This window comes from Nonomuraea sp. NPDC004186, from assembly GCF_053603495.1.
In genome coordinates this window covers 1-56,731 of the sequence record NZ_JBSGFQ010000010.1, presented here as the reverse complement: position 1 = coordinate 56,731, position 56,731 = coordinate 1, and the positions used below count along the sequence as shown (strand labels likewise).

51 protein-coding genes (1 of these 51 cut by a window edge) are annotated in these 56,731 nt (G+C 71.1%); 24 read left to right on the top strand and 27 right to left on the bottom strand.

Going from position 1 to position 56,731, the window contains the following annotated elements; translation table 11 throughout:
• Positions 1-495 carry the 5' end (the start) of an ABC-F family ATP-binding cassette domain-containing protein gene (locus ACWEPL_RS10890; protein ID WP_452435931.1) on the bottom strand. Its footprint begins 1,338 nt before the window's first position, so only the first 495 of its 1,833 coding nucleotides appear in the window; it begins with the start codon at positions 493-495; the stop codon falls past the left edge of the window.
• Between the two features lie 831 nt (positions 496-1,326).
• Here ACWEPL_RS10890 and ACWEPL_RS10885 point away from each other — a divergent pair.
• Together ACWEPL_RS10885 and ACWEPL_RS10880 are read left to right on the top strand one after the other, a co-directional pair.
• On the top strand, positions 1,327-2,229 hold the full coding sequence (locus ACWEPL_RS10885; RefSeq protein WP_452435930.1) for a 4-(cytidine 5'-diphospho)-2-C-methyl-D-erythritol kinase: 903 nt from the start codon (positions 1,327-1,329) through the stop codon (positions 2,227-2,229).
• A gap of 429 nt (positions 2,230-2,658) precedes the next feature.
• The gene (locus ACWEPL_RS10880) at positions 2,659-3,417 is read left to right on the top strand and encodes an arginase family protein (protein ID WP_452435929.1); all 759 of its coding nucleotides are present in this window, start codon (positions 2,659-2,661) and stop codon (positions 3,415-3,417) included.
• Here the strand turns inward: ACWEPL_RS10880 and ACWEPL_RS10875 are convergent.
• Both ACWEPL_RS10875 and rsmA read right to left on the bottom strand, forming a co-directional pair.
• Positions 3,390-3,761 (bottom strand): NlpC/P60 family protein, encoded by a 372-nt coding sequence (locus ACWEPL_RS10875; protein WP_350725856.1) that lies wholly within the window; start codon positions 3,759-3,761, stop codon positions 3,390-3,392. The two genes, ACWEPL_RS10880 and ACWEPL_RS10875, sit on opposite strands and share 28 nt — an antisense overlap.
• A gap of 1,128 nt (positions 3,762-4,889) precedes the next feature.
• Positions 4,890-5,750, bottom strand: coding sequence for a 16S rRNA (adenine(1518)-N(6)/adenine(1519)-N(6))-dimethyltransferase RsmA (rsmA, locus tag ACWEPL_RS10870; protein WP_452435928.1), 861 nt, complete (start codon positions 5,748-5,750; stop codon positions 4,890-4,892).
• 46 nt (positions 5,751-5,796) lie between these two features.
• Here rsmA and ACWEPL_RS10865 point away from each other — a divergent pair, with 46 nt between their 5' ends.
• Positions 5,797-7,689, top strand: a complete 1,893-nt coding sequence (locus tag ACWEPL_RS10865) for a protein kinase domain-containing protein (RefSeq protein WP_452435927.1) — start codon at positions 5,797-5,799, stop codon at positions 7,687-7,689.
• The gene (locus ACWEPL_RS10860; protein WP_452435982.1) at positions 7,689-8,876 is read left to right on the top strand and encodes a hypothetical protein; all 1,188 of its coding nucleotides are present in this window, start codon (positions 7,689-7,691) and stop codon (positions 8,874-8,876) included. The genes ACWEPL_RS10865 and ACWEPL_RS10860 overlap by 1 nt, the downstream gene beginning before the upstream one ends.
• A gap of 3 nt (positions 8,877-8,879) precedes the next feature.
• On the opposite strand, the gene ACWEPL_RS10855 is transcribed toward ACWEPL_RS10860, so the two are convergent.
• Positions 8,880-9,797, bottom strand: coding sequence for a ubiquitin-like domain-containing protein (locus ACWEPL_RS10855; RefSeq protein ID WP_452435926.1), 918 nt, complete (start codon positions 9,795-9,797; stop codon positions 8,880-8,882).
• Positions 9,798-9,906: 109 nt separating this feature from the next.
• A complete protein-coding gene (locus ACWEPL_RS10850) occupies positions 9,907-10,782 on the bottom strand; it encodes a TatD family hydrolase (protein ID WP_363970629.1) in 876 nt (291 codons plus the stop codon).
• Between ACWEPL_RS10850 and ACWEPL_RS10845 the strand changes: the two genes are divergently transcribed.
• Positions 10,781-13,984, top strand: coding sequence for a BTAD domain-containing putative transcriptional regulator (locus ACWEPL_RS10845; RefSeq protein ID WP_452435925.1), 3,204 nt, complete (start codon positions 10,781-10,783; stop codon positions 13,982-13,984). The genes ACWEPL_RS10850 and ACWEPL_RS10845 overlap by 2 nt on opposite strands.
• Before the next feature lie 46 nt (positions 13,985-14,030).
• Complete coding sequence (locus tag ACWEPL_RS10840; protein ID WP_452435924.1) at positions 14,031-15,266, top strand: FAD-dependent monooxygenase; 1,236 nt, start codon at positions 14,031-14,033, stop codon at positions 15,264-15,266.
• Here the strand turns inward: ACWEPL_RS10840 and metG are convergent.
• Together metG and ACWEPL_RS10830 are read right to left on the bottom strand one after the other, a co-directional pair.
• Complete coding sequence (metG, locus tag ACWEPL_RS10835; RefSeq protein WP_350725869.1) at positions 15,211-16,992, bottom strand: methionine--tRNA ligase; 1,782 nt, start codon at positions 16,990-16,992, stop codon at positions 15,211-15,213. The genes ACWEPL_RS10840 and metG overlap by 56 nt on opposite strands.
• A gap of 87 nt (positions 16,993-17,079) precedes the next feature.
• Positions 17,080-18,300 carry a glycosyltransferase family 2 protein gene (locus ACWEPL_RS10830; protein WP_363970623.1) on the bottom strand — a complete coding sequence of 407 codons (1,221 nt, stop codon included), beginning with the start codon at positions 18,298-18,300 and terminating at the stop codon, positions 17,080-17,082.
• A gap of 171 nt (positions 18,301-18,471) precedes the next feature.
• Between ACWEPL_RS10830 and ACWEPL_RS10825 the strand changes: the two genes are divergently transcribed.
• A complete protein-coding gene (locus ACWEPL_RS10825) occupies positions 18,472-19,947 on the top strand; it encodes a hypothetical protein (RefSeq protein ID WP_452435923.1) in 1,476 nt (491 codons plus the stop codon).
• Here ACWEPL_RS10825 and ACWEPL_RS10820 read toward each other — a convergent pair.
• Positions 19,883-21,427 carry a dolichyl-phosphate-mannose--protein mannosyltransferase gene (locus ACWEPL_RS10820; protein ID WP_452435922.1) on the bottom strand — a complete coding sequence of 515 codons (1,545 nt, stop codon included), beginning with the start codon at positions 21,425-21,427 and terminating at the stop codon, positions 19,883-19,885. The two genes, ACWEPL_RS10825 and ACWEPL_RS10820, sit on opposite strands and share 65 nt — an antisense overlap.
• Positions 21,428-21,479: 52 nt before the next feature.
• The gene (gene rsmI / locus ACWEPL_RS10815; protein WP_452435921.1) at positions 21,480-22,349 is read right to left on the bottom strand and encodes a 16S rRNA (cytidine(1402)-2'-O)-methyltransferase; all 870 of its coding nucleotides are present in this window, start codon (positions 22,347-22,349) and stop codon (positions 21,480-21,482) included.
• 56 nt (positions 22,350-22,405) lie between these two features.
• On the opposite strand from rsmI, the gene ACWEPL_RS10810 reads away from it, so the two are divergent.
• Positions 22,406-24,040 (top strand): dolichyl-phosphate-mannose--protein mannosyltransferase, encoded by a 1,635-nt coding sequence (locus tag ACWEPL_RS10810; protein WP_363970615.1) that lies wholly within the window; start codon positions 22,406-22,408, stop codon positions 24,038-24,040.
• Between the two features lie 113 nt (positions 24,041-24,153).
• Positions 24,154-25,338: a hypothetical protein gene (locus tag ACWEPL_RS10805; RefSeq protein ID WP_350725879.1), complete on the top strand. Its 1,185-nt coding sequence runs from the start codon at positions 24,154-24,156 to the stop codon at positions 25,336-25,338.
• 9 nt (positions 25,339-25,347) lie between these two features.
• Here the strand turns inward: ACWEPL_RS10805 and ACWEPL_RS10800 are convergent, their stop codons facing one another.
• The gene (locus tag ACWEPL_RS10800) at positions 25,348-25,746 is read right to left on the bottom strand and encodes a MerR family transcriptional regulator (protein ID WP_363970613.1); all 399 of its coding nucleotides are present in this window, start codon (positions 25,744-25,746) and stop codon (positions 25,348-25,350) included.
• 79 nt (positions 25,747-25,825) lie between these two features.
• On the opposite strand from ACWEPL_RS10800, the gene ACWEPL_RS10795 reads away from it, so the two are divergent.
• Positions 25,826-26,587, top strand: a complete 762-nt coding sequence (locus ACWEPL_RS10795) for an MBL fold metallo-hydrolase (protein WP_363970611.1) — start codon at positions 25,826-25,828, stop codon at positions 26,585-26,587.
• A 14-nt stretch (positions 26,588-26,601) separates the two neighbouring features.
• The gene (locus tag ACWEPL_RS10790) at positions 26,602-27,534 is read left to right on the top strand and encodes a DUF5996 family protein (protein WP_397372084.1); all 933 of its coding nucleotides are present in this window, start codon (positions 26,602-26,604) and stop codon (positions 27,532-27,534) included.
• A gap of 298 nt (positions 27,535-27,832) precedes the next feature.
• Here the strand turns inward: ACWEPL_RS10790 and ACWEPL_RS10785 are convergent, their stop codons facing one another.
• Positions 27,833-29,245, bottom strand: coding sequence for an MFS transporter (locus ACWEPL_RS10785; RefSeq protein WP_452435920.1), 1,413 nt, complete (start codon positions 29,243-29,245; stop codon positions 27,833-27,835).
• Positions 29,242-29,973: a TetR/AcrR family transcriptional regulator gene (locus ACWEPL_RS10780; RefSeq protein ID WP_363970605.1), complete on the bottom strand. Its 732-nt coding sequence runs from the start codon at positions 29,971-29,973 to the stop codon at positions 29,242-29,244. Before ACWEPL_RS10780 ends, ACWEPL_RS10785 begins: the two co-directional genes overlap by 4 nt.
• 58 nt (positions 29,974-30,031) lie before the next feature.
• Here ACWEPL_RS10780 and ACWEPL_RS10775 point away from each other — a divergent pair, with 58 nt between their 5' ends.
• From ACWEPL_RS10775 to ACWEPL_RS10765, 3 genes are read left to right on the top strand one after another with little or no spacing between them, the layout of a single operon-like run.
• Positions 30,032-30,784, top strand: coding sequence for a PIG-L deacetylase family protein (locus ACWEPL_RS10775; protein ID WP_452435919.1), 753 nt, complete (start codon positions 30,032-30,034; stop codon positions 30,782-30,784).
• A 37-nt stretch (positions 30,785-30,821) separates the two neighbouring features.
• The gene (locus tag ACWEPL_RS10770) at positions 30,822-31,613 is read left to right on the top strand and encodes an alpha/beta fold hydrolase (protein WP_452435918.1); all 792 of its coding nucleotides are present in this window, start codon (positions 30,822-30,824) and stop codon (positions 31,611-31,613) included.
• A gap of 30 nt (positions 31,614-31,643) precedes the next feature.
• On the top strand, positions 31,644-32,123 hold the full coding sequence (locus tag ACWEPL_RS10765) for a VOC family protein (protein ID WP_452435917.1): 480 nt from the start codon (positions 31,644-31,646) through the stop codon (positions 32,121-32,123).
• On the opposite strand, the gene ACWEPL_RS10760 is transcribed toward ACWEPL_RS10765, so the two are convergent.
• A complete protein-coding gene (locus ACWEPL_RS10760) occupies positions 32,113-32,760 on the bottom strand; it encodes a haloacid dehalogenase type II (protein ID WP_363970597.1) in 648 nt (215 codons plus the stop codon). The genes ACWEPL_RS10765 and ACWEPL_RS10760 overlap by 11 nt on opposite strands.
• Complete coding sequence (locus ACWEPL_RS10755) at positions 32,757-33,344, bottom strand: TetR/AcrR family transcriptional regulator (RefSeq protein WP_452435916.1); 588 nt, start codon at positions 33,342-33,344, stop codon at positions 32,757-32,759. The genes ACWEPL_RS10760 and ACWEPL_RS10755 overlap by 4 nt, the downstream gene beginning before the upstream one ends.
• Positions 33,345-33,616: 272 nt before the next feature.
• Between ACWEPL_RS10755 and ACWEPL_RS10750 the strand changes: the two genes are divergently transcribed.
• Positions 33,617-34,807, top strand: a complete 1,191-nt coding sequence (locus ACWEPL_RS10750; protein WP_363970593.1) for a Cmx/CmrA family chloramphenicol efflux MFS transporter — start codon at positions 33,617-33,619, stop codon at positions 34,805-34,807.
• 5 nt (positions 34,808-34,812) lie between these two features.
• Complete coding sequence (locus ACWEPL_RS10745) at positions 34,813-35,613, top strand: maleylpyruvate isomerase family mycothiol-dependent enzyme (protein ID WP_452435915.1); 801 nt, start codon at positions 34,813-34,815, stop codon at positions 35,611-35,613.
• Between the two features lie 6 nt (positions 35,614-35,619).
• Here ACWEPL_RS10745 and ACWEPL_RS10740 read toward each other — a convergent pair whose 3' ends face one another.
• Positions 35,620-36,729: an FAD-dependent monooxygenase gene (locus tag ACWEPL_RS10740; RefSeq protein ID WP_452435914.1), complete on the bottom strand. Its 1,110-nt coding sequence runs from the start codon at positions 36,727-36,729 to the stop codon at positions 35,620-35,622.
• An 81-nt stretch (positions 36,730-36,810) separates the two neighbouring features.
• On the opposite strand from ACWEPL_RS10740, the gene ACWEPL_RS10735 reads away from it, so the two are divergent.
• Entirely contained in the window at positions 36,811-37,521 is a 711-nt protein-coding gene (locus tag ACWEPL_RS10735) for a TetR family transcriptional regulator (protein ID WP_363970587.1), read from the top strand.
• A 268-nt stretch (positions 37,522-37,789) separates the two neighbouring features.
• Here the strand turns inward: ACWEPL_RS10735 and pip are convergent, their stop codons facing one another.
• Together pip and ACWEPL_RS10725 are read right to left on the bottom strand one after the other, a co-directional pair.
• Complete coding sequence (gene pip / locus ACWEPL_RS10730; RefSeq protein WP_355197520.1) at positions 37,790-38,749, bottom strand: prolyl aminopeptidase; 960 nt, start codon at positions 38,747-38,749, stop codon at positions 37,790-37,792.
• A gap of 57 nt (positions 38,750-38,806) precedes the next feature.
• A complete protein-coding gene (locus tag ACWEPL_RS10725) occupies positions 38,807-39,589 on the bottom strand; it encodes a neutral zinc metallopeptidase (RefSeq protein WP_452435913.1) in 783 nt (260 codons plus the stop codon).
• 118 nt (positions 39,590-39,707) lie between these two features.
• Between ACWEPL_RS10725 and ACWEPL_RS10720 the strand changes: the two genes are divergently transcribed.
• A complete protein-coding gene (locus tag ACWEPL_RS10720) occupies positions 39,708-40,328 on the top strand; it encodes a hypothetical protein (protein ID WP_363970581.1) in 621 nt (206 codons plus the stop codon).
• Positions 40,329-40,589: 261 nt separating this feature from the next.
• Here the strand turns inward: ACWEPL_RS10720 and ACWEPL_RS10715 are convergent, their stop codons facing one another.
• Entirely contained in the window at positions 40,590-41,435 is an 846-nt protein-coding gene (locus ACWEPL_RS10715; protein ID WP_452435912.1) for an NAD(P)H-binding protein, read from the bottom strand.
• A gap of 112 nt (positions 41,436-41,547) precedes the next feature.
• Between ACWEPL_RS10715 and ACWEPL_RS10710 the strand changes: the two genes are divergently transcribed.
• Positions 41,548-41,952, top strand: coding sequence for a hypothetical protein (locus ACWEPL_RS10710; protein ID WP_452435911.1), 405 nt, complete (start codon positions 41,548-41,550; stop codon positions 41,950-41,952).
• A 12-nt stretch (positions 41,953-41,964) separates the two neighbouring features.
• On the opposite strand, the gene ACWEPL_RS10705 is transcribed toward ACWEPL_RS10710, so the two are convergent.
• Positions 41,965-43,185, bottom strand: a complete 1,221-nt coding sequence (locus ACWEPL_RS10705) for an MFS transporter (protein WP_452435910.1) — start codon at positions 43,183-43,185, stop codon at positions 41,965-41,967.
• Between the two features lie 303 nt (positions 43,186-43,488).
• On the opposite strand from ACWEPL_RS10705, the gene ACWEPL_RS10700 reads away from it, so the two are divergent.
• Positions 43,489-45,045 carry a carbohydrate-binding protein gene (locus tag ACWEPL_RS10700; protein WP_452435909.1) on the top strand — a complete coding sequence of 519 codons (1,557 nt, stop codon included), beginning with the start codon at positions 43,489-43,491 and terminating at the stop codon, positions 45,043-45,045.
• Positions 45,046-45,097: 52 nt separating this feature from the next.
• On the opposite strand, the gene abc-f is transcribed toward ACWEPL_RS10700, so the two are convergent.
• From abc-f to ACWEPL_RS10680, 4 genes are all read right to left on the bottom strand, one after another.
• Positions 45,098-46,741 carry a ribosomal protection-like ABC-F family protein gene (gene abc-f / locus ACWEPL_RS10695; protein WP_452435908.1) on the bottom strand — a complete coding sequence of 548 codons (1,644 nt, stop codon included), beginning with the start codon at positions 46,739-46,741 and terminating at the stop codon, positions 45,098-45,100.
• Between the two features lie 44 nt (positions 46,742-46,785).
• Positions 46,786-47,607: an SDR family NAD(P)-dependent oxidoreductase gene (locus ACWEPL_RS10690; RefSeq protein ID WP_452435907.1), complete on the bottom strand. Its 822-nt coding sequence runs from the start codon at positions 47,605-47,607 to the stop codon at positions 46,786-46,788.
• 142 nt (positions 47,608-47,749) lie between these two features.
• Positions 47,750-48,952, bottom strand: a complete 1,203-nt coding sequence (locus tag ACWEPL_RS10685) for a S8 family serine peptidase (protein ID WP_363970567.1) — start codon at positions 48,950-48,952, stop codon at positions 47,750-47,752.
• On the bottom strand, positions 48,949-49,803 hold the full coding sequence (locus ACWEPL_RS10680; protein ID WP_452435906.1) for a hypothetical protein: 855 nt from the start codon (positions 49,801-49,803) through the stop codon (positions 48,949-48,951). The genes ACWEPL_RS10685 and ACWEPL_RS10680 overlap by 4 nt, the downstream gene beginning before the upstream one ends.
• A gap of 173 nt (positions 49,804-49,976) precedes the next feature.
• Between ACWEPL_RS10680 and ACWEPL_RS10675 the strand changes: the two genes are divergently transcribed.
• The gene (locus ACWEPL_RS10675) at positions 49,977-50,795 is read left to right on the top strand and encodes an NmrA family NAD(P)-binding protein (RefSeq protein WP_452435905.1); all 819 of its coding nucleotides are present in this window, start codon (positions 49,977-49,979) and stop codon (positions 50,793-50,795) included.
• A gap of 43 nt (positions 50,796-50,838) precedes the next feature.
• Here the strand turns inward: ACWEPL_RS10675 and ACWEPL_RS10670 are convergent, their stop codons facing one another.
• A complete protein-coding gene (locus ACWEPL_RS10670; protein ID WP_363970561.1) occupies positions 50,839-51,759 on the bottom strand; it encodes an alpha/beta fold hydrolase in 921 nt (306 codons plus the stop codon).
• A gap of 66 nt (positions 51,760-51,825) precedes the next feature.
• On the opposite strand from ACWEPL_RS10670, the gene ACWEPL_RS10665 reads away from it, so the two are divergent.
• Positions 51,826-52,119 carry an ArsR/SmtB family transcription factor gene (locus ACWEPL_RS10665; RefSeq protein WP_350725932.1) on the top strand — a complete coding sequence of 98 codons (294 nt, stop codon included), beginning with the start codon at positions 51,826-51,828 and terminating at the stop codon, positions 52,117-52,119.
• An 81-nt stretch (positions 52,120-52,200) separates the two neighbouring features.
• Positions 52,201-53,061, top strand: coding sequence for an LLM class F420-dependent oxidoreductase (locus tag ACWEPL_RS10660; RefSeq protein ID WP_452435904.1), 861 nt, complete (start codon positions 52,201-52,203; stop codon positions 53,059-53,061).
• Here the strand turns inward: ACWEPL_RS10660 and ACWEPL_RS10655 are convergent.
• The 3 genes from ACWEPL_RS10655 to ACWEPL_RS10645 all read right to left on the bottom strand — a co-directional run bounded on the left by ACWEPL_RS10655 (position 53,048) and on the right by ACWEPL_RS10645 (position 55,954).
• Positions 53,048-54,253 (bottom strand): FAD-dependent monooxygenase, encoded by a 1,206-nt coding sequence (locus ACWEPL_RS10655; RefSeq protein WP_452435903.1) that lies wholly within the window; start codon positions 54,251-54,253, stop codon positions 53,048-53,050. The two genes, ACWEPL_RS10660 and ACWEPL_RS10655, sit on opposite strands and share 14 nt — an antisense overlap.
• A gap of 16 nt (positions 54,254-54,269) precedes the next feature.
• Complete coding sequence (locus tag ACWEPL_RS10650; RefSeq protein ID WP_449893204.1) at positions 54,270-54,839, bottom strand: TetR/AcrR family transcriptional regulator; 570 nt, start codon at positions 54,837-54,839, stop codon at positions 54,270-54,272.
• Positions 54,840-54,958: 119 nt separating this feature from the next.
• Positions 54,959-55,954, bottom strand: coding sequence for an aldo/keto reductase (locus ACWEPL_RS10645; RefSeq protein ID WP_363970553.1), 996 nt, complete (start codon positions 55,952-55,954; stop codon positions 54,959-54,961).
• A 127-nt stretch (positions 55,955-56,081) separates the two neighbouring features.
• Between ACWEPL_RS10645 and ACWEPL_RS10640 the strand changes: the two genes are divergently transcribed.
• On the top strand, positions 56,082-56,731 hold a 650-nt coding region (locus tag ACWEPL_RS10640), incomplete at its 3' end, for an MmyB family transcriptional regulator (protein WP_452435902.1).

The window sequence follows — 56,731 nt, the reverse complement described above, 5'->3', positions numbered from 1 at the left end:
CGCCAGATGCCCGGCCAGCCAGGCGATGGCCTCGATGTCGAGGTGGTTCGTGGGCTCGTCCAGCATGATCAGGTCATGGTCGTCGATGAGCAGCTGCGCCAGCGCCGCACGCCTGCGCTCCCCACCGGACAGATCGCCGGCCCTGGCGTCAAGGTCGAGATCGCCGATCAGGTTGGCGAGGATCTCGCGTACGCGCTGATCCCCCGCCCACTCGTGCTCGGCCCGCTCGCCGAGGACGATCTCGCGCACGGCGGTGCCGGCGTCGAGCGTGTCCTGCTGCGACAGGAACCCGACCCGCAGGCCCCGGTTATGCGTGACCCGCCCCTTGTCAGGCTGTACCGCTCCCGCGATCACGGACAGGAGGGTCGTCTTCCCGCCCCCGTTACGACCGACGACACCGATGCGCTCGCCTGCCTCGACACCCAGGGATACGTCGCTGAGGAGCGGCTTGGGGCCGTACGCATGGGAAACCGACTCAAGATTGACCAGATTCATGACCTCCCCAGGGTATCGGCTCCCCGCCCACCCGACGCCCGACGATTCGCCCACCTCCTCCCCTCGTAACGCCCGGCAGCACTTCCGGCCAGCCGTACACACGCACAACCTGCTCACGAGACGCACGTCGTAGAAGACGTCTCGGTCGTCGTAGAGACGTCCATCCCGGGGAAAGTCCACGTCTCTGCCGGTACCCGTCACCGCAGGAGACGCCCACGTCCCATGAGGCATCGCCACCGCAGGAGGCGCTCACGTCACGAAAAAGCACCCCCATCGCAGGAGACATCCACATCCCATGAGGCATCGCCACCGCAGGAAGCGTTCACACCACGATGAAGCACCCCCATCGCAGGAGACGCCCACATCCCATGAGGCATCGCCATCGCGGGAAGCGTTCACATCCAACAGGGGGCATCCGTCACCGAAGGGGACGTGCGTCGCAGGAGTCCACGCCGCGATGAGGCGCTCATCGCAAGAGACGCCCAAGCCGCGATCGGACGGCCGTTGCTGGAAGCCTACGTCGTAGGGCGTCCCCGTCGCAGAACCCCACACCGCGATGAGGCGCTTATCGCAAGAGACGCCCAGGCCGCGATCGGGCGGCCGTTGCTGGAAGCGTGCGTCGTAGGGCCGTCCTCGTCACAGGAGACGTCCATCGCGGGAACGCCCATGCTCCAGTGAGGATCTGGGGCAAATGTCTACGAACTTGACTCTGCGTGTTGATGAGTTGGGCGTTCCCGAGGTCATCTTTCGAGAACCGCATGTCAGGGCGGCGGGCCTCGATAACATCGAGTGTCCTTGACCCCGGCAAGTGATGAGAGTGGCAGAAGATCGATGAGTTCGGTGACCGTACGTGTGCCCGCGAAGGTCAACGTACAGCTTTCTGTCGGCCCGCTCAGGGAAGATGGCTACCACGACCTGGTGAACGTCTTCCACGCAGTATCGATCTTCGATGAGGTGGTAGCCAAGGAGTCCGAGTCGATCACCGTGGCGGTGAACGGGAAGTGGTCCGACCAGGTGCCGACAGACGAGAGCAACCTGGCGATCCGGGCCGCTCGGGCGCTTGCCAAGCACGCGGGTCGCACGTACGGCGTCGATCTGATCATCCAGAAGGACATCCCCGTGGCAGGCGGGATGGCGGGCGGCAGCGCCGACGCCGCCGGTGCGCTGGTGGCGTGCAACGAGCTGTGGGGTCTGGGGTTGCCGTTCGAAGACCTCATGGAGATCGCCGGCGACCTCGGCAGCGACGTCCCGTTCTCCCTGCTCGGGGGCACGGCGGTCGGCACCGGTCGCGGTGAGCAGCTGAGCGAGCTGCCCACCGGGGGGACGTTCCACTGGGTGTTCGCGCTGGCGGACGGCGGGCTCTCCACGCCCAGCGTCTACGCCGAGTGCGACCGGCTCAGGGCGGCCGAAGGGGCCGAGGTGCCGTGGGCTCAGCTGGACGACTCCCTGATGGAGGCGCTGGGCACGGGCGACGCGTACTCCCTGGGTGCCCACCTGAGCAACGACCTCCAGTCGGCCGCGCTCAGTCTGAGGCCGGAACTCGCGCCCACGCTGGACGCCGGCCGCCAGCACGGGGCCCTGGGCGCGATCGTCTCGGGGTCGGGCCCGACGTGCGCCTTCCTGGCCATCGACGCCCTCCACGCCCGCGACCTGGCCCTCAGCCTGACCACCACCGGCGCCGCACACACGGCCGTGGCTGCTCACGGCCCGGTCCAGGGCGCCACCTTGGTCTGATCCCCGGCCTCTCGTATAGCGCGCGCCCACGCCCCGGTCTAGGACGTCGCCCTGGTCTGGCACTTGGCCTCTCGCATAGCGTTGGCGCCCACGCTCCGGTCTTGGATGCAGCCCTGGTCTGGCTCTCGTCCTCCCACGTAGCGTTGGCGCCCACGGGCCGGTCCAGGACGCCAACTTGGCCTGATCCCCGGCCACCCACACAACGTTGGCGCCCACGCCCTGGTCCAGGATGCCGCCCTGGTGGCACTCTCGTCCTCCCGCGTAGCGTTGGTTTGCGGGGTATCGGCCTGAGCAGCCGGTCCGCCGTGAGTGACCAATGAGGCTGAGGTGACGAGGGGGGCCGCGATGGCCGGGGTGACGGTGGTTGAGGTGGGGCAGTGGCGGGGGTCCGGGGCTCCCACGGCTGAGCGCCTGCGGGAAGGGGCGCGGTTGCTGGCCGAGATGGTGGGGGCGGCGGATCAGCGGGTTTGTGTCGAAGTTGATGACGATCTTCGCTCGACGGCTGTGAAGGTTCGTGCGGCGGTCGGGCAGGCTCAAGGTGGGCTCCTGGTCACCGTTGGCGGGGATTGCGGGGTTGAGCTCGAGCCGGTTGCGGCGGCTCGGGAGCGGTACGGGGATCGGCTCGTGGTGGTCTGGTTCGATGCCCACGGGGATCTGAACACGCCTGAGTCGTCGCCTTCCGGGGCCTATCACGGGATGGTGCTGCGGGCGCTCACCGGGGAAGGGCCCGAGGGGCTGGTGGCTCGGGAGCCGGTGGCGCCTGGGCGGATCGTGCTCGTGGGAGTGCGGGACCTCGATTCGGGTGAGGCCGCCTTTGTCGAGGAGCACGGGGTCCGGCATCTTCCGGTGGTGGACGGCGCGGGGCTGGTCGCGGCGATCGAGGGCTGTGGTGCTGGGGCGCTCGGGGATGACGGCCCTGAGGGGCGCGAGCCTGTCGTCTACGTTCATATCGATCTCGATGTGCTCGATCCTCTGGTCTTCCGGAGTGTGGGGTGTCCTACGCCGGGTGGGCTGCAGCCTGAACAGTTGCTCTCGCTCGTCGCCGCCCTTACCGAGCGGTTCGAGGTGGCGGGGTTGGGGCTCACGGAGTACGAGCCGTCCAGGCAGGAAGATCAGGAGTTGCTCTCCGGGTTGGTCGGCGAGCTGGTGAAGGTCTGTGCTCAGCCTGGACGTACGACGCCGCGGTAGGCGGAGCGGAAATACGGCGAGGCCAGGAAGTTGGTCTTTCTGACCACGTCGCCGGTTCTGGGGGCGTGGATCATGAGGCCATCCCGGAGGAACAGGGCCACATGGGTCGGGTCGCCCGTGCCGCCGCCGAAGAAGAGCAGGTCGCCTGCGCGTCGCGCGCGGAACGGGATCCTGCGGCCCTGGCGGAACTGGGCGCCGGTGTAGTGGGTGAGGGCGATGCCGGCTTTCGACCAGGCGTAGAGGGTCAGGCCGCTGCAGTCGAAGCCCCTTGTGCCGGCGCCCCTTCCGATGCCGATGGTGGGGCCTTTCGCTGAGCCGCCGCCCCAGGAGAAGGAGACTCCCAATTGGTCCAGGGCGGCCGAGACGGCGATCTGGCCCCTTGTGAGGGTGGTGATCCTGCCGCCGGGGGTGCGTAGGAGTGAATCGAGCCCGGTTGCGGGATCCGTGGCCCTCCCGTCTGAGGTGCGTTGAAGGGGCACGGCTTCGGGGTTGATGGTCAGGATCCTGCGTTGGGGTGGGGTCGCTGCGGTTTGGGCGGAGGTCGGGACGGTGGCCAGAGTCCTGGGTTGGGGACGGGTCGCTGCGGTTTGGGCGGAGATCGGGACGGTGGCCAGAGTCCTGGGTTGGGGCCGGGTTGCTGCGGTTTGGGCCGAGGCCGGGAGGGGGGTCAGGGCCCTGGGTTGGGGCCAGGGCCGGGGCCGGGTCGCCGCTGCTTGGGCGGAGGTCGGGAGGGGGGTCAGGACTGCGATGAGCCCGCCGAAGAGGACGCCGCCGAGGGTGAGCCTGAGGAAGGTGGGGAGGGTGATCATGGTGGCCTCCTGACCGTGTGGTGGGTGTGGAGGCCAGGATCATTCGGTGGCGGGAGATGGGGTTGGGCCGAGCGTGATTCTGTGGAAAACGGGAGGCTGGGTGGGTGGGGCTGTGGACGACGACATCGGATCTGTGCACCGCGCGTGAATGGGGTGCCGGCCGGGAGGGGGTACCGGGCGGGGTGGGTCGGGCACCGGTCGGGAGGACTGGTTGGGCGCCGACCCGGAGAGTCGGTTGAGGCGCCGGAGGGAAGCGCAGGGTTGGGCACCGGACGGAAGGGGCGCCGTGGGGCATCCCAGAACGGCTGGTTGAGCACCTGCCGGGACGGTGGGTCAGGGCACCCGGGTGGAAGGGCGAGGTGAGGTGCCGGGCCGGGCCGGAGGGCGGGGCAGGGTATCGGGCGAGAGGGCGAGGTGGGGGAGTGCCGGGCCGGAGGTGCCGGGCCGGAGGGTGAGGTGGGGGGTGGCCCTGGGCGGCGGCACGGGGTGACGGCACGGGGTGACGGCACGGGGTGACGGCACGGGGTGACGGCACGGGGTGACGGCACGAGGTGACGGCACGAGGTGACGGCACGAGGTGACGGCACGAGGTGACGGCACGGGGGGTGGGCAGGGTGACGGATGGGTGGGGGCGCGGGACGTGGGGAGGGGACGCGGAGGGGGTTAGGGCTTGAGTTCGGCTATGCGGGCGAAGGATGTGATGTCCAGTTGCTCCCCGCGGGCCGAGGGGTCCACGCCGGCCGCCCTCAGTGCCGCCTCCGCCCGGGCCGCGCTGCCCGCCCAGCCCGCCAGGGCCGCCCGCAGGGTCTTTCTGCGCTGGGCGAAGGCGGCGTCCACCACCGCGAACACCTCCTCGCGCGACGCGCTCGTCGTGGGCGGCTCGCGGCGCACCATGGAGACGAGGCCGGAATCGACGTTGGGGATGGGCCAGAAGACGGTACGGCCGACCGGGCCGGCGCGGCGTACGTCCGCGTACCAGGCGGCCTTGATCGACGGAATCCCGTACACCTTCGAGCCGGGGCCGGCGGCGAGGCGGTCGGCGACCTCCGACTGGACCATGACCAGGCCCTTGCGCAGGGACGGCAGGACCTCGAGAAGGTGGAGCACCACCGGGACGGCCACGTTGTAGGGGAGGTTGGCGACGAGTGCGGTGGGGGCGAATCCGGACAGATCGTCCGGGGTGATCCTCATGGCGTCCGCGTTCACGACCGTGAGCTTGTCGAGCCCGCCGCGGTCTGCCACCGTGATGGGGAGCTGGCCCGCCAGCACCGGGTCGATCTCGACCGCCACCACGTGCGCGGCGGAGGGCAGGAGGGCGAGGGTGAGCGAGCCGAGGCCCGGCCCCACCTCGATGACCACGTCGTTCTCCGAAAGATCGGCCACGCGGACGATGCGCCGGACGGTTCCTGCGTCGATCACGAAGTTCTGGCCTAGCTTTTTTGTCGGACGAAGATCTAGCTTGTCCGCCAAAATACGTATTTCTGCAGGGCCCAACAGCCTCATCATCCAACCAGTCTCTCGCATCGAAGAACCATCGATGGCGCTTGGGGAGACCAAAGGAGAGGATGGCGTGGAACAGGAAGGGACGTCCCTCATGGAGCCAACGGGCGCCGCGCCGCTCCGCCCGACGGACTTGCGGGAAATCGGACCGTACCGGCTGCTCGGCCGGCTCGGCGAGGGCGGGATGGGAACCGTGTTCCTCGCGCGGGCACCGACGGGTCGATTCGTCGCGCTCAAGGTCGTCAAGGCGGAGTTCGCCAACCAGGAGGGTTTCGCGGCCAGGTTCCATGCGGAGGTCGAGAACGCTCGCCGGGTGGCGTCGTTCTGCACTGCCCAGGTGCTGGACAACGGCAACACCGGGGACGGACGTCCGTACATGGTGACCGAGTACATCGCGGGCACCCCGCTCTCGGAGCAGATCGCGAAATACGGCTCCCTCGAACCGGGGCCGCTGCACGGCGTCGCGCTGGGGGTCGCGGCGGCGCTGGCGGCGATCCACGTGGCCGGTCTCGTGCACAGAGACCTCAAACCGGCGAACGTGATCCTTTCGTTGTCGGGGCCCAGAGTGATCGACTTCGGCATCGCCAGGGCGCTCGACCGGGAGACCGGGTTCACGCTCTCCGGCGAACTGCTGGGCAGCCCCGGATGGTGGGCCCCGGAGCAGGTGCGCGGCGAGGTGGTCAGCCCGGCGGCCGACATCTTCGCCTGGGGCTGCCTGGTGGCGTACGCGGGCAACGGACGGCACCCGTTCGGCCGCGGCGACCCCATCACGCTGGCCACGCGCGTGCTGAACGCCCCGCCCGAGCTGGGCGTGCTGCCCGCGCCGCTCAACGAGTTAGTACGGCGGGCCACCTCCATGGACCCCACCGTGCGCCCGTCGGCGCAGGATCTCCTGATCGCCCTGGTGGGAGGCAGTACGCCGGCGCGCCCCGCCGATCCGCCCACCTTGGTCGCGACCGAGATGCTCAACGAATGGCAGCCGCCGCAGAATGTCGTGGATGAGCCGGATATCACGGCTACTTTCACGACACCGCCGCCGAGCGATGCCACTGGTAGAACCCCGAGCATCCCGGGCGGCGCGGCCAACCCGGTCAGCCCTCCCAACCCGAGCCTCCCTGGCGCCTCCAGCGCCTCGGGGGCGCCCAGTGTGCCGGGCTCGTTCGGGAACGCGGGCGCGCCCCCTCAGCCGTCGGTCGAGGAGCTGGCGCGCAGGGAGGAAGAGGCCGCCAAGGAGGAGTTCGCGCGCTGGGAGGCGCAGGCGCGGCAGCGGGAGCAGGCTCAGGCCGAAGCCCTGGCCAAGAAGAAGGAGCAGGCCCGCTCGGGTGGACCGGAAGCCCAGGTGCAGCTGCGTCAGGGCAGCCTGCCCGGCGACAACACCCGGCCGCCCGAAACCCTGGCGGGCAACGACGAACCCGACACCCTCGGCGGCTCCAGGACGACGGGCACCCGGTGGCTCATCGCCGCCGCGGCCGCCGTGCTGGCCATCGTCGTGACGGTGGCCGTACTGATCGTCACCTCCGCCCGCAACACGCCCACCACCGCCACCCCCGGCACCCCCGGCACCCCGTCCCAGACGACCGGCACCGCCGGCCCGAACGACGTGGGCCGCCGCTTCGCGCTGGGCGCCAACTTCGACGACCCCGTCGCGATCGTCGCGTCGGCGCCGGAGTGCGGGCTGAAGGAGTACGAGGGCAAGACCGCCACCCAGGGCCAGCTCTGCGTGATCCGCTGGACGATGCTCAACCCCGGCGGCGAGCGCAGGCAGCTGATCCAGCCCGTCGTCACCATGGTCGACGACCGGGGCGGCGAACACGACCCGGCCGCCCTCACCCTGCCCCCGGCCATTCTGCCGGGCGGGCGGGTGGACAGCGCGTTCGTGTTCGACCTGGCGATGTACCGCAAACCCGTGAAGCTGACGGCGACCATGCTCGAGAACGGCAAGCAGATCGAGGTCGCGCTGTGATGATCCGATCCGCGCTCATCGCGCTCATGCTCGCGACGGGGACACCGCTCATGCACACCGGCGCGGCGGCCTGCGCCGGAGCCGCCGACTTCGACGGTGACGGCGTGGACGACGTCGCCGTGGGCGACCCGTTCGCGGACGACCAGAAGGGCTCGGTGAGCGTGCTGTCGGGCGACAAGGTCGTCCCCGTCACCGTTCCCGACCTGGCCAGGGGCGACGCCTTCGGCTGGTCCGTACGGCTGGCCAAGGTCGACGCCGACGCCTGCGCCGACCTGGTGATCGGCGCGCCGTACGCGGACGTGGACGGCACCGAGGACGCCGGCGCCGCGTACGTCGTCTACGGCGGCGGCGCCACGCCTCCCCAGCGGCTGACCGCGGCCCAGCCCCAGCGGTTCGCGCACTTCGGCTGGTCGCTGGCCGCGCGCGGCGACCTGCTGGCGATCAGCGCGCCGTACGAGGACGAGGGACGGCTCCCCGACGTGGGCGCGATCTACGTACGCCAGGGCACCGGCCAGTTGCGCAGGATCAGCCAGGAGTCCGACGACGTGCGGGGCAACAGCGAGGTCGGCGACCAGTTCGGCTGGTCGATGGCGTTCGGGCCGAAGAACGAGCTGGTCGTCGGCGTCCCGTACGAGAACGACGACGGCGCCGGCCGCCAGGTCGAGACCGGCAAGATCGACTCGGGGTCCGTGGTCTTCATCGACGACGTGCTGGCACCCAAGATCACCTCGTTCAAGCTGGACTCGCCGACCGACGTCTCCGGCGACAGGTTCGGCTACTCGGTGGTGTACGGCGAGGGCTCCGGGTACGCGGTGAGCTCCCCCGGCCCCGGGTACGTGCAGCTGCTCGACCTCGGCAGGAAACCGACGCGGAGGGTGACGCAGGAGGGCAAGCAGGCGTTCGGGTTCTCGATGGCGGCGTCGGCGGACGGCAGGCTGGCCATCGGCGCCCCGTACGGGGGCGGTGTCCGGGTGGTCTCCTGGAAGAACGCGGCCGAGGATCGGCAGCTGGCGACCGGCGACGGGCTGTCCGGGTGGTCGGTGGCGTTCAGCGGCAACAAGCTGTTCGTGGGGCAGCCGGACGCGCGGCCGTACGGGAGGGTGGCGGTGGCCGGGCGGAACGCCGAGACGCTCCAGCCGATCCAGCCGACCAAGGGCGCGGATTTCGGGGTGTCCCTGTCGGGATGACCCCTACTGGGCCGGGTCGAAGAGGCGGTCGGCGCAGTTCGGCCACTGGGTCTGCCAGCGGCTGCCCATCTGCTGGTAGAGGACCTGCGCCCGGTACGTCTGCTCCTCCGCCGGCCACGTGCTGGGGATCCCCATCCCGCCTGCGGCCTGCCACACGGGCAGGCTGAACTGGTACATCCCGTAGTACGGCCCGTCCGGGTTGTAGGCCTGGGGGTCGCCCTGAGCCGCGCACACGGCCAGGGCCTGCCAGTTGAGCCGCAGGACCTCCGGGCGGATCGGTACGGTGTGCGATGGTGTGACCGTGATGACCGTCCCGTCCTTGGGGAAGCTGCCGAGCGGCGGGTTCACCACGTAGCCGCGGCGCAGCGGGATGCGCTTCTGCCTGAGCACCTCGCGTACCGTCCTGGCGGTGGTGCGCGAGGCGATCCGGCTCGTGCCGGCGACCACGTACACCCTGCGCCGGGTGTAGACGGTCAGCTCCATCCCCGACAGCGGCACCGCGCCGTCCGGCGGCGCGGAGAGCTTGCCGGCGGCCGGGGTGAGGTCGAGTTCGGCGAGGGCGTCGCCGACGTTCGTGGCGGTGACCAGGTGCCGGCTGGTGCGGCCGTCCAGGGTCAGGGTGATCGGGCGGGCGTGGCGAACCTCGATGGTGGATCCGTCGGTGACGTCCTCGTGGGCGGGAGGTCGTACGAGGTCGCCGTACCCCACCGAGACCCCGGCCTCCGCGAGCACGTCGTGCACGGTCCCCGCGAACGCGCGGACCTGCGACTGCCTGCCGTCGACGATCACGACGACCTCTTTGACCAGGGACGACACCGACACGAGCGCCCCCAGCGCCACCATGCCCGCCAGGCACACCACCGGCGTCCACGGCGAACGCCACGGGATCGGGGGACGAGGCGCGCGCCTCTTACCTCGCACGAAGCACCTCCGGGTGCGGCCACGGGCCGCCCGATTCCGGTAACGGTCAGGACCGCCCGAACGTTAGCGTCGCGCTCGTCCCCGCAGCCGCGGGTTCATCAAAAGATGGTCACCACTCGCCGAAGACCATGACTCCGTTGGCACTGATCGCCTCGCACAACTGATCCGGATGGACCCCTTTGACCTCCGCCAGGCAGCGCAAAGTGAGGGGGATGAGGTAGGGAGCGTTGGGCTTGCCGCGGTGCGGGACCGGCGGCAGGTAGGGGGCGTCGGTTTCGACCAGCATGAGCTCCTGCGGGGCGGTCTGGGCGGCCTCGCGGAGGTAGGCGGCGTTCTTGTACGTCACAGGCCCGGAAAAAGACATGAAATATCCGGCTTCGACACACTTTTTCGCCATTTCGGCGTCGCCCGAGAAGCTGTGGAAGACGACCTTGTCCGGCGCGCCCTCCTCCGCCAGCACCCTCAGCACGTCGTCATGCGCGTCGCGATCGTGGATGACCAGCGCCTTGCCGGTGCGCTTGGCGATCTCGATGTGCGCGCGGAAGCTCGCGTGCTGGTCCTCCTTGCTCGCCCAGTCACGGAAGTAGTCGAGCCCGGTCTCCCCCACCGCCCGCACCTCCGGCCGCCGCGCGAGGCTCTCGATCTCCGCCAGGACCTCCGCCGTGGCCTCGTGGGCCTCGTTCGGGTGGATGGCCACCCCGGCGTACACGCCCTCCTGCTCGGCCGCCACGTCGGCGTTCCACCTGGAGGATCGCAGGTCGTAGCCGATGGTGACCAGCCGCGTCACGCCGACCGCCCTGGAGTCCTCCAGGATGCTCCGAACACTGGCCTCCGACGCCTGCGCGGCCTGCGCCACCGGATCGCCGGATGACGCCTGCCTGTTGCCGACCATGATGTCGAGATGGCAGTGGCTGTCGAACACCGGTGCGGAAAGCGGCTCGGGAGCGGCGGGAAGCTTGGTCACGAGTTCTAAAGTAGCGTCCATGCGGTTCGGCATCCTCGGCAGCACCATGGCCTGGCGCGCGGACGGGGGCGAGGTGCCGCTCGGCGGTCCCGCGCGGCGGGCGCTGCTGGCGCTGCTGCTGCTCCGCCCCGGGGAGGTGGTCACCCGGGATCGGCTCGTCGACGTCCTCTACGGGGACCGGGCCCACGGCGACGCGGTGCACGCGCTGCACTCGCAGGTGTCCCGGCTGCGGCGGGACGGGGTCGCGATCGAGCTGACCGAGCTCGGTTACCGGCTGCTCGCCGCGCCCGACGACATCGACGCCCACCGTTTCCTGCGCCTCGCCGACGCGGGCCGGGACGCCTTGGAGGATGGCGGGAACCCCGTCCGGGCAGCGGGGCTGCTGTGGGAGGCGCTGGCGCTGTGGCGGGGGTCGGCGGTCGCGGACCTGGACCCCGAGCACGGAGCCTTCCTGGAGGAGCGGCGGCTGGCCGCGCTCGAAGACCGGATCGAGGCAGACCTGCGGCGCGGCACCCACCGGGAGGTCGTGGCGGAGCTGGGCGAGCTGATCGAGCGGCACCCACTGCGGGAACGGCTGCGCGGCCAGCTCATGCGTGCCCTCCAGGCGGACGGGCGGCCCGCGGAGGCGCTGGTGGTGTTCGAGGACACCCGGCGGCTGCTGGCGGACGAGCTGGGCGCGGATCCGTCGTCCGAGCTGGCCGACCTGCACGGCCGCCTGCTGCGCGGGGCGGCCGATCCTGTCGCGCCGGTGCGGCGCGCGCTGCCGGCCAGGCTGACGAGCTTCGTCGGACGGGAGGCCGACGTGGCGGCAGTGTCCGCGCTGCTCGGCTCCGCGCGCCTGGTGACCCTGCTGGGGCCGGGCGGCGCGGGCAAGACCCGGCTGTCGGTCGAGGTCGCCCGGTCGCTCGCCGAGCCGCCGCTGGGCGATACCCGGGAGCCGGTCGAGGTGGTGCTGGTCGAACTGGCCTCAGCGCGCGCCGGCGCGTCGAGGACGAACACAGCGGGGCCAGAGGCGGCGGGGGTAGGCGTGGATCTCGCGCAGGTCGTGCTCGGCGCGCTCGGCGTGCGGGAGAGCGGCCTGCTGGGCGGCCGCGCCATCGGGCCGGGAGAGCGGTCCGCGCCGACGGACCGGCTGGTCGCGGCGCTGGCCGGGCGGCCGATGCTGCTGGTCCTCGACAACTGCGAGCACGTCGTCCACGACGCCGCCGAGCTCGCCGAACGCCTGCTCTCCGCCTGCCCCGACCTTCGCGTCCTCGCCACCAGCCGCGAGCCGCTGGCCATCACGGCCGAGCACGTCTGGCCGGTGCACCCGCTCGCCCCCGCCGACGCCGTCCGGCTCTTCACCGACCGGGCCGCCGCCGCGAGCCCGGGTTTCACCCCGGACGAGTCGGTCGAGCGCATCTGCGCGGCACTCGACGGGCTCCCCCTGGCCATCGAGCTCGCCGCCGCCCGCCTGCGTACGCACGGGGCCCACGAGCTGGCCGTACGGCTGGCGGACCAGGATCGGTTCAGCCTGCTGTCGCGCGGCAGCCGGACGGCCGACCCCCGGCACCAGACCCTGCGCGCGGTCGTCGCGTGGAGCTGGGAGCTGCTCACCGACCGGGAGAAGGCCATGGCCGGGCGCCTGACCGTCTTCTCCGGCGGCGCCACGGCCACGGCCGCCGCCGAGGTGTGCGGGCTGGCGGACGCCGAGGACCTCCTGGTTTCCCTGGCCGACAAATCGCTCCTCCAGCCGGGCGGCGGCCGTTATCGCATGCTGGAGACCATCCGCGCGTTCTGCGCCGAGCAACTGGCCGGCGAGGCGCACACCGTACGGAAAGCACACGCCGCGTACTTCCTCGGCCTGGCCGAGCGCTCCGACCCGCACCTGCGCGGCGCCGACCAGCTTCACCACCTCGACCTGCTCGCCGCGGAGCACGACAACCTGCAGGCGGCGCTGCGCTGGGCGGCTGAATCCGGGGAGGTGGCGCTCGGCATGCGGCTGCTGGCGGCCCAGTCGTCGTACCTGTGGATGCGCGGCATGCGGGCCGCCGCGACCGCCCCGGCGGTGGCGCTGCTGGAGGCGGCGGGTCCCGCGCCGGATCCGGAGCTGGGCGAGGCGTACGTGCTGTGCCTGCTGTCCGCGCTGGCCGGGAGCACCGGCAGGGACGCCTGGGAGAGCCACAAGAACCTCGCCGAGACGATGGTCACCGACGGCTCCGGGGCGCGGCGGTACCCGCTCGTCACGTTCCTGTGGCCGATGATCACGGCGGGTTCGATCGATCCGACGGTGGCGCTCACGGTGCTGCGGCGGGCCGCGCGGGACGGAGACCCGTGGGAGCGGGCGATAGCCCGGTTCATCTGGGCCTATCCGCAGATGACCGCCGGGGAGTTCGCCTCGGCGGAGGCCGATCTGACGGCGGCGCTCGACCAGTTCAGGGCGCTCGGCGACCGCTGGGGCATGGCGCTGGCCCTGGACGGGCTCTCGTGGCTGGCGGGCACCTGCGGCGACGACGCGACGGCCGTGGCGCGCGTGGAGGAGGCGATCGCGCTGGCCGAGCAGCTCGGGGCCGAGGAGGATCTGCCCGACCTGCTGTGCAACCGCGGCGATCACCGCATCGCGACCGACCCTGCCGGGGCGCGGGCCGACTACGAACGGGCCGCCGAGCTGGCGGGGCGGGTGGGCCTGCCGACGTACCTGGCCTCGGCGCTGCGCGGGCTCGGTGACGTGGCCGCCGCGAAAGGCGACCTGGCACGGGCGCGGGAGCTGTACGAGCGGGCGCTGCGGCAGTCGGACCCCGCATGGGTCAAATCGGCGGGGAACCTGGCCCGGCTCCACGTCGGCCTGGGCCGGGTGGCCGAGGCCGAAGGGGATCGGAAGACGGCCAGAGAGTCCTACGAGCGGGCGGTGGCGGGCGCGATCGAGTCGGGCGCGCTGCCCGAGACCGCCCGGGCGTTCGAGGCGCTGGCCGCGCTGGCGTTCCTTGACGACGACGCCGAGCGGGCGGCCACGCTGTTGGGGGCCGCCGTCGCCATGCGGGGCATCGAGCTGCCCCAGGAGCCCGAGGTCGCGCAGCGGGTGCGTGCGGCGCTGGGCGACCAGGCCTACGCGCGGGCCCGGCGGGCGGGCGCCCGGCTCTCCCACCGGGAGGCGCTGGCGCTCGCCGGGGTGCCCGACGAGGTCGTCGACCGCTCACCGCTGAGCGCCATCGCCGCCGTCACCGATCAGCCGACCCCGTGGTGAGAGTCCGGTGAGGGCGCGGTGAGACCGGATCGGCAGGGTCAGGGGCATGGACATCCTGATCTCCGGCGCGAGCGTCGCCGGCCCCGCGCTCGCCCTCTGGCTCACCCGGTACGGCCACCGCACCACCGTCGTCGAACGCGCCCCCGCCCTCCGTGAGGGCGGCTACGCCGTGGACTTCCGCGGCGAGGCGCACCTGACCGTCCTTCGCAAGATGGGCATCCTGGACGCCGTCGAACGCGAGCAGACCCACATGGGCGCCATGTGGAACGTCAACGAGGCAGGCAGGAAGCTCGTGGCCATGCCCGAAGACCTGTTCGCGGGCGACATCGAGATCCTCCGCGGCGACCTGGCCCGCATCCTGTACGACGCCACCCAGGCCCACACCGAGTACGTCTTCGGCGACTCCATCACGGCCGTCGACCAGGACGCGGACGGGGTGACGGTCACCTTCGAGCGGAGCCCGGCCAGGCGCTTCGACCTCGTGGTGGGCGCGGACGGCCTGCACTCGAACGTGCGATCCCTGGCCTTCGGTCCCGAGCGGGACTACCTGTCGTACCTGGGGCTCTACTCGGCGGTGTTCACGATCGACAACTACCTCGGGCTCGACCACAGCGGTCACGCCTACAACGTCCCGGGCAAGATGGCCGCGATCTACAGCGCGAGGGGGAACGCCGAGGCCAAGGCCGTGTTCTGGTTCGGCTCGCCGCCGCTCGACCACGACCGGCACGACGTCGCCCGCCAGCAGGAGCTCCTGGAGCGGGCGTACGAGGGCGTCGGCTGGGAGGTCCCGGAGCTGATGCGCAGGATGCGGCGGACGGACGACTTCTACTTCGACTCGGTCGGCCAGATCCGCCTGGACTCCTGGTCACGCGGCCGGGTGGTGCTGCTGGGCGACGCCGCGTGCTGCGCCTCGCCGCTGTCCGGCATGGGCACCGGACTGGCGATGGTGAGCGCGTACGTGCTGGCGGGCGAGCTGGCCGCGGCAGGCGGTGACCACCGCGCCGCCTTCGCCGGCTACGAGCGGGAGGTGCGCGCCTACGCCGAGGGGTGCCAGCGGTCGGCCGTGGGCGTCAGCAAGTTCATGGTCCCGGAGAACAGGTTCATGGCCTGGTTCATGAACCAGAACTACCGGCTCCTGCCGTATCTGCCGTGGAAGGGGCTGATGGCGAAGTCGGTCAGGAAGACCGCCGGCGCCATCAGCCTCAAGGACTACGGGGCCTACGAGGTCACTCGCCCAGCCGGGCCAGCTCCTCGTCCACGACCTTCGGGTCGAGCTTCTTGAACAGCGGCACGGGCGGCGCGAGCGGCGTGCCCGGCTTGATCGGCCGGTGCTCCCACCGGGCCGCCCCGTCGTACTCGCCGGTGATCACCGGGTAGGGGGTGCCGCCGTCCTCGTCGACCTCGCGGATCTCCGGCATGCCCGACCACACGCCCTCGCCGCCGAGCATGGTGAAGACCTTGTTGGACGAGCTGGGCAGGAACGGCGTGAGCATCGTCTTGGCGTCGTCGACGACCTGGAGCGCGACGTGCAGGATCGACTTCTGCCGCTCCGGGTCCTCCTTGAGCTTCCACGGCTCCTGCTCGGCCAGGTATTTGTTGGCCTCACGGACCACGTCGAACGCCTCGTTGATCCCGTTCTTGAAGCGCGACCTGCTCAGCTCCTCACCCACCGGCGCGAACGCCTTGCGCGAGCGCTCCAGCAGGGCCCGGTCGGCGTCGGTGAGGTCGCCCGGCTCGGGCACGGCCCCGAAGTTCTTGGCCGCCATCGAGATCGACCGGTTGACCAGGTTTCCCCAGGCCGCGACCAGCTCGCCGTTGTTGCGGTTGACGAACTCCTGCCAGGTGAAATCGGTGTCCTGGTTTTCCGGTCCGGCCACCGCGATGTAGTAGCGAAGGGCGTCGGCGTCGTAACGCGCCAGGAAATCTCTCACGTAAATTACTACTTGCCTGGACGAGGAGAACTTCTTGCCCTCCATCGTCAGGAACTCGCTGGAGACCACCTCGGACGGCACCTGGAGCCCGCCGAGCGAGCCCGGCGTGCCGGCGCGGTCGCCCTGCCCGCTGTAGCCGTACAGCATCGCCGGCCAGATCTCGGCGTGGAAGACGATGTTGTCCTTGCCCATGAAGTAGTAGCCGCGGGCGTCGGGGTTCTGCCACCACTGGCGCCACGCGTCGGGGTCGCCCGAGCGCCTGGCCCACTCGATGGACGCCGACAGGTAGCCGATCACCGCGTCGAACCACACGTAGAGCCGCTTGTTGGGCTGGTCGCGCCAGCCGTCGAGCGGGATCGGCACGCCCCAGTCGAGGTCGCGGCTGATCGCGCGCGGCTGCAGGTCGCCGAGCAGGTTGAGCGCGAACTTCAGCACGTTGGGCCGCCACTCGCCCTGCTTGGACTGCAGGTAGGAGCCGAGGACCTCGGTGAAGGCGGGCAGGTCGAGCATGAAGTGCTCGGTCTCGACGAACGTGGGCGTCTCGCCGTTGATGCGGCTCTTGGGGTTGATCAGCTGGATCGGGTCGAGCTGGTTGCCGCAGTTGTCGCACTGGTCGCCGCGCGCGCCGTCGTAGCCGCAGATGGGGCAGGTGCCCTCGATGTAGCGGTCGGGCAGGGTGCGGCCGGTCGAGGGGGAGATCGCCCCCATCGTGGTCTTGGGGAAGATATAGCCGTTGTCGAAGAGGCCCTTGAAGATCTCTTGTGTGACGGCGTAGTGGTTTTTCGTCGTGGTCCTGGTGAACAGGTCGTAGGAGAGCCCGAGCCCGGTGAGGTCCTCGGCGATGACGCGGTTGTAGCGGTCGGCCAGCTCCCTGGCGGTCACGCCTTCCTTGTCGGCCTGCACCTGGATGGGCGTGCCGTGCTCGTCGGTGCCTGACACCATCAGCACCTTGTTGCCCGCCATCCGCTGGTAGCGGCTGAAGACGTCGGACGGCACGCCGAACCCGGAGACGTGCCCGATGTGGCGGGGGCCGTTTGCGTACGGCCACGCGACGGCGGTCAAGATGTGCTGGGACATAGTCCTTAGCCTACGGGGCTCCCTGTCCGTCTCGGACCGAATCCCCCGTGTCGGCGGGGCCCGTCAGGACCCCGCCGTAGAGGACGGCTATCGCTTGGACTCCTCCAGGGAAACCGCCTCCGCGGCTTCCTCCGCGGCCTTGGCGGCCACGTCGATGGAGGTCTCGCGCGTGCGGCGGATGCCGAGGATGCTGATGAACAGCGCCGCGAAGATCGTCTGGAAGCTCATGACCAGAGCGGTCGCGGAAGGCACGACGATACGCAGCGACTCGCGCGGGTCAAGCTCGCCGAAGCTGCGCACCTGCCAGTGGACCAGCGACATCACCAGGCCGATCAGACCGGCCAGCGCCAGCAGGCCGCCGACCACGAGCCCCTTCTCCAGGCTCACGATGTCGATCAGCCGCCGGATGCGCGGCGACTCGGGCAGGAAGCCCTCCTCGGCCGCGTAGACCTTGGTGAACACGGCGAACAGGGCCGCCTGGAAGCCGATCACGACCAGGGCGGACGACCCGACGAGGGTGTCGACGTCGAAGGCCAGCTCACCGATCTCCACCGGGCCGAACGTCAGCGCCGTCCCGGCGACGAGGCCGATGATCATCATCAGCACGCCGGGGTAGAAGAACAGCCACTTCGGGCTGTAGAGGAGCAGGAAGCGCAGGTGGCGCCAGCCGTCGCGCCAGGAGCGCAGGTGCGGCGGGCGGGAGCGGCCGTCGGGCGAGAGCGTGGTGGGCACCTCGCGCACGTCGAGGCCCGACAGCGTGGAGCGGACCACCATCTCGGACGCGAACTCCATGCCGCCCGTCTGCAGCTGCAGCTTGAGGATCGAGTCGCGCCGGAACCCGCGCAGCCCGCAGTGGAAGTCGCCGATGGCCGAGGGGAAGAACAGCCGGCCGACGAACGACAGCACGGGGTTGCCGAGGTAGCGGTGGAGCGGGGGCATGGCGCCCGGGGCGATGCCGCCCTTGAAGCGGTTTCCCATCACCAGGTCGGCGCCGTCGCGCAGCTGCTCGACGAACGGCAGCAGCGCGGTGAAGTCATAGGAGTCGTCGGCGTCGCCCATGATGACGTATTTGCCGCGCGCCGCCCTGATCCCGCCCATGAGGGCGTTGCCATAGCCCTTCTCGTCGACGTGGACCACGCGGGCTCCGGCGTCGCGGGCAAGCTGTTGTGAGCCGTCCGTGCTGCCGTTGTCGGCGATCAGGACCTCGCCCTCGATGCCGTGCTCCTCCATGCACGCCAGCGCCTTGCGTACACAGACTTCCACGGTCTCCGCCTCATTGAGGCAGGGCATGACCACCGTCAGTTCCACGTGTCTACCCTTCAGTTAAGACTCTTCCAGTGAACCATCATGCCCTGTGCCCAACCGTGCTCGGGTCAAGACCCAAAAACGACTGGCATTCTTTACAGCATGGTGAGCGTCGCGGAGATTACCCCTGTGGACCACTCCGCTCCTGGCCGGGCAGCTCGTTGGCTGTCGTTCGTGCGCCGGCATCGAGTGTTCGCCGCGGTTTTCGGCGTTGGCGCCGTGCTGCGGCTCATCACCATGCTCGGCTACGGCCCGGCCATGTGGTTCAACGACTCCTACGAGTACGTCTCGGTGGCGCTGCACCCGCGGCCGCACCCGATCAGGCCCGACGGTTACAGCTTCTGGCTCATGCTGCTCAAGCCGTTCCACAGCTTCGCGCTGGTGATCTTCACGCAGCACCTGATGGGCCTGGCCACGGCCTGCCTGATCTACGCGTTGCTGCGGATCAAGTTCCGGCTGCCGAAGTGGGGCGCCACGCTGGCGGCGGCGCCGGTGCTGCTGGACGCGTACCAGATCCAGCTCGAGCAGCTGGTGATGTCCGACAGCATGTTCACGCTGTTCGTGGTGGGCGTCATCACGCTGGTGCTGTGGAAGCGGCGGCTGTCGTGGCAGGCGGGCGCGGTCGTCGGCCTGCTGCTGGCGGTGACGTGGCTGACCCGCTCGATCGGCCTGCCGATCCTGGCGCTGGTGGTGCTCTACCTGCTGGTCAAGCGGACCGGCTGGCGCCCGATCGTCGCCGTGATCACGGCCTGCGCGGTGCCGGTGATGGCGTACATGGGCTGGTTCGCCTCCGCGTACGGCAAGTTCGCGATGACCAACAGCGACGGTCTCATCCTCTACATGCGCACGGCCATCTTCGCCGACTGCAACAAGATGAAGATCGACAAGTACAAGGAGGTCCAGCTCCTCCTGCTGTGCATCAACGACCCGGTCAGCCAGCGCAAGGACTACGCGCAGTGGTACCTGTGGGGCCAGGGCAACGGCGACGGCACGGGCACCGGCGAGGTGCTGCACCGGTGGGGCATCAACAAGAAGTGGAGCGAGATCACCAACGACGCGGCCAGCGCGTTCGCCACGCGGGCGATCCTGTCGCAGCCCGGCGACTACCTCAAGGTGGTCACGCGCGACTTCTTCCGCTCGTTCCACTGGGGCCGGCCGATGTTCCCCGATCCGTCCACATACGGCATGTACGAGTTCAAGCCGTACGTCGAGCCGGACGAGAGCGGCCAGCCCAAGCGGCTGCCGAAGTGGTCGTCGTACGCGGGCGGCCGCACCGACACCGACGCGTTCAGCTACGAGCAGGGCCCGCCGGAGACCCGCATCGTGCACCCGTGGGCCGACATCATGAGCGGCTACCAGAAGGTGTTCTACCTGCGCGGCATCATGCTCGGCGGCATCCTGCTGATCGGCCTGTACGGCGTCGCGGTCAGGTGGCGCAAGTTCGGCGGCCCGGTGGCGCTGCCGTGGCTCGGCGCGGTGGGGCTGCTGCTGGCCCCGGCGGCGACGGCGGAGTTCGACTACCGGTACGTGCTCCCGGCCGTCCCGCTGGCCTGCGTCGCCGCGGCGATCACGCTGCGCCGCGGCGTCACTTGGGCGCGGCGGTCACCCAAGAACGCATCAGCATCCGAGCCCACCACTCTGCGTGTGTGATCGTCTCGGCGGTCAGCACCGGATAGAGCCACCAGAAGTTGATCAGCACGATGAGCGCGAACGCCCCCACCAGCGCGGCCCCGGTCGCCCGCCGTGGCGCGGGGGCGTCCTGCCTGCCCAGCACCAGCCCCGCCACCAGCACGAGCGCCAGCACCATGAACGGCACGACGGGGATCATGTAGAACAGGTACATCGTCCGGTTGTCGGCGAGGGCGTAGTAGAACCACGGCAGCCAGCCGGCCGCGACGCCCAGCAGCGCCGCCCCCGCCCGCCAGTCGCGCGTGGCCACGTACCAGGCGACGAGGCCGACCAGCGCCAGCACGGCGGCGTACCAGAGGGCGGGAGTGCCGACCCCGAGCACGGCCTGTGAGCACTTGTCGGCCCCGCACGCCGACGGCGGGATGTCCGACGGGTAGTGGAACGAGACGGGCCTGATCAGCAGCGGCCACTGCCACGGCTCCGACATGTACGGGTGGTATTCGTGCAGGTTGCTGTGATAGCCCAGCACCTGCACCTGGTACTGAAGCCACGACCGCACCGAGTCGACCACGAAGAACCCCGGCCCGGACGAGGTGGCCTGCGTCCAGTTGCGCCCCCAGCCGCCGGAGGTGGCGAACCACCCGGTCCACGAGGCCACGAAGGTGACCGCGGGCACGAGCGCCATGGCCGCGAACGCGCCCGGCAGGTCGTACGAGAACGCCCCCCGGTACGGCTGCCGCAGCCCCAGCGCCCGCCTGGCCCCCAGGTCCCACATGAGGCTCATGACCGCGAACGCGATCAGGAAGAAGATCCCCGACCACTTCACCGCGCACGCCGCCCCCAGGCAGAGCCCGGCCGCGAGCCGCCACGGCCGCAGCCCCAGACGCGGCCCCAGCTCGCCCATCGGGCCGCGCTCGTGCCAGTCCGCCAGCCGTCGCCGTGCCCAGTCCCGGTCGGTCACCAGGCAGGCGAACCCGGCCAGCACCCAGAACATCAGGAAGATGTCCAGCAGCGCCGTGCGCGACAGCACCAGGTGCAGGCCGTCGAGCGAGAGCAGCAGCCCGGCCAGGCAGCCCAGCAGCGTCGACCGCGTCATCCTGCGCGCCACCCTGGCCATGATCAGGATGGACAGCGTGCCGATCAGCGCCGCCGCGAAGCGCCAGCCGAACGGGTCCATCCCGAACAGCCACTCGCCTGCGCCGATCATCCACTTGCCCAGCGGCGGGTGCGCCACGAACGAGGCGCAGTCGTCGGGCTGCGGACATTGCTTAAAGATGTCCAGGTTGCCGGTGATGAGGCGTCTGTCGGCGATCGGGTCCTTGGCGTCGCCGAGCATGGTCCGCTCGACGCCGTGCGTGATCAGCGAGTACGCGTCCTTGGCGTAGTACGTCTCGTCGAAGACCACGGCCTTGGGCTCGTCGAGCCTGACGAACCGCAGGAGGCCGCCGAACAGCGCGACCAGGATCGGCCCGGCCCAGCCCAGCATGGGTGTCCCCGGCATCGGCGGGACCAGTCGCTGAGCGGAAACCCCCCAGTTCCTCACCATGCGCACCCTATGGCGTAGGGGATCTCCTGTGAACCAGGTCATACAGCTCGCGTTTGGGGATGCCCGCCTGCCTGGCCACCTCGGCGACGGCGAGCTTGCGCTGGACGCCCTCGGCGACCCTGCGGTCCACCTCGGCGACCAGCTCGTCCAGGTCCGGCTCGCCCTCCCCCGGCGCATATCCGGCGACCACGAGCGTGATCTCGCCCTTGACGTCCTTCGCCGCCCACTCGGCCAGCTCGCCGAGCCCGCCCCGCCGTACCTCCTCGTACGTCTTGGTCAGCTCGCGGCACACGGCGGCCTGCCGGTCGGGGCCGAACGCCTCGGCCATGGCCTCCAGGGAGCTCGCCAGCCGGCGCGGCGACTCGAAGAAGACCATCGTGCGCTCCTCGGCCGCCAGGGAGGCCAGGCGGCGGGCCCGCTCGCCCGGCTTGCGCGGCGGGAAGCCCTCGAAGCAGAACCGGTCGCTGGCCAGCCCGGACACGGCCAGCGCGGTCGTGACGGCGCTCGGCCCCGGCAGCGCGGTGACCGTGATGCCCTCCTCGACCGCCAGGCGGGTCAGGCGGTAGCCGGGGTCGGAGACGCCCGGCATGCCCGCGTCCGTGATGACCACGACCGTGCGGCCCTCTTTCAGGGTCTCCAGGAGCTCCTTGGCGCGCGCCACCTCGTTCTGGTCGTAGTAGGACACCACCCGGCCCGCGATCTCCACGCCCAGCTCGGTCGCGAGCCTGCGCAGCCGCCTGGTGTCCTCGGCGGCCACCACGTCGGCGCTCCCGAGCACCTCGCGCAGCCGCGGCGAGACATCACCCGCCTGGCCGATGGGGGCTCCTGCCAGCACCAACCTGCCGTCTCCAGTCACCTGACCATTGTGGCAGGGCATCCCAAATAACCGTGTTTCTGCGTTTGCGATCGGCTTGGGGCCCGTACGATGTCCGAATGGCGGTGACCGATTCCCCATACCAGGCCAACGAGAGCTCGGAGGTCGGCGACAGCCTTCCCAAGACGATGTCCGTACGCGAACGGCTCGTGCCTCCCATGCACGGCAGCATCCTGTGGGGCTGGATCGGCCCGCTGCTGGTCACCCTTTTCGGCGCCGTCCTGCGCTTCATCAACCTGGGCCATCCCAAGGCCGTGGTGTTCGACGAGACGTACTACATGAAGGACGCGTTCTCGCTGATCACCTGGGGTGTCGAGCGGACCACCATCAAGGACGCCGACAAGGCGATCATCGCCGGCAACACCGACATCTGGCAGTCGTGCACGTCCGAGACCCTCGACAAGTGCGCCTCCTACGTCGTCCACCCGCCGCTGGGCAAGTGGATGATCGGCGCGGGCGAGTGGCTGTTCGGGCTCAACCCGTTCGGCTGGCGCTTCGCCGCCGCGCTGATCGGGTCGCTGTCGATCCTCATCCTGGCCAGGGTGGCCCGCAGGATGACGCGGTCGACGCTGCTGGGCTGCTTCGCCGGCCTGCTGCTGGCCCTCGACGGCCTGCACTACGTGCTCTCGCGCACGGCGCTGCTGGACATCTTCCTGATGTTCTGGGTGCTGGCCGCGTTCGCCTGCCTGGTGGTCGATCGCGACCAGGCCCGCGAACGGCTCGCGACCTGGTACGAGAACTCGCCGCTCTCGCCGCACGGCCCCTCGCTGGGGATCAGGTGGTGGCGGATCGCCGCCGGGGTCTGCCTGGCCTTCGCGATGTCGGTCAAGTGGTCGGGGCTGGCGTTCGCCGTGGCGTTCGCGATCATGTCCGTGATGTGGGACTTCGGCGCCCGCCGGGCCGTCGGGCTGCGGCATCCGTACGTCGGGGCGTTCAACAAGGACGTGCCGCAGGCGTTCCTGGCGTTCGCCGTGGTGCCGTTCGTCACCTACATGGCCACCTGGATCGGCTGGTTCGCCAACGCGACCGGCTACGGGCGCGACTGGAATCAGGCCACCTCCGCGGGCAACCCGATCTTCTTCGTGGTCGACTCGATGCGGTCGTGGATCAAGTACCAGTGGCAGGTCTACACGTTCCACAGCGGGCTGGAGACCTCGCACCCGTACATGTCGGAGCCCTGGCAGTGGCCGCTGCTGCTGCGTCCGGTCGCCTTCTACTACGAGGGCAAGCAGAACACGTGCGGCGTCAAGGACTGCTCCGAGGCCGTGCTGGGCGTGGGCACGCCGGTGATCTGGTTCGGGGCGGTGGCCGCGCTGGTGGCCCTGATCGCGTGGTACGTCTCCTCGCGCGACTGGCGGGCGGGGGCCGTGCTGCTGTCGTACGCCATGGGCCTGGTGCCGTGGATCTACTTCGCCGTCGCCGACAACCGTACGATGTTCCTGTTCTATGCCATCCCGATGGTGCCGTTCATGGTGCTGGCCATCACGCTGTGCGCCGGGCTGCTGATCGGGTCGTCGAAACCGACGGTCACGGGGGCGATGCCGGTACGGCGCACCGTCGGGGCCGCCGTGGTCGGCGCGTTCACGCTGCTCGCGCTCATCAACTTCTGGTGGCTGCACCCGATCCTGTCCGCCGAACTCATCCCGTACACCGAGTGGAAGGCCCGCATGTTGTTCGAGAAACGGTGGATATGATCTGCTTACCATCCGCCCCATAGTGGTTTCTTAGGGTTATCGCTGTGCAAGACCCAATACGCACCGGATTCGGCCATCGTCAGGCCCGGGGTCGATACGGCAAACTTCGAGGCATGAGTGCACCGGATGTCACCGCCCTGCTCGCCGAGTTGGAGCGCTCTCAGCCGGAGCTGGCCGAGGAGGCCAGGACCGCCGTCGAATGGCTGACGGGTGGAGAGCCGCTGGAAACGGTGACCCAGCTCGACGTCTGCGAGTTCCTCTGGTACACGTTGCCGCTCAAGGTGGGCGGCGACCACGAACGACTGGCACGTTCGCTGGGCCGGCTGCTCCAGCTCGGCGGGATGGAGCGCTACGCCGCTCTGTGCGTGTCACCCACGACCCTCCAGATCCTCCGTACCTACGCCCGCGAGGGCGAGGACGCCGGCACCAGCGCCTACCAGCAGGCGCTCGAGGCCACGGGCGTGCTCCCGCCCGACGTCCCCGAACTGCAGTGGAGCATGATCATGGGGCCCGAGGAGCTGGGCGCGCACCTCGCCTGCTCCGCCGCCCTCGAACTGGCGATCGTCGCCGGTGAGACCGTCGACCGCACCGCCCTGACCCGCCGCTGGCTCACCGAGCCCCGCTCCGAGCTGGGCGGCGACAGCTGGCTCAACCGGGTGCACGGCGAACGCCTCAACCGCTGGGTGCTGGGCCGCGGCCCGGCCAGGCGCGAGCTGGCCCAGCCGTTCGAGGTGCGCCTGCACGCGCCCATCACCCCGCAGCCCCTGCCCCCGTTGCACCGTCTCCTCACCCTGGCCGCCTCGGAGGAGAGCCTGCCGCTGCGGCTGGCACCCTCGCCCGAGGCGCTCAGGCTGCGCGAGCTGGCCGAGCGGGAGCTCGGCGCGATCAGCCGCGACGGCACGAAGCTGGCCATCACCGACTACGGCCGGCGGCTGCTCAAGTCCAAGTCGGCCATGTGGTCGGCGGTCACGAGGCTGCTGCTGGCCAGGGGGAAGCACGAGTTCGAGGTGTCGGCGCGGGAGGCCGCGCTGATGCTGATCGCCGACGGCACGCTGATGTCACCCACCGAGTTGCGCGAGCGGGTGGCGGAAGTGGTCGGCGGCGAGGGCTGGCATCCCACCACGACCGTGGAGGACGTCGCCGCGCCGGTGGCCGACCTGATCTCGCAGCTCACCGCGCTGGGGCTGGCCTTCAGCGACGAGCTGGCGGTGCGGATGGACCGCTCCGGCCAGCTCGCCGCCCTGGCGGCCCTGCGCGCCCACGCCCTGCGACCGAGAAAGTACGTCAACCCGAGCTGACGAACGTGCTCAGCCCAGCGGCACGCGGCCCACGGCCTGCTTGAACTCAGGACATTCCACAAGCGGGTCGTGGTCGCAGGTCACCGCGTGCCGCAGGCTGTCGCGCAGCCGGGTGAGCTGCGCGACCCGCTCGGACACCTCGCGCTCCTTGGCCGCCATGCGCTCGCGCAACCTCGCGTCGGACGGCCTGGCGCGCAGGAACTCGGCGATCTCCGACAGCGTGAACCCCGCGTCCCGGGCGCACGTGATCAGCGCCAGGCGCTCCAGCGTCTCGGGACGGTACGCGCGGCGCAGGCCGTTGCGTCCGTCCGCCTGGATGAGCCCCTTGCGCTCGTAGAACCGCAGCGCCGACGCGGCCAGCCCGCTCTGCCTGGCCACCTCGCCTATGTCGATCAACGTGTCTTCCACGACCTTGCCCCTTGACTTGAACCGCGCTTCAAGTCGCAGTCTAGTGCGCATGCGAATTCACCACCTGAATCTCGGCTCCATGCGCGAGATCGAATCCCCGGACGGGCAGCCGGCGGCGCCCGCGGTGTGCCACGCGCTGCTGATCGAGACGCCCGCCTCCGGGCTCGTCCTGGTCGAGGCCGGGCTGGGCCTCGACGACGTGGCCAAGCCCGAGGAGATGCTGGAGCGCGAGTGGGCGGAGCTCGTCGAGCCGCTGCTCTCGCCCGACGAGACGGCCGTGCGGCAGGTCGCCGCGCTCGGCTACGACCCGCTCGACGTACGGCACATCGTGCTGACCCACCTGGACGTGGACCACAGCGGCGGCCTGCCCGACTTCCCGCACGCCCAGGTGCACGTCATGGAGGTCGAGCTGGAGGACGCCATCGCCCAGGCCCCGAACCGCCGCTACCGCCCGGGCCACTGGGCCCACTCACCCAAATGGGTGACTTATCCGGACACGGGCACCCGGTGGCTGGGTGTGGACGGGGTGCGGCCGCTGACGGGGCTTGGCGAGGACTTCCTGCTCGTGCCGCTGGACGGGCACACCCGCGGGCACGCCGGGGTGGCGGTCAACGACGGCGAGCGCTGGCTGCTGCACGCCGGGGACGCGTACTTCTACCACGGCGAACTGGACCGCGAGCCCCAGCCGCACCCGCTGATGGACCTCGTGCAGGTCAGCGCCCAGGTCGACGCCGAGCGCCGCCTGTCCAGCCAGGAACGCCTGAGGTCGCTCGTACACGACCACGGCGTCACAGTCTTCTCCGCGCATGACCCTTGGGAACTGTCCCATTACATACGGTAGTTACCATTGGTCTCATGGAGCTGTTCCCAGCAATGCCGCTCGCGGAGTGGGCGGAGGCCAAGGAGACCTTTCACAGGTTCGCGCAGATCGTGGGGAAGATCCGGTTGTCGTCGAGCAACCGGCGCAACCACTGGTGGCAGGTGCCCTTCCACCCGACCGGGCGCGGGCTCACCACGCGCCCGATGGGCGGGCTGGGCGAGCAACCGCTGTTCAGCATCGACTTCGACCTGGTGCGCCACCGGCTGGTGGTGGACGTGCTCGACGGGCGCAGCGCGGAGTTCACCCTGATCGGGCGGTCGGTGGCGTCGTTCCACGACCGGCTCTTCGAGACGCTCGCGGGGCTGGGGATCCGGCCGGAGATCTGGGCCGTGCCGTTCGACCTGGGCGACGACACGCCGTTCGCCGACGACACCCTGCACGCCCGGTACGACCCCGTCCTGATCAACCGCTACTGGCGGATCCTGTCGCAGGTGGTGCAGCTGCTCGACCGCTTCGCCGCCGACTTCGCCGGCAAGACCTCGCCGGTGCACCACTTCTGGCACACGTTCGACATCGCCGTGACGCGCTTCACCGGCCGCGTGGTCCGGGTCTCGCCCGACGCCGACCCGGTCACGCGGGAGGCGTACAGCTGGGAGGTCATCAGCGCGGGGTTCTGGTTCGGCGACAAGGAGCGGCCGTGGCCGGCGTTCTACTCCTACACCGCGCCGGAGCCCAAGGGCCTGGAACTCGAGCCGCTGCGGCCCGTCGAGGCCGAGTGGCTGCCCGCCCGGGGCAGCCACCTGGCCATCCTCCGGTACGACGACGTGCGCGCGATGGGTGATCCGGTCGCGTCCGTGCTGGAGTTCCTGGACAGCGCCTACCAGGCGGGGGCCCGGCTGACCGGGGTCGACATGGAGGCGCTGAGCTCGCCTGGGGGCGTCACGGACCCGTACTACGGAAAGTACTGAGCGGAAAGTATTGAGCGCCCGCCCTCCGAGGAGGGCGGGCGCTCAACGTATGCGAACCGGTGTGCAGGTCGCCTCTCGGCGAAAGGCACAACGCGGCTCCAGCCGAACGGTATTCCGCGAAGGCAATAGGTGAGGCCCGGGGACACTGGACACACCGGCCACGATCTATGTAACCACACCTGCCCCCCGAACATTCCCACCCCGACACGAATTTCCGGCCACCAGGAGATGGCCGCCCCTCCCTCCCCCGCCGCGCCCGTTCCCCTCCGAAGGATCCCAGCCGAAGTACGGCGGGTCGCTACGAGCGGGCCGGGGCCGTGACGGCGGTGTCGCGCATGGCGAGGAGGGCCGCGAACGCCAGCACCCCCGCCACCCCACCGATCCACGCCACCGTCGCCCCCACCCCACCGGCCGTGACCCTGGGCCCGGCGAGCAGGGATTGCGTGCAGGCCAGGCTCAAGGTGCCACCGAGCTGCTTGGTGAGCGCCGATCCGGCCGTGGCGGTGCCCATGTCCGCGTGCGGGACGCTGCTCTGCGTGGCGATCGTGATCCCGCCCATGGCGGGACCCGTGCCGAGGCCGGCGAGCAGCAGCCACGCCCCGGTCAGGATCGGCGGGGTGTCCGGCCCGAGGGCGAAGAAGGCGCCCGTGCCGATCGTGACCAGCGCCGCGCCCGTCAGCAGCGCCGGTTTCGGATGCCCTGAACGCAGGATCAGCACCGCCGTCATCCGGTTGCCCACGGTCATCCCGATCAGGAACGGGAGCAGGACCAGCCCGGAGGCCGTGGCCGAGTAGCCGCGTACGTGCTGGAGGTAGAGCGGCAGGAGCACGCCGACGGGCAGGACCGCGAACTGCATGAAGAACCCGCCGGCGAGCAGGGCGGCGTACGTGCGGCGGCGCAGCAGGCGGAGCGGGAGCACCGGGGTGGCGGCCCGGCGTTCGACGCGCACCAGGGCGGTCAGCAGGGCCAGACCGGCCAGCAGGGTGCCGAGCACGGCGGGGTCGGCCCACCCCAGGGCGGTGTTGCCCTTGAGGCTGAGCCCCACCAGGACCAGCGACAGGCCGGTAGTGAGCAGGACGATCCCGGCCACGTCGAGCCTGCCGGGCGCGGCGCCGGGGAGCCGGCGCTCGGGCAGCAGCACGGCGATCATGGCGGCTCCGGCCGCGCCGAGGGGCAGGTTGATCAGGAATGCCCAGCGCCAGCTCGCGTGGTCGGCCAGCAGGCCGCCGAGCAGCGGGCCGCCCACCATGCCGACGATCATCATGGCGGCCAGCAGGGTCTGCATGCGGATCATGCCCTCCGCGCGGGAGGGCGGGTGCAGGTCGCGGATCATGGCCATGCCCAGGGTGAGCAGCGCGCCCGCGCCCAGGCCCTGGAACGCCCGGCTGGCGATCAGGAACGGCATCGAGCCCGCCACGCCGCAGGCCAGGGATCCCGCCAGGAAGACGGCCAGGCCGGCGAGCAGGAGCCGGCGGCGGCCGTACAGGTCGGACAGGCGGCCGTAGACGGGCACGGTCACCGAGGAGGTGAGCAGGTACGCGGTGACCAGCCACACGTACCACGAGCCCGACCCGCCTAATTGCTCGACGATGCGCGGCAGGGCGGTGCCGACCACGGTGCCGTCCAGCATGCTCAGGAAGGCGCAGCCGAGCAGGGCGTACGTCACCGCCGTGCGGCTGCCGGCCGGGAGGTCCTCGTAGAGGTCCGTCACCCGGCCTCACCGCCCTTCAGCGCGCCGTGCAGGAACAGGTCGACCAGTTCCTCGGACGTGAGCGGGGACGACCCGCCCCGCCCGGACGCCAGGATCAGGAACTGGAACGCCTCGGCCAGCCGCTCCGGGGGCAGCCTGAGGTCGTCGCGCTCGGGCTCGAACAGCCCGGACAGCACCTCGCGGGTGGCCGCCATCGACGCCTCCCGCCCCGAGAGGGCCCGCCCTGGGCCCTCCTGCGGCCTTTCGGAGGCGCCACCCCCCTCTTCCGAGGCGCCGGAGGGCGCGTCTCCAGGGGCGTCGGAGGGCGCGCCGCTCCCCTGCCCGGAGGCTTCGGAGGGTGCACCCAGGAGGCGGGGGTCGCGGCGGAGGCCGCCCGAGGCGGCCAGGGCACCGGCCACGGCGCCCATCCGGGCCAGGTAGCCGCGCAGCGTCTCCGCGGCCTCGATCAGCCGCTCCTCCAGCGGCACGTCCAGCGCGATCGCCGCCACGTGCGCGAGCGTGTCGTCCGGCCGCGCCGCCTCCGCCATGCAGGCGGCGAGCAGGGTCTCCTTGTCGCCGAAGGCCCGGAAGATCGTGCCTTCGCCGATGCCCGCGGCGCGGGCGACCTGGGCGGTGGTCACGGAGGTGCCGTACTCCACCACCAGGGGAAGCGCCGCGCGGACGATCATCTCGCGGCGCTGTTCCGGGCTCATCGCCGGCGCGCGTCGCCGGCCTGTCGGGTTCGTCATGGCCATCACGGTACGGAGTGAGTACTCACTCCGTCAATGGAATATAGGGTGACCGCCTATGGCGACACTCCTGGCTTTTCACGCGCATCCGGACGACGAGGTGCTCCTGACCGGCGGCACGCTCGCCCGCGCCGCCGCCGAGGGCCACCGCGTGATCGTCGTGGTCGCGACCGACGGTGTCATGAAGTCCGTCGCGGAGGGCGGCACGACCAGGATGAACGAGCTGCGCGCCGCCACCGCCGAGCTGGGCGTGGCGCGCGTCGAGCACCTGGGCTACGCCGACAGCGGGCACGGCAAGGACCTGTATCCCGACCCGCCGGACCGGATGCGGTTCGTGCGCGCGAGCACGGAGGAGGCCGCGGCCAGGCTCGCCGCGATCCTGCGCGAGGAGAAGGTGGACCTCCTGCTCAGCTACGACCCCAACGGCGGGTACGGCCACCGCGACCACGTCAAGGTGCACGAGGTCGGCAAGCGGGCCGCCGAGCTGGCCGGGGTGCCCCGCGTGCTGGAGGCCACGGTCCCGCGCGACGCCGCCGTCCGGCTGGTACGCCTGATCCACCTGCTCCGGATCCCGCTCCGCTACGACGAACGCGAGCTGGCGAAGGCGTACAGCCCCGGCAAGGCCATCACCCACGGGATCGACGTGCGCCGCTACGCCGGGCAGAAGCAGCGGGCGCTGGCCGCCCACCACTCCCAGATCAGCGGTGGCGGCCGGCTGTCCGCCGTCGCGAGAGTGCTCGTGCGGCTCCCGGCGCCCGTCTTCGGCCTGCTGCTCGGCCGCGAATGGTACGTCGAGGCGAAAACAGGCTAGACCCGCACCCGCTCACCGGCCCCCTACGATGCCAGACATGCCATTTGCGACAGCCGTGGACGGCGTCAAGCTGTCCTACCAGGTCCGCGGCGGCGGGCAACCCCTCGTCCTCCTGCAGGGACAGGCCAACGAGCACCGCTGGTGGGATCCCGTACGCCCGGACTTCGAGCAGGAGTTCCGCACCGTCACCTTCGACTACCGCGGCACGGGCGGCAGCGACAAACCCGACGAGCCGTACACCACCCGCGGGTTCGCCGCCGACGTGCTGGCCGTCCTCGACGAGCTCGGCGTGGAGAAGGCGCACGTCTACGGGACGTCGATGGGCGGGCGGGTGGCCCAGTGGCTGGCGGCCGACCATCCCGAGCGGGTCGGGTCGCTGGTGCTCGGCTGCAGCTCGCCGGGCGGCGTCCACGGGCTCGAGCGGGACAACGACGTGCGCAGGTCGCTGGCCCAGCCGGACCGGGCGGCCGCCGAGCGGGCGCTGCTGGAGCTCATGTACACGCCCGCCTGGCTGGCCACGCACCCGGGCCCCCACCACACGGTCGGCGACCCGGCCATGCCCGCGTACGCGCGCCGCCGCCACCTGGCCGCCAGCGCCGGGCACGACAGCTGGGCCGCGCTGCCCTCCATCGCCGCGCCCACGCTGGTGGTGCACGGCACCGACGACGTGTTCAACCCGGCGGCCAACGCCCCGCTGCTGGCCGGCCGCATCCCCGGGGCGGAGCTGCGGATGATCGAGGGGGCGCGGCACGCGTACTTCGAGGAGTTCAGGGAAGTCGCGAGCCCTCTGGTGCTGGATTTCCTGCTCGCCAACGCAAGTAGGACATGATCTGGCCTACTTGCCGAATAGCCTGCGGGCATGAACATTCCCGAGGGATACACCACCGTCACGCCGTGGATCATCGGGTCCGACACCGCGGGCCTCATCGACTACCTCACGGCCGCCTTCGACGCCGTCGAGCTGTCCCGGGTGACCGACGACGAGGGCCGCATCGGTCACGCGGAGGTGCGGATCGGGGACGCCGTGGTGATGATGTTCGACTCGGCTCCCGGCTGGCCGCCCACGCCTGCCTTCCTGCGCCTGTACGTCCCCGACGCCGACGCCGACGCCATCTACCGCCGGGCCATCGAGGCGGGCGGGACGTCGGTGACGGAGATCACCCACCTGTTCTGGGGCGACCGGGTCGGGCGCGTACGCGACCCGTTCGGCAACCTGTGGTGGATCCAGGCGCGCGTCGAGGAGCTCTCTCCCGAGGAGATGGAGCGCCGCATGACCGACCCCGTCTTCACGAAGGCGATGGAGTACGTCCAGGGCGCGGACTTCTTCCCTAAACAGTGACAAGCCTCGCCAGCGAGACCAGGTCGGGGGCAGACAGGCGCGGGGCGCTCATCACGCTCGGGTACGGCGTGCCGCGCCGCTCCAGCCAGGCCCCCGACAGCCCGGCCCGCTGGGCCCCGTCGATGTCCCACGGGTGCACCGCGACCAGGACCGCCTGGTCGGGCCGCACCCCGGCCTGGCCGGCCGCGTACTCGTAGGCCGCGCGGGCGGGCTTCCACGCGCGGGGGCCGCTCACGTCCAGCGTGGCCTCCACCAGGTCCGACAGCCCTTCGCGGCGCAGGATCCCCTCGGTCATGGCCGCCGCCCCGTTCGTCATGGTGAACAGGCGGATGCCGCCCTCGCGCAGCAGCCGCATGCCCTCGGGGACGTCGGGATACACCCGCAGCTCGGCGAACCCCCTCAGCACGTGGCGCACCGCCTCGTCCCCGGCGCCCATCTCCCTGAGCACGTCGTCGGCGATCCGGCCGAACTCGGCGAAACCGCCCGCAGCCGTGAGCGCGAACCCGTCGCGCAGCACGCTCGCGAACCACGTCCCCATCTGCTCGCCGGACAGCCCCACCTCCTCGAACCTGCCCCGCATCGGCTCCATGTCGGTCAGCGTCTCGTTCACGTCGAAGATCACTACCTGCGGCTTCATGACCGGTCCCTTCTGAGAGAGTCGAGTGCGGCGGACGCGCCCCTGCGCAGGGCTGCCGGGTCCGCGCCGGCGCGCGAGCGGAGGTTGACCCCGTAGGCCAGCAGGGTCAGGGACTCCGCGGTCGCGTCGAGGTCGAGGCCGTCGGCGAGCTGCCCCTGGGCCCTGGCCGCCTCCAGGGCCGCGCGCATCGTCGTGCGGAGCCGGTCGTGGTGCTGGTCCAGCACCTGGCGCACGGCCGGGTCCGCGCCGTCGGCGTTGGCGTTGGTCGCCATGCAGCCCCAGCGCGCGTGCTCGCCCGCGCACCTGATCCGGATCAGGCGGTCGAAGAACGCCTCGACGGCGGGCAGGCCGCGCCCGTCGTCGGCCAGGGTCTGGAACATCGGCTGCGAGCGTTCCTCGACGTAGCGGCGCAGCGCCCGCACGTACAGGTCCTGCTTGCCGCCGTAGGTCGCGTACAGGCTGGAGCGGCTGAGGCCGGTCGCCGCGACCACCTCCGCGATGCCCGTGGCGGCGCCGCGCTGCCAGAACAGGCGCTCCACCTGCTCCAGCACCGCGTCGGGATCGAAATGCTTCACGTCCGGCATCGGCACCTCCGCGGCCTATCTTGGAACGACTAGTCCAAGATAGCAAATCATTTGCGTAGGTCTCCGCGGCCTTGCTACGTTCGCCCTCATGTCCAGCCCCGAGGCGTCAAAACGCTAGCCACCGGTCATCCGGTGGCTGTCTCGCGCTGACGCCGGGCTCTCCGCGAGCCGTGCGGTTCTTCGTGATGCGGCCGACTTCCCCAGCGGGGCAGGACCTTCCTCCGGCCTGCCCGCTTCCTTGTCGATCCTCGATACGGTCGCGGAGTTCTCTCATGCCTTTCGCTGTCTACCTGCTCGGACTGGCGGTTTTCGCCCAGGGGACGTCCGAGTTCATGCTGTCCGGGCTCATCCCGGGCATCGCGCGGGACCTGCAGGTGTCCATCCCCGCCGCGGGGCTGCTCACCTCGGCCTTCGCCGTCGGGATGGTGGTGGGGGCGCCGCTCATGGCGGTGCTCAGCCTGCGCTGGTCCCGGCGGTTCGCGCTGCTGGCCTTCCTGGTCACGTTCCTGGTCGTGCACGTGGTGGGCGCGCTCACCACCAGTTACGGCGTGCTGCTCGGCACGCGGGTGATCGCGGCGCTGGCCAACGCCGGGTTCCTGGCGGTGGCCATGGCGACCGCCGTCGCGCTCGCGCCTCCCGACGCCAAGGGGCGCGCCACCTCCGTGCTCCTCGGCGGCGTCACGATCGCCTGCGTCGCGGGCGTGCCGGGCGGCGCGCTGCTGGGCGAGGTGTGGGGGTGGCGCTCGGCGTTCTGGGCGGTGGCCGTCGCGCTGGTCCCGGCCATCGTCGCGGTGCTCAAGTCCGTGCCGTCCGGCGCCCCCGGCCCGGCCGGTCCGCGGGCCCGCGGGGAGCTGCGGGCGCTGCGCCGGCCGCGGCTGCTGGTCTTCCTCGTGCTGGGCGGTCTGGTGAACGGCGGCACCTTCTGCACGTTCACCTACCTCGCACCCCTGCTCACCGGGGACACCGGGATCGGGTCCTCCTGGATGCCCCTGATGCTGGCCCTGTTCGGGCTGGGCTCGTTCGTGGGAGTGACCGTCAGCGGGCGGGTGGCCGACCGGCGGCCGATCCGGCTCCTGGCGATCTGCGGGCCGGCGCTGGCCGCCGGGTGGGCCCTCTTCGCGCTGACAGCCGGCGCGCCGGTGCCCGCGGTCGTGCTCGTCTTCGTCCAGGGGACGCTCTCGTTCGCCGTGGGCTCCACGCTGATCTCGCAGGTGCTGTACGCGGCCACCGGCGCCCCCACCCTGGCCGGCGGGTTCGCCACGGCGGCGCTCAACGTGGGCGCGACGCTCGGCCCGTGGCTCGGCGGCCTGACCATCGGGGCCGGGCTCGGGCTGCGCTCGCCGCTGTGGGTGAGCGCCCTGCTGGTGGCCGCCGCCCTGGTCACCGCCGCCGTCGCCCACGCCGTCGGGCGGCCGGCATCGGCGAAGTCGGTGGAGCGGGACCAGCCGGCTGGGGCACAGTGAGGGGAATGGAACCCGCTTCGCGCTTTCGCCGAGAGGTCCGAGCATTCCAGGACGCCGCCCGGCAGGCGGCGGAGACCGGCGCCGCGCCGCCGGTGCCGTCCTGTCCCGGCTGGTCGGTCGCCGATCTGCTGATCCACCTGGGCTCCGTGCACCGGGGCGTGTTCAGCATCATCGACGACCGGCGCGACGGGCCGCCGGACGGCTCCGACCTGTCCTTCGCCGGGCTGCCGCAGGACCTCACGGGGTGGCCCGATCCGCAGCACGCGCCCAACCTCGGGCCGATCCCGGACGGGGTGCTCGACTGGTTCGAGGAAGGGGCGGCCCGGCTGGCGGCGCTGTTCGACGAGCGCGACGCCGGCGATCCGGCGTGGACGTGGTCGAAGGAGCAGACCGTCGGGTTCTGGGTGCGGGTGCAGACCATCGAGGCCGCCGTGCACCGCTGGGACGCCGAGAACGCCCTCGGCGTCCCGCGCCCGATCCACGAGGACGTGGCGGCCGACGCGGTCACGCAGACGTTCGAGGTCATGGTGCCCGCCCGGCGGGAGTGGACGCAGGCGCCCGCCGGAGCGGGCGAGCGCTTCCGCTTCCGTCGCACGGACGGCGAGGGCGACTGGGCGGTCCACTTCGACGGCCCGGACGTACGGCTGTCCTCCGGGGCGGACGGCGGCGATTTCGACGTCGAGCTGGCCGGGAGCGCGTCGGACCTCATGCTGTTCCTCTGGAACCGCATCCCGGCCGACGGCCTCGACATGCGCGGCGACAAGAGCAGGCTCGACCGCTACTTCGTCCTGGCGCCTCCCGTATGACCCCTCCTACGAGCTCCGGGCGACGAGGCCCATCCCCAGGGCCAGCCCGTTGCGCGCCCACATGCCCAGGTGGGTCTTCGGCACCATCATGCGGACGTTCGGCCCGATCTGCTGCTTGCGCTTGACCAGCTCGCGGTGCCCCTCCTCGTACCGCCGGAAGGCGACCCGGTGGTCCGAGGTGCCCGCGAGCTCCTCGGCCAGCCGGTACGCCCCCACGACGGCCAGCTCCGCCCCGGCTCCCGACGCCGGGGAGGCGCAGTAGGCGGCGTCCCCCACGAGCGCCACCCGCCCCGACGACCACGAGGGCAGGCGCACCTGACTGAGCGCGTCGAAGTAGAAGTCGGGGTCGGCGAGGGCCCCGTCGAGCAGTTCGCGCACCCGCCAGGACGTCTCGCCGCCGAACGCCTCCGTCAGCAGCGTCCTGTGCTGCCCGACGTCGCGATGGTCATAGGCCAGCGGCTCGGACCTGAAGATGAAGTACGCCTTCGCCTGGGCGTGGTTGCCCGACCGGTAGAGCCCCGCCATCTTGCCCGGAAGGTTGTACATCGTCACCCACCGGTCCTCCCCCAGCGCGGAGTCCGCGTTCGCGAACGCGAAGTAGTGCCCCATGTGCCGCAGGGCCCCCTCCTCGGGCCCGAAGGCCAGCCGCCGCACCGAAGAGTGCAGCCCGTCGGCCCCGACGACCAGGTCGAACCGCCGCGTCGCGCCCGACTCGAACGACACCGTCACGCCGCCGCCGTCCTCCTCCATCGACCGGACGGAGTCGCCGAAGACGTACTCCACCTCCGGCCCGGTCACCTCGTGCAGCAGCGCCACCAGGTCACCCCGCATGATCTCGATCTCGCCGCTCCTGCTCATGTTCACGCGGGCCACGGCCCGGTCCGCCGCGTCCACGAACTTCATGCCCCGCACGTCCGCCGCCGCGGCCCTGACCCGCGGCATGATCCCCATCCGCTCGGCCACCTCGGTCGCCTCGTCCCGCAGGTCCACCCCGTTGCCACCCGTGCGCAGCCGCGGCGCCCGCTCGACCAGCGTGGCCCGCATCCCGTGCCGGGCCAGCCAGTACGCCAGCGTCTGCCCGGCGATGCTCGCCCCGACCACCAGAACCTCAGTCATGCCTCCGCCTCTCCTGACCGTTGGTCAGTTCAGGACTATAGGCTCCCGACCAACGGTCAGACAAGGTCTAGAATCGGCGGCGTGACGGACGACACTCGCTCGCGGATCCTCCAGGTGGCGCAGGACCTGTTCGCCGCGCAGGGCTATCACGCCACCTCGATCCGCGAGATCGCGGAGCGGCTCGAGCTGACCAAGACGGCGGTCCTCTACCACTTCCCCAGCAAGAAGGAGATCATCGCGGCCCTGGCCGAGCCGCTGCTGGCCGACATGGAGGCGGCGATCGACGCGGCCAACCGCGCGCCGGGGAGCGACGAGCGCCAGAAGCGGTGGGCGGTGATCGAGGGCCTGCTCGACGTCTGGCTGACGCACCGCGACCTGCTGAGGCTGCAGATGCGCGACCTCGCGCTGGCCGCGGAGGGATCGGTCTTCGACCGTTTTCGAGACGCCGCCTACCTGGCCCAGCACCTCATCGCCGGGCCGCTCGCCGACCACGTGGACCGCATCCGGGCGGCGCAGGCGTTCGGCATGCTCAGCGACCCCGTCGTGATGTTCGCCGACCTGCCGGCGGAGATGCTCCGCCCGGCCGTGCTGTCCGGGGTGGAACGCCTGCTGGAGGACCGTCCCGAGCCTCCGGCGCAGGAGGCGCGCCGGCGCGGCAGGCCGGGGGCGATGACGCCGGAGGCCATCGAGCGGGCCAGGCGCATGCACGCCTCGGGCCGGCACACCGCCGCCGAGATCGCCCGAGCCCTCGGCGTCTCCCGCGCCACCCTCTACCGCCACCTGTCCGCATAATATTGAGACACTATGTGAGACGTTTTCGAGACAGTGTCAGGGTGGCCGGCGGGGGAATCCTCCGCGCACGGGCGTTTAATTCGGTGGTGTCCGGACAGTCGGCGAAGCTACTGTTGCTGCAGGTCAGCGAGTGGGCACGCGGTTGTCAGCGCGCTGTCCCCTGCGGACCCGCGGCTCACCCGTACGGAATCGACCGACGGCGAGGCGATGGTCACCACTGGCGCCGTCCTAACGCCCCAGACGATCGCGAGCCGCGGGTCCCGCCCCCTCACCGCCCGGCGAAGCCGTCGAGGGCGGCGGACAACTCCTTGGAGAGCGTGCCGCTGCCGGTGTGCCCGGAGTCGTCCACGACGACCAGCTTGGCGTCCGGCCAGGCCTTCGCCAGCTCCCAGGCCGTCTCCAGCGGGCCGCCCAGATCGAGACGGCCGTGGATCAGCACGCCGGGGATCCCGGCCAGCCGCCCCGCCTCCCGCAGCAGCACTCCCTCCTCCAGCCAGGCGGCGTTGGAGAAGTAGTGGGAGCAGATCCGGACGAGCGCCATCACCGCCTCGGCCGGGCGGTCGCTGTAGGCGTTGGGCTTGCCGTTGGGCTCCATGGAGATCACCGCGTCCTCCCAGGTGACCCAGTCACTGGCCGCCTTCGCGCGGACCTCGGGATCGGGGTCGGCCAGGAGCCGCGAGTACGCCGCCAGCAGCGCGAAGGTGTCACCGTCGCGGTCGGCCTCGGGGACGCCCTGCCTGAAGCGCTCCCACTCCTCCGGGAAGAACCGCCCGACACCGCGGTAGAGCCAGTCGATCTCGGAGCGGCGCGTGGTCGTGACGGCCACGATGACCATCTCCGACACCCGCGCCGGATGGGCCTCGGCGTAGGCCAGCATCAGCGTCGAGCCCCACGAGCCGCCGTAGAGCAGCCAGCTGTCGATGCCGAGGTGCTCGCGGAGCCGCTCCATGTCGGCGACGAGGTGGTGGGTCGTGTTGGTGCTCAGGTCGACGGACGGGTCACTGGCGTGCGGGCGGCTGCGGCCGCAGTTTCGCTGGTCGAACAGGACAATCCGGTAACGCTCCGGGTCGAAGAGCCGGCGCACCCCCGTCTTGCACCCCGATCCGGGGCCGCCGTGGACGACGAGCGCGGGCTTCCCCTCCGGGTTGCCGCAGACCTCCCAGTAGACGAGGTTGCCGTCACCGGTGTCGAGCAGGCCGTGGTCGTACGGCTCGATGGGGGGATACATGGAACGATCGTATCGAGACGGCCGCGGTGGACCCGGTGGACCACCGCGGCCGTACCGTCAGGCGACCTTGGACGAGGGGGCCGACCAGGTGTTGCACGAGCCGGGGTCGCCGGAGGTGAAGCCGCGCTTGAGCCAGTGGCGCACCGCGGCCCGGCTGCCGAATTCACGCACCTCGGCGGGGTCCTCGCTCCACCGGAAATTGACGAGCTCGTTCCAGTCGCTCAGGTTCCTGCCCTCGATCGGCCAGACGCTCTTGATGAAGGCGGCGGCGAAGCATTCGCTCTGGAGACTCATGCGGCGCTGCTGCTCATACAGCTCCGTCTTTTTGTCATAGGGCAATTTGTCGTAGGCCTTGGCGATACCGACCAATTTCTGCACATGGTAGCCGTACATGGAGGCCGCCGTCTCGAACAGCCAGAGGTCGTCGGCTTCGTCGAGCCAGTCCTTGCCGAGCTGGAAGACCAGTGTCTCGGTGCGGTCGCAGTACCAGGTCTGGGAATTCAGTTTCTCGATGTCATAGCCACACCACTTCTTCGGAATCCGGTCCATGTGCCGCACCTTGACCGGCCTGTAGGTCAGGCCGGCGTTCGTGAGGTGCTGTTCCCAGGTGGTTTCCAGGCAGGCGATGACCGCGTCGAGGTAGGCGCGGGCCTGCTGGCGATTGTTCGGCTCGAGCGACGGCTCCGCACAGGTGGTCGTCGGCAGTGCACCCGCCTTATAGAGCGGATTGGCGGTTAGTTGGGAGGATTTGACGGGGTATGCAGCTGCCTGGGCGGTAGCGGTACCCGCTAAGGGCATCATGAGGGCGCCCGTAAGCGCCGCGAACATGAGAAGTTTCACGAGTCGTGAGAATAGGACCTCCCGGTAAAGAGGGCTAGATACAACTATGAAGTAATTCAACCACCACTAAGGGTAATGATCTCTGCGGATAACCGGATTACCATCCGCAGGGAGCACCATGTACAAGCACGCCATTGCCGCATTCGCCGCGACTTCCGGCCTGCTGCTGGCCGCCGGGCCGGCCGCCGCAGAAGAGGGGGCCGTGGACACGGCCCTGTGCGGCAACAACAACGTCGTCAGCTACAACGGGCAGTCGTCCTGGACCGAGGACTTCCAGGCCCTGGCCGAATCGGTCTTCAACGAGTCGCCGCTGGGGCCGCCGTGGTCCGGGCGCCCGAGCCCCGTCGACGGCCTGACCTGGGTCAACCGGACGACGACGTGCAGCCAGAGCATCCCCACGTACAAGGCCGGCGGCGTCGTCGGCCTGGTCGACGGGCTGCTCGGCCCCGCACCCGCGGCGCCGTGCACGACGACGACGAGCACGTCGTCCTCGTCGCTGCTGGCCGCCCTGGGACTCACGCAGGTCGTCGACTCGCTCTGGCTGGGCGCGGTGCCCTGCGCCACGACGAGCACCTGGTCCCCGACCACCTGGTCCCCGACCAGCTGGTTCCCGACCTGGTCCCCGGCCACCGGGACCTGGACGTTCGAGTCGCCGGGCGATCTCACGGTGGAGCAGCCCGTGACGCTCCTGGACACCACCGGGGTCTCGTCGCTGGTCAACCAGATCCTCGGCAACTGACGCGCCTCTGGCCTCATCGTCAGAGGGACGGGGCGAAGGGACTTCGACATGGAACGGCGAGCACCCCGCACCGGCCCGGCTCAACCGAAGACGGACGGCCTCGGCATCGCGTGAACCGAATGCGCCTGGCAGGAGGACACCATTTCCTCTGCCGGCGCACACCGATGCCGAGCCGTCCCCCGTGGACGCGTTCCTGGGAGTTCACGATGCTGTACGCCGACACGCGCGGCGTACAGCGGGTGCCGCTGAAGCGGCCTGCGGTCAGCGGAATTCGTCCGCGTGGTCGGCGGCCCATCGCCCGAACGTACGCGCCGGCGCCCCCGTGATCTCCTCCACCGTCGAGGTGATCAGCTCCGACTTCGGCCGCGCCTCCGCGCTGGCCAGCAGGGCCTCCACCAGGGCCGGCGGCCTCCCGTCCGCGAGCATCTGCTCACGCGCGGCCTGTACGGCCACCTTCTCGAACCGCAGCGGGCGCCCGATGGCCTCCCCGATCGCGCGCACCTGCTCGGCCCGGCCCACCACCTGCGGCCCGGTCAGCACGTACGTCGCGCCGTCGTGCCCGTCGCCGGCCAGCACCCGTACCGCCACCTCCGCGACATCGCGCGGGTCGATCACCGCGGTGGCGGCGATCTCCGGCCCGCGTACGGCACCGGTGGCACGGATCTGCGCCGCCCATCCCCGGGTGTTGGAGGCGATGGTGTTCGACCGCAGGATCGTCCACCGCAGCCCGGACCTCTCGATCAGGCCCTCCATGTCGGCGTGCAGCTGGTTGATCGGGTCACCCTGCCGCTGCGCCTCGTCGTCCACCCCCGACGACGAGAGGTAGACGACCCGGCGGGCCCGGCTCTTGATCACCTCCAGAATGGCGGAGGCGCCGTCGGCGGTGAGGAAGGGCCAGACCAGGAACACCGTCTCCACACCCGCCAGCGCCCGCTCCAGCGTGCCGGGCACACCCAGGTCCCCCTCCACGGCCGCCACTCCCCCTGGAAGCCGCGCCGCCCGCGCATCCCTCACCAACGCCCGCACGGAACCACCGGCGGACACCAGCCCGGCCACCACCTGCCGGCCCACGTTCCCGGTCGCCCCGGTCACCAGAATCTCGGTCATGACCGGATCAGCCCGGGCGCGGACGGCGATATTCCGGCCGCACCCGAAGGTCCAGGACACCTCGCCGGCCTTTTCCAGTCTCCGGGGCCGGGCGGCGGGATACCGTCGGACGGTGGAAGAGCAGACGCTTCCGGCGGCCGGCATGACGATCAGCGTACGGACGCGCCGGGACGTGGTGATCGTGGATCCGGAGCGTTTCCTGGCCGCGGCCCGCGCCGCGTACCGTGACCTCTGCCCCGAGGCGGGCGAGGATGACGCCGCCGAGAACGTCCGCGACGTCTATGACGCCGTACACGTTCTGCTGGACCGGTTCGGGCAGCTCGCGGCGGACGCGCCGGAGACGTCGCTCGGCCGTGACGGGCTGCGGCCGGGCCGGCGCGTGCCGGACCGTCCGGACGGCCTGTCGCCGGCGGGCGAGCTCCAGCGGATCGTGCTCGAGGATCCGATGCCGCTGCAGGACTACGGCTGCTTCCTCCCCGAAGATCCCTTCGCCCTGCCACCCGGCTCCCAGCCCTGAGCAGGACCGGCGTCAGCGCCGGACGCGTGCCGCCCAGACGATCGCGTACGCGACGGCCAGGAGCCCGAGGAGACGGGTGGTGTCGGCCATGCCGATGGCCGCGGTCATGGGCGCGACCGCGAGTGTCGACACGCCTTGGAACGCCGCCGAGAGGCTGAAGACCAGCACCATCACGCGTCCCCGGACATGGTCAGGCGTCGCCAGTTGCAGGCCGTTGAGGGCGAGGATCGCGCACGTGCCCACCCCGAGGTGGCCGACGAACGCCGCGGCCATTCCCGGGCCGAGTCCGGAGACGTGGGCGAGGACCAGGTATCCGAGGCCGAAGAGGGCCAGGGCCGCCGCCGCCACGTACAGCCGCCGACGTGTCGAGCCGCCGGCGAGCCGCCTGCCCGCGAAGGGGCCGAGCACGGCGCCGAGGCCCTGCGCCAGGTACAGGGCGCCGACTCCCGCGTCGCCGACGTGGAAGCGATCGAGGGCGTAGACGGGCAGGAGTCCGACCATTCCGTAGCAGAGACGCAGCCCCGCGGTCAGCCACAGCAGGGCCGCGGCCACGGGGGTCGTTCGCAGGAATTGCCAGAGTTCGGCGGTGTCAGCGCGTATCCGGATCCGGCGCGTCGACACGGCGCTGGAGAAGGGCCGCTCGATCCGCGCGACGAGCAGCGCGGAGACGATGAACGAGGCGCCGTCGAGGAGGAGCGTGGCCGAGGTGCCCCAGGCGGCGGTGACCAGGCCTCCCAGTCCGGCTCCGACGAGCAGGCCGGCCGAGTACAGGCTGCCGAGCACGGTCTGGGCCAGTGAGAGCTCTCGGCCGGTGACGAGGTTGGGCAGCGCGGCCTCGGGGATGGGACCGGCCATCGCGGCGAGCACCGACAGGACGGCCAGGCATCCCAGGGCCAGCGGTACCGAGCCGGTGTGGAAGGCGACCAGCAGCCCGCCCACCGGGACCACCGAGCCCAGGTCGCAGAGGATCCGAAGACGTCGCCGGTCGAACCGGTCGGTGAGCGGGCCGATCAACGGGAACAGCAGCACCCCGGGAAGGGAGTTGATCGCGAACAGCAGCGCCGTCCACCCCGGCGAGCCGGTGCTGTGGTAGACGAAACCGCTCAATGCGACGAAGGCGAACCAGTCGCCGGTCAGGCTCAGCGCGCAGGCGCCGATGAGGCGTCGGAAATCGGCGTTGCCGCGCAGCAGTGTGAAGAGGTCGCCGGAAGATCGGCGCCATGCAGGGAGCACTCGGTGACTCCAGCGGTGCGTCCTTCCGGAGAAGGACCGGAAAGGGATGACGTCGTCGGCGCATCCGCTGGTCAGGCACAAAGGTGCTGCATGGCAGCATGGTAGTGCCTGTTCCTGCCGCAGGGCCTCGCTTCTCGGGCTGAATGAAAGTTTCACCGGCGGTTGAGCCCGTGGTAAATCCCTGGCCAGCGGCGATGGTTTCGGGGTTGACGCGTTTGCAGTGGCGCATTGACGCCGAGGAAAGCGCTTTCCTAATGTGGCGACGTTTCGCCCGCGCCTCCGTACCCGACACCTTGGAGAACGATGATGCGCCTGAAAGCCATCCTCACGTGCGCCGGCCTGTTAGCCGGCGCGTTCGTCGCACTGTCACCGACCGCCGCACAGGCCGCGCCGACGCGGTACGAGGCGGAGACCTCGCCCGCGGTCTGCACCGGCACCATCGACAGCAACTGGTCCGGCTACTCCGGCAGCGGATTCTGCAACGGCAACAACGCCACCGGCGCCTCCGCCCAGTTCACCGTCAACGCCGGCGCGGCCGGGACGGCGACGCTGAGCGTGCGGTTCGCGAACGGGACCACGACCGCCCGCCCCGCCGACCTGATCGTCAACGGGTCGACGGTCCAGAACGTCTCGTACGAGGGCACCGGCACGTGGGACACCTGGGTCACCAAGACGCTCACCGTGTCGGTGCGGGCGGGCAGCAACACCATCCAGTTCAACCCGACCACCTCGAACGGCCTGGCCAACCTCGACTACATCGACGTCGACGCGGGCGGCACGACCCCGCCGACGGGCAGCACGCTCTACGTGGCGCCGAACGGCAGGGACGGCGCGACCGGGACGCAGTCGGACCCGACGACCCTCACCTCGGCGATCACCCGCATCACCGCCGGCGGGACGATCTACGCACGCGGCGGGACCTACAACTTCTCCCAGACGGTCACCATCGCGGCGGGCAACAACGGCACCTCGAGCGCCCGCAAGAAACTGTCCGCCTACCCGGGCGAGACCCCGATCCTGAACTTCTCGGCCCAAAGCGAGGACCCGGCCAACCGCGGACTCGCCGTGAACGGGTCGTACTGGCACATCTACGGCATCGTCGTCGAGCGTGCCGGTGACAACGGCATCTTCGTCGGCGGCAGCAACAACATCTTCGAGCGCACGGAGACGCGGTTCAACCGGGACACGGGGCTGCAGCTCTCGCGAATCGCCTCCGACACGCCCCGCGACCAGTGGCCGGCCAACAACCTCATCCTGAGCGCGTTGTCGCACGACAACGCCGACTCCGACGGCGAGGACGCCGACGGCTTCGCCGCGAAGCTCACCGTCGGCTCCGGCAACGTCTTCCGCTACTGCGTGTCCCGCAACAACATCGACGACGGCTGGGACCTCTACACCAAGACGGACACGGGCGCCATCGGCCCGGTGACCATCGAGGACTCCCTGTCGTACAACAACGGCACGCTCAGCGACGGCAGCCAGGCCGGCAACGGTGACCGCAACGGCTACAAGCTCGGCGGCGAGGACATCGCGGTCAACCACACCATCCGGCGCAGCATCGCGTACCGCAACGGCAAGCACGGCTTCACCTACAACCGGAATCCCGGCACGATGACGGTGTCGGACAACGTCAGCATCGACAACACCGAGCGCAACTACTCGTTCGACGCCGGCACCTCGGTGTTCCGCAACAACACCTCGTGCCGCAGCGGCAGCGGGACGAACGACCGGATCGTCGGCAACTCCGACAGTTCGAACCAGTTCTGGTCCGGCTCGAACGGGTCCCGGTGCTCGTCCTACAGCGGCGCCCTGCGCTGGTCCTTCGCCTCGGACGGCCGCCTCGTCGTGACCTTCGGGTGACGCCGTGACAGAGGGGGCGAGTACGCCACCGTACTCGCCCCACTCATGGTGTTCAACGCCGGCTCGTTCCGGCGCCGACCCCGCGACCCGCCGCGCCCAGCTCCAGGTGGGAGCCGGTGAACGCGGCCCGCAGGCGCCGATCGTGCGTCACGACCACCAGCGCGCCCCGGTAGGCGGCCAGCGCCTCCTCCAACTGCTCCACGAGCATCGGCGACAGGTGGTTGGTCGGCTCGTCGAGCAGCAGCAGGTCCACGGGCTCGCTCACCAGCCGCGCGAGCTCGATCCGGCGCCGTTGCCCGTAGGAGAGCTCCCCCAGGCGCAGCCCGAGGTCCGACGGCCGGAAGAGCCCCAGGGCGAGCAGCGTGTCCGCGTGCTCGTCCAGGCTCCCGGGACGCCCGTCCGCGTAGGCCCGCAACACCGTCCGGTCCGCCGGCCCGACCCGGCCGAGGTCCCCCTCGTCCTGCCGGAAGAACCCGGCCCGGCCGGCCCGCCGTACCTCGCCCGCGTCCGGACGCAGCTCCCCGGCGAGCACCCGCATCAGCGTGGTCTTGCCCGCCCCGTTCGGACCGGTGACGAGCAGCCGCTCACCGGCGCCGACGGCCAGGGAGTCGAGGCGAAGCCGGCCCGCCACCACCACGCCGTCGAGCGCGGCCACCTCGGTTTCGGAAGCGGCCCCCGCAGTGGCGAGGGTGGCGGCGAAGCGCAGCGGCTCGGGAAGCGGCGGCGCCGGGTGCTCGGCGAGCCACCGTAGCCGCTGCTGGGACTGCCGGATGCGCCCGGCGGCCCCGTGCGTACGCGAGCGCGCCCGCCAGGCGCCGGTGCCCATGCCCGCCTTGGCGACCTTGCGCGGGATCCCGGCCAGCCGGCCCGCGTTGGCCGCCACCAGCGTGGCATGCCGGTCCAGCTCCGTCTTCCACTCCTCGTGGGCCCGCGCCTGCGCGGCGCGTTCGGCGGCCTTGGCGACGAGGTACCCGGCGTAGCCGTCGCCGTAGCGGCGCACCTGCCCGTCGGCGACCTCCAGGATGGCGGTGGTCACCCGCTCCAGGAACATCCGGTCGTGCGTGATCGCCACGACCGTGCCCCGGTGGGCGCGCAGGCGCTGTTCGAGCCAGGCCACGGCCTGGTCGTCCAGGTCGTTGGTCGGCTCGTCGAGCAGCAGCAGCTCGGGAGCGGACGCCAGCGTGGCGGCCAGGACGAGCCTGGCGCGTTCGCCGCCGGAGAGCGTGCCCAGCGGGCGGCTCCGGTCGAGCCCGGGCAGCCCGAGCCCGTGCAGCGCGATCTCCACCCGGACGTCGGCCTCGTAGCCGCCCCGTGCCTCGAACTGCGCCACAAGCCCCGCGTACGCCTCCGCGTCCGCCTCTTCGAGCGACCGTTCGGCCGCCCGCATCCGGGCCTCGATCTCTCGCAGATCGGCCAGCGCCAGATCGACGGCGTCGGCCACCGTCGCGTGCGGCGGCAGCGCGAGTGACTGCGGCAGGTGTCCGACGCCGCCGGGCGCGACGGCCAGGAGCTCGCCGTTGTCCGGCCGCTCGGCGTTCGCCATGAGCCTGAGCAGCGTGGACTTGCCTGACCCGTTGTCGCCGATCACTCCGATCCGCTCGCCGGGTCTGACGGTGAGCGACACCCGGTCCAGGACGACGCGGGTGCCGTAACGCTTGGTGATCTCGGTGAGTGCGAGTTGGGCGGCGGTACGCAAAAGGCATGCCTCCTTTTCGAGGGTGAACAAACGGGGTGGGGTGGTCAGCCCGGCGCCTTCCGGCTGAGGTGCTCCCAGGCCCGGTACTCCTCCGTGCGGGCCCGCTCCATCTGCTGGACGATGTCGTACGAGGCGCCGCCGACGATCAGCCGCAGCGGCGGCTCCGCCAGCTCGACCAGCTCCATGATCACCGGCGCCGCCGTGCTCGGGTCGGGACCGGCGTCCTCGCCCCACATCTCGGCCAGCTGGGCGTGCAGCGGCTCGTTCTCCGGGCGCCGCTCCGCGAGCGTGGTGCCCCGCGTGAACAGGTCCGTGCCGTACCCGCCCGGCTGCACGATCGTCACCTTGATCCCGAACGGCGCCACCTCCATCGCCAGCGCCTGGCTCACCGAGTCGAGCGCGGACTTGCTCGCCGCGTAGAACCCGACGGACGCGAACCCGCCGCCGGACCCCATCGAGGTGACCTGCAGGATGTGGCCGGACCCCTGCGCCCGCAGGTGCGGCACCACAGCCTGGGCCACCCAGACCGCACCGAAGAAGTTGACGTCGAACTGGGCGCGGATCTGCTCCTCGGTGGCCTCCTCCACCATGCCGAACAGCAGCGTGCCGGCGTTGTTGACCACGACGTCGAGGCGGCCGAACGCCGCCGCGGCCTCGTCCACGACCTTCCGGACGGCCGCGCGGTCGCGGACGTCCAGCGTCAGCCGTACGAGGCTGTCGGGGTGGGCGGCGGCGAGGTCGGCGAGGGGGCCGAGGTCGCGGGCGGCGGCCACGACGCGGTCTCCGGCGGCGAGCGCCGCCTCGGCGAAGGCCCTGCCCAGGCCCCTCGACGCGCCGGTGATGAACCAGACTCGGGCAGTCGTCACACGGACTCCTCACCATTATGAGACGATACGGTCCGTCTCGTGATGACAAGGTATACAGGCACTCAGCTTCCGCGTCAAGACGGACCGTCTCGTCTCGCATTGGCGGCATGCGGCTGCCCGCACCGCCACCGGGTTCGCCAGGTCAGGCGCCGGGCACCGGGCGTGCGCGGGGCCGGCGCATCAGCAGCACCGCGACCAGCAGGAACAGGAGCCCCACCCCGGCGGCCGCGCCGCCCACGACGACGTAGGTCATGTCGATCGGCGGGTTGGTGGTCGGCGCGGCGACCGGCCCGCCGCCGAGGTACTCCTTCCCCTTGTACGGGGCCGCTTCGATCTTCTCGTCCTTGGCGGCGCCCGCCGCCCGCACCGCCGCCGCCGCGTCGATCAGCCCGAAGCCGAGGAACACGTTGTAGCCGGACGGCGGCTTCCTGGCGGTCCGCACCAGGATGTCGCGTACCTGCCGGGGCGTCAGATCGGGATTGCGGGACAGCATCAGCGCCGCGGTGCCCGCCGCGAGCGCGCAGGCCGGGGAGGTGCCGTCCCCCGCCCGGTAGCCGCCGCGGTTGTCGGCGGCGTAGATGTCCACGCCGGGTGCGGTGATGGTGTTGTACGTGTGCACCTGGGAGAAGTCCGCCCGCGCGCCGCCCGGCCCCATCGCCGCCACCGCGATCACTCCCGGGTAGGCGGCCGGGTAGGAGACGACGTTGTTCGCGTCGACCTCCAGCGGGTCGGTGGATCCGCCGTTGCCCGCGCTGGCCAGCAGGATGGCCCCCTTGCCGAGGGCGTAGTCGACGGCCGCGGCCGTGGTCTCGTCGTAACCGCTGCCGAGGCCCCACTCGTCGGTGCCGAGGGACATGGAGATCACGCGGGCGCCCTTGTCGACGGCGTACCGGATGCCCTTGGCCAGCGCGGTGGCCGCCTTGATGCTCTCCTTGTCGGCGGCGGTGCCGCCGGACTTGGCGGCGGACTCCGCGCGCTTGCGCGCCGGGTCCTCCCGGTCCCAGATCACCCGTACCGAGAGCACGCGGGCCTGCGGGGCGACCCGCAGCACGCTGGAGGCCATGGCGGTGCCGTGCGCGCCCCAGTACGACTGCCCGGGCTTCGCGCCGCCGCCGATGAAGTCGGGGCCGTTCGTCACCCGTCCGCGGAACTCCGGATGGCTCTTCACGACCCCGGTGTCCAGGACCGCGACGGTGATCCCCTTGCCCTGTCCGAGCCGCTGCGCGGCCGGCACCTTCATGATCTGCTGTTCCCAGCCCCGCGGCGCCTCGGCCACGGCCGGTGCGGCGGTGGCCGCGACCAGTCCGGCGACCATGACGGCCGCGCAGGTCAGCCTGCGAATCATGCCCCCACCTTCCGGGCCTCCGCGTACAGCCGGGTGGCCAGGCTCTCCGCGAGCCCTTGCGCGGTGTACGCCCACGCCTCACGGTCCTCCCGCTGCGGGTACTCCCTCCTGCCCCACGGTTCGGGCAGCCGTCCGGGCCTGCGGCCGTCCGCCGGCCCCGTGGTGACCGCCACGAACATGGGCACGTCCCCAACGGTCCGGCCGCCGTTCCCGGTGCGCGCGGAGTCCTTCCACTGGGTGCCTGGCGCGGCGAGCGCGCGTACCGCGTGGTCCGGCTTCCGCTGCGCCTCACGCACGATGCCCTCCAGGTCGACGCGGGGCAGCGACTCGCGGAAGGCGACCAGGGCCACGGTGGCGGCCGTCCCTCCGGTGTCGTCCACGTACGTGGCACGCACGGCCGCGACGCAGCCCCGCTCGGCGGCTACCCGGGCCAGCTCGCCGGAGAGCGCCGTCCGGCAGGAGGTGTCGGAGGAGATCGCGGCCCTGGTCCAGCCGCGCTCGTCGTTCGGGGAGGAGTAGCCCTTGTCGGGGTGCTCCCGGCCGAGCCGCGGCGGCAACAGCTTCTCGACGGGCACGTTGCGCCACAGCTCCTTGGAGTACGCCGAGTTGTGGATGACCTGCCGGCTGTTGGAGTAGGCGTGCGCGATGAGCGCGCCACCGCCGAGCACGGCCAGCAGACCGAAACCCGCGACGACCAGCCCGACGAGGACCCGCCAGGCGCTGCGCCGGGGCCGCACCGGCCCGGTCGGCGGTGGCGGCTGCTGGTAGGGGCCGGGCGGGTACGGCTGGGGAGGCCCGGGGGGCGGCTGAGGGGGATGGAACCCCGGCCCGGAGCTGGACGGGGGGTACATCAATGTCTCTCCTGTCGTGCGAGCGGGCCGATCAAGGTTCCGTTTAAGCCCCTCTGATCGATTTGCGCGTTCTGACCCTATCGGTGCTCGGCGGATCACCTCCCCGGACTTCCTTGACCTCAAGTGCGATTCAGCTTCTAGCGTCGTCGGCGACGGACGAAAGGAGTTCGACTGTGACGACACTTGTCACGGGTGCCACCGGGAACACCGGCCGCCACGTGGTGACGGAGCTGCTCCGCCGCGGAGAGCCCGTTCGGGCGCTGACCCGCGATCCGGTCGCGGCGGCCGGGAAGTTGCCGGCCGGGGTGGAGCTGGTGGCCGGCACGCACCACGAACCGGTGACGCTGGACACCGCCCTCGACGGCGCCGGCCGATTGCACATCACGGTGACGACGGGACTCGCCGAGGTCGGTCCCGAGTTGGTCCGGCGGGCCGTCGCCGCAGGTGTCCGGCGTATCACCGTGGTGTGGGGCGGCTGGGTGGGACCCGTCGAGCAGGCCGTGACCGACTCGGGCGTGGAATGGACGCGTCTGGAGCCGCAGGAGTTCATGTCCAACACGTTGACCTGGGCCGGATCGATCCGGGCCGAGGGGGTCGTCCGAGAGCCGTACGACTTTCCCAGTGCGCTGGTCCACGAGGCCGACATCGGGGCCGTGGCGGCCGTCGCGCTGCTCGACGACGGCCATGCGGGACGCGCGTACAACCTCACCGGTCCCGAGGCGCTGACCCCGCGCGAGCGGATCTCTCTCCTGTCCCGGGCCGTCCACAGCGACATCGCCTTCATGCCCATCACCCATGAACAGGCCGTCGACAGGCTGATGGCCACCGGCGTCTCCCGTGCGGACGCCGAGTATGTCATCGGCTGGTACGCCACCCCCAGCGATTCCGCCACGACCGTGGACGACACCGTTGAACGGGTGATCGGCCGTCCGGCGCGTACGTTCGCGCAGTGGGTGGCAGAGCACGCCGAACGTTTCAAGATCAGCCGTTAGGTCGCCCACCGGGATCGGCGGGGTCTCGCCGTGCGGCTCGGCTTCAGGCGAAGAATCGCGTCAGGTGCTTGACGACGATCTCGGGCTGCTCCTCGGGGATGTAGTGGCCGCTGTCCGGCACCGGCACCACCTCGACGTCGGTGCCCTTGTCCGGCAGCACCGCCTGAAGGAGCAGGTGACCCCCCTCTCCGCCGCCCAGGCCCAGCAGCGGAACGGTCACCTTGCCATAGGTCTTCTCGTCGGCGATGTCCTGCCCGAACGCCCGGTACCAGGCATTGCCCGCCCGGATCGCGTCCGGCGTGGAGTAGGCGCGGGCGTAGATGTCGCGGTCTCGGTCGCCGATGGAGGCGGGATCCTCGACCAGGTAGTCGCACATCCAGTCGATCAGCTCGCGGGACCGGCCGGCGAGCAGGCGTTCCGGCAGGCCGGGCACCTGGTTGAAGGCGAACCACCACAGGAAGCGGCCCGGCCCGGCGTGGATGTCGCCGTCGACCTGCTGGCGTCCGGGCCGAGGGAGCAACGAGAAGGTGTAGAAGCGCTCGTCAGGGTGGGCGATGTCCAGCAGGGCGATGCGTCGGACGTGAGCGGGATGGTTCGCGGCGAAGGCGTAGGCGACCATGCCGCCGATGTCGTGGCCGGCGATGTCCACCCGGTCGTGGCCCAGCCGGCGCACGAGTCCGAGGATGTCAGCGGCCATCGTCTTCTTGTCGTAGCCGGAGGCGGGCTTGTCCGAGCCGCCCATGCCGCGCAGATCGACGGCGATCACCTGGTGGCGTTCGGCGAGCGGCGGCATGATCTTGTGGAACTCCCACCAGGTCTGCGGCCATCCGCCCAGCAGCACCAAGGGCCTGCCCCGCCCGCCCGTCACGTAGTGCAGGCGAGTCCCGTCGACGTCGGCGTGACTGCTGACGAACCCGCCCGGCAACGACCGTGCCAGCTCGGCGTCGGACAGTGCTTTCGGCATGTGATCCTCCCAATGTACGGGAGTACCGTACATTAGCCGACTACGGCGGTACCGTACGATCGGACCATGGCTGCTCTTCTGCATCCGACGACCGAGCAGTTGCAGTTGGAGGACGTACTCGCCGCGCTCGGGCACCCGGTCCGGATGAAGATCGTGCGCGCTCTCGCCTCCGGCGAGGAGACATACTGCGGGGCGATCGAGACCGGAGCGCCGAAATCCACCCTCACGCATCACTGGCGGGTCCTGCGGGAGAGCGGCGTGATCCGCCTGCGCCACTCGGGACGCAGAAACTACCTCACCCTGCGCAGAGACGATCTCGAGGAACGCTTTCCCGGGCTCCTCGCCGTCGTGTTCCGGTGAGCACGGCGCCGGCCACGCATTTGCCCTGACACTGACGTCAAGGATGTAGCGTGCCCGCGGACTCTGACCTCGAGGATGACGATGAAATTCGCGATCAGCTACTCCGCGGCCGACGGGCTCGACCCCGACAGGCTCGTAACGTATGCCCGCCATGCCGAGGATTGCGGCTTTGAGGGGCTGTACCTGCCCGAGCACGTCGTGCTGTATCCCGGCGCCGCGGTCGGCCCCTTCGAGCTCCCGCCGTCCCTGCCCTTCCCCGATCCGCTCGACTGCCTGGCCTTCGTCGCGGCGGCAACCCGTCGCATCCTGCTCGGCACCGCCGTGCTGCTGCTGCCGTACCACCACCCCGTGGTCCTGGCCAAGCGGCTGGCGACCATCGACGTGCTGTCCAAGGGACGGATGCGGCTGCTCACCGTGGGGCTGGGCACGCTGCCCGGCGAGGCCAGGGCGATGGGAGTCGACTTCGGCACCCGCGGACGCCGTACCGACGAGGCCATCGACGTGCTGCGGCTGCTGTGGGAAGGCGACGAGAAGGGCGTCAGCTTCGACGGCGAGTTCTTCGGCTTCGACGACGTGACCAGCTACCCGAAGCCGTATTCGGGCACCCACCTGCCGATCCACGTCGGCGGATCGAGCCGGGCGGCCGCGCGGCGCGCCGGTCGGCGCGGCGACGGCTACTTCCCCGGCGGCGCCCTCACCCCGGAGGAACGCGCGATCCAGTGGGAGCTGGCCCGGGCCGCCGCCGTGGAGGCCGGCCGTGACCCCGGCGCGCTGGAGCACACCCGATGGGGCTCGATCGACATGTCCGCCGAACGGGTCGAGACCTTCGCCGCGCAAGGCGTGACCCGCCTCGTGGTCGGCCCCACCTCGGCGGATCCGGAACAGCAGCGCGATGAGATGTCCGCGTTCGCCGAGCGGTTCGCCCTCCTCAGCGCCGGCTGACCCCCGAAACGGCACCGCTCGCGCGCAGGTTGGTGATGATGGCGGTGGACTTGCCGGCGAGGGCGCCGGCAACGTACCGGTCGATGACCGGGAGCCGGGCCAGTTTGAGCGCGGCTCGCCGGAGGTGCAACTGCCGGGTGGTGGCGGGGATGAACCAGCGTGTCCCGTCGCGGGCTACCTGCTGCTTGTCGGTGACCACCGGTCGCAGTGCCTGCTCGTAACGTTCCAGCGCGCTGTCAAGGGTGTCGGCACGGAACAGGTGCTCGGCCAGGACGTACGCGCCGGTGATGCCCAACGAGGCGCCCTGGCCGGCGAGGAGGGACACCGCGTGGGCGGCGTCGCCGATGAGCACCACGCGGCCCCGTCTCCAGGCCGGCATGTCGATCTGGGCTACCTGGTCGTAGTAGACCTGCTCCGGCGGTGGACAGGCGGCCAGAGCGCGTGGCGCGACCCAGCCGAGGGCGCCGTATTCGTGGCGGATCGCCGCACGTGGATCGGCCGGCAGCGTGGGGTCGGGGGTGCGATGCACGGTGAAGACCGCCACGCGCCGGTCTCGCAGCCCGTAAAGGCCCATCTGCCGGTTGACGGTGTCGGTCAGGCAGAACTGCCGGGCCACCTGGGCGTGGATGCCGGCGTCGTCGAACGAGTACGCGGCGGTGTGGAATCCCAGGTATCGCAGGAATTGCCGTTCGGGCCCGAAGACGTGGTCGCGGACGGTGGAGTGGATGCCGTCGGCGCCTACCAGGAGATCGGCCTCGATGGTGCTGTCGTCGGTGAGGGTGACGGTGACGCCGTCGGCGCGGTTGTCGATGCGGGTGAGGGTGGTGGCGTGGCGCACATCGACGCGGTCGGAGAGGTGTTCGCGCAGAGCACGTTCGAGGTCGGGGCGCATGATGCTGGTCAGCCGGCCGTTCACGATCTTGGCGAACTGGGCGAACCGCACGCCGGAGCGCCGGCGGCCGTGGTGATCCCGGTAGGTCATCTCATCGATCCGGTAGCCCAGCTCCCGGATGCGCGGCAGCACGCCCATGGCCTCGGCGGCGTCGTAGCCAGGGCCGAAAAAGTCGATCATGTAACCCTGGGTACGAGGGCCGGGCGCCTTTTCCAGAACCACGACCTCTGCCCCGAAGCTGTCGAGGCGCTGGGCGAGGGCCAGTCCGGCGATTCCGGCTCCGCAGATGACCACTTTCACGACATTTCACCATTCCTTACTCGGCGGGCGTGATGAGCCGCTCCAGGACGGTTGTCAGCTCCGTGGCGTCCGGTCCCGGGCCGAGCGCGCGGTGCAGCATGATGCCGTCGAACGCGGCGGCCAGCACCGCGGCGGTCGCCTCGGGCGCGGCCACCCCCTGCTCGGCCAGCCGACCGGCCAGCAGCCGCCGGAACTCGTCGACGACCGCACCCACTGAGCGGCGCAGGCTCTCGTCCCGGCCGGCGGCCAGGTACGTCTCGGCGAACAGCAGCGAGGTCGGATCCCGGCCGTCGTAGTCCTTCAGGAAAGCCACCATCAGCTTCAGCGCTTCGCCGGGCGTGTGCGCCTGCTCCAGGCCCGCGCCGATCTGCTCGATCAGCGCGCGCATCACGCCGAGCGCGGCCTCGGCCAGCAGAGCCTGTACGGAGGCGAAGTGATAGTGCACCACACCGGGGGCCACTCCGGCCCGGTCGGCCAGCATCCGCGTACTGACCGCCGACCAGCCTCGCTCGGCGATCAACTCGGCCGCCACCCCCAGCAGGCGCCGACGCGCCTCCCGCCCCCGTTCCGCCGCCGTCGCACTCACTCGTCCACACCCCTGGTCAATCGCCCTGGACGATCGCCCTGGACGTATGTCCAAAACGTAGCACGCGATCTACTCCCGGCAAAAGCCTCTTGTGGAGCGGATGGGGCGTGATCGCGCGATCAGTTGCCCACGCCGAGGCCGGACATGAACACGGACGGGTACCGGTCGCCGCGCGCCGAGCCCGGCGGCACCGCCTTCTCGATTTCGGCGAGGTCGTCCGCGGTGAGGTTCAGGTCCGTCGCGGGCAGCGCCTCGGCCAGCCGCTCGCGGGTGCGGGCGCCGACCAGCGGCACGATGTCGTCGCCCTGCGCGGCCACCCAGGCGATGGCCAGCTGGGCGACGGTGCGGCCCTTCGCCTCGGCTACCCGGCGCAGAGCGTCCACGAGGGCGAGGTTGTGCTCCACATTCCCGCTGGAGAAGCGTGGGCTGAAGCCGCGGCTGTCACCGGAGCCGGCGGTGTGGCCTGCGGTCCAGTGCCCGGAGATGAGGCCGCGGCCGAGCACGCCGTACGCGGTCAGGCCGATGCCGAGCTCCCGCAGCGTGGGCAGGACGTCCGCCTCCACCGCGCGGGAGATCAGCGAGTACTCGATCTGCAGGTCCGCGATCGGGTGGACGGCGTGCGCCCGGCGGATCGTCGCCGCGTTGACCTCCGAGAGGCCGATGTGCCGTACGTACCCGGCCTCGACCAGCTCCTTGATCGCGCCCACCGTCTCCTCGATCGGGACCGCCGGGTCCAGCCGGGCGGGACGGTAGATGTCGATGTGGTCGGTGCCGAGCCGGGCCAGCGAGTAGCCCAGGAAGTTCTTCACCGCCTCGGGCCGGCCGTCATGCCCGCCGAACTCGTGGCCCGGCCCCCGCAGCATGCCGAACTTGACGCTCAGCCGGTAGCTGTCGCGATCCCGGCCGCGCAGCGCCTCGGCGAGCAGCAACTCGTTGTGGCCCATGGCGTAGAAGTCGCCGGTGTCGATGAGCGTGACGCCGGCCTCCAGCGCGGCGTGCACGGTGGCGATGCTCTCCGCGCGGTCGGCCGTGCCGTACGCGCCCGACATGCCCATCGCGCCCAGGCCCAGCGCGGAAACGGCCGGTCCGGTGCGGCCCAGGGTTCGTCTCTGCATCACGTTCTCCCTCGTCTCGATGTCGTCCCCAACCATGCGCCCGAACCGGGACGGGCGGGAGCGGAGCGTTCATCGTGGGAGCGCCGCTCCCTGGCTCGGCTCGCAGGCCGCGAGGCAGTATGAAGCCATGCAACGTGACCAGCTCGCCGACTTCCTGCGCCGCCGCCGCGAGGGGATCCGGCCGGCCGAGGTGGGCCTCGCCGACGGCCCCCGCCGCCGCACCACCGGCCTGCGCCGGGAAGAGGTGGCGCTGCTCGCCGGCATGTCGGTGGACTATGTCGTACGCCTCGAGCAGGGCCGCAGCAGCCAGCCCTCGACCCAGATGCTCGGCGCGCTGGCCCGGGCGCTGCGCCTGTCCGACGACGAGCGCGACCACCTGTTCCACCTGGCCGGCCACCGGCCGCAGCCCGCCGACGGGGTGGCCCGCCTGGCCCGCGCCGGCCTGATCCGCATGCTCGACCTGCTCGGCGACACCCCGGCCCTGGTGCTGTCCGACCTGGGCGAGATCCTCGCCCAGAACCGCGCGGCCGTCCTGCTGACGGGCGACCACACCGGCTTCTCCGGCGACCGGCGCTACATCGTCTACCGCTGGTTCACCGACCCCGCCACGCGCGCCGTCTGCCCGCCCGAGGAGCAGGAGCATCGGGCCCGTCAGTTCGTGGCCGACCTGCGCGCGGCGGGGGGGGGCCCCGGCCGCGCGGCCCCGGGGGGCGGGGGCGGGGGCCGGGGGGGCGGCGGGCCCGGCGCCGCCCCCCCGCCGCGGGGGGGGGTGGGCGG

Coding starts and splice junctions, on each gene's coding strand:
- ACWEPL_RS10885 (WP_452435930.1), top strand. CDS start 1,327: ATGAGTTCGGTGACCGTACGTGTGCCCGCGAAGGTCAACGTACAGCTT.
- rsmA (WP_452435928.1), bottom strand. CDS start 5,750: ATGCGAGAGACTGGTTGGATGATGAGGCTGTTGGGCCCTGCAGAAATA.
- ACWEPL_RS10860 (WP_452435982.1), top strand. CDS start 7,689: ATGATCCGATCCGCGCTCATCGCGCTCATGCTCGCGACGGGGACACCG.
- ACWEPL_RS10845 (WP_452435925.1), top strand. CDS start 10,781: ATGCGGTTCGGCATCCTCGGCAGCACCATGGCCTGGCGCGCGGACGGG.
- ACWEPL_RS10850 (WP_363970629.1), bottom strand. CDS start 10,782: ATGGACGCTACTTTAGAACTCGTGACCAAGCTTCCCGCCGCTCCCGAG.
- ACWEPL_RS10840 (WP_452435924.1), top strand. CDS start 14,031: ATGGACATCCTGATCTCCGGCGCGAGCGTCGCCGGCCCCGCGCTCGCC.
- metG (WP_350725869.1), bottom strand. CDS start 16,992: ATGTCCCAGCACATCTTGACCGCCGTCGCGTGGCCGTACGCAAACGGC.
- ACWEPL_RS10820 (WP_452435922.1), bottom strand. CDS start 21,427: ATGCCGGGGACACCCATGCTGGGCTGGGCCGGGCCGATCCTGGTCGCG.
- rsmI (WP_452435921.1), bottom strand. CDS start 22,349: ATGCCCTGCCACAATGGTCAGGTGACTGGAGACGGCAGGTTGGTGCTG.
- ACWEPL_RS10810 (WP_363970615.1), top strand. CDS start 22,406: ATGGCGGTGACCGATTCCCCATACCAGGCCAACGAGAGCTCGGAGGTC.
- ACWEPL_RS10805 (WP_350725879.1), top strand. CDS start 24,154: ATGAGTGCACCGGATGTCACCGCCCTGCTCGCCGAGTTGGAGCGCTCT.
- ACWEPL_RS10795 (WP_363970611.1), top strand. CDS start 25,826: ATGCGCGAGATCGAATCCCCGGACGGGCAGCCGGCGGCGCCCGCGGTG.
- ACWEPL_RS10790 (WP_397372084.1), top strand. CDS start 26,602: ATGGAGCTGTTCCCAGCAATGCCGCTCGCGGAGTGGGCGGAGGCCAAG.
- ACWEPL_RS10780 (WP_363970605.1), bottom strand. CDS start 29,973: ATGACGAACCCGACAGGCCGGCGACGCGCGCCGGCGATGAGCCCGGAA.
- ACWEPL_RS10775 (WP_452435919.1), top strand. CDS start 30,032: ATGGCGACACTCCTGGCTTTTCACGCGCATCCGGACGACGAGGTGCTC.
- ACWEPL_RS10770 (WP_452435918.1), top strand. CDS start 30,822: ATGCCATTTGCGACAGCCGTGGACGGCGTCAAGCTGTCCTACCAGGTC.
- ACWEPL_RS10765 (WP_452435917.1), top strand. CDS start 31,644: ATGAACATTCCCGAGGGATACACCACCGTCACGCCGTGGATCATCGGG.
- ACWEPL_RS10760 (WP_363970597.1), bottom strand. CDS start 32,760: ATGAAGCCGCAGGTAGTGATCTTCGACGTGAACGAGACGCTGACCGAC.
- ACWEPL_RS10755 (WP_452435916.1), bottom strand. CDS start 33,344: ATGCCGGACGTGAAGCATTTCGATCCCGACGCGGTGCTGGAGCAGGTG.
- ACWEPL_RS10750 (WP_363970593.1), top strand. CDS start 33,617: ATGCCTTTCGCTGTCTACCTGCTCGGACTGGCGGTTTTCGCCCAGGGG.
- ACWEPL_RS10745 (WP_452435915.1), top strand. CDS start 34,813: ATGGAACCCGCTTCGCGCTTTCGCCGAGAGGTCCGAGCATTCCAGGAC.
- ACWEPL_RS10740 (WP_452435914.1), bottom strand. CDS start 36,729: ATGACTGAGGTTCTGGTGGTCGGGGCGAGCATCGCCGGGCAGACGCTG.
- pip (WP_355197520.1), bottom strand. CDS start 38,749: ATGTATCCCCCCATCGAGCCGTACGACCACGGCCTGCTCGACACCGGT.
- ACWEPL_RS10720 (WP_363970581.1), top strand. CDS start 39,708: ATGTACAAGCACGCCATTGCCGCATTCGCCGCGACTTCCGGCCTGCTG.
- ACWEPL_RS10715 (WP_452435912.1), bottom strand. CDS start 41,435: ATGACCGAGATTCTGGTGACCGGGGCGACCGGGAACGTGGGCCGGCAG.
- ACWEPL_RS10700 (WP_452435909.1), top strand. CDS start 43,489: ATGATGCGCCTGAAAGCCATCCTCACGTGCGCCGGCCTGTTAGCCGGC.
- ACWEPL_RS10685 (WP_363970567.1), bottom strand. CDS start 48,952: ATGATTCGCAGGCTGACCTGCGCGGCCGTCATGGTCGCCGGACTGGTC.
- ACWEPL_RS10680 (WP_452435906.1), bottom strand. CDS start 49,803: ATGTACCCCCCGTCCAGCTCCGGGCCGGGGTTCCATCCCCCTCAGCCG.
- ACWEPL_RS10670 (WP_363970561.1), bottom strand. CDS start 51,759: ATGCCGAAAGCACTGTCCGACGCCGAGCTGGCACGGTCGTTGCCGGGC.
- ACWEPL_RS10665 (WP_350725932.1), top strand. CDS start 51,826: ATGGCTGCTCTTCTGCATCCGACGACCGAGCAGTTGCAGTTGGAGGAC.
- ACWEPL_RS10660 (WP_452435904.1), top strand. CDS start 52,201: ATGAAATTCGCGATCAGCTACTCCGCGGCCGACGGGCTCGACCCCGAC.
- ACWEPL_RS10645 (WP_363970553.1), bottom strand. CDS start 55,954: ATGCAGAGACGAACCCTGGGCCGCACCGGACCGGCCGTTTCCGCGCTG.